This window comes from Staphylococcus arlettae, from assembly GCF_002902345.1.
GTDB lineage: Bacteria > Bacillota > Bacilli > Staphylococcales > Staphylococcaceae > Staphylococcus > Staphylococcus arlettae.
The window spans coordinates 215,702-273,372 of the sequence record NZ_PPQB01000005.1 but is presented as its reverse complement, the minus strand read 5'-3'; the positions used below and the strand labels follow the sequence as shown (position 1 = coordinate 273,372).

Sequence of the window (57,671 nt, the reverse complement as noted above, 5' to 3'; positions counted from 1 at the left end):
CTAATTTCTTTCATGTTAATTGAAATAATATCTTCTGCTTTTTTGTTTTCTGTTGCTTCGACAGCAATGTTTAATAATTGATTTGAATTCATTTAATCATCCTTTACTCTTTCGTCACTATAATTGTAATAATTCAAGCATGCAATGGTAGCGTCATAAACATTAATATCTTTACTGATTAAATATAACACTGTACGCTTAGAAATTTCATAAATGGTTTTATCTAAGCTACCTTGATTGTATGCTAATTCTCTAATTTCTTCAACGCCTGGGGTCTGTCTACCTGGTTCGATATAATCAGCAATAAATACTAATTTTTCTGTTTTAGTCATCTGAGCTCTGCCAGTTGTGTGATTTTTAATAGCTAGTAGCACTTCTTCGTCGTCTATACCAAATGTTTCTTGCATGATTAAAGCTGCTACAGGGCCATGTAAAATTTCAACACCATAGCTTAATAAATTACTATCTAAACCACGTGATGTGACAATTTGATACATTGTACCTAAATCATCATACTTACAATAATCATGTAATACTCCGGCAAGCTCAGCTTTTTGGGCATCGCCATCATAAATTTCAGCTAATTTTACAGCTGTCTCAGCAACATTGAGTGAATGAGTCACTCGTTTTTCTGGTAATTTGTCTTTAATTAATGCAACTGCTTGTTCAATTTTCATACAATCCTTCCCCTCTGATAAAACGCTCAACACTATTAGATACTAGCATTTTAATTGACTGGTTATCTTTGACGCGGTTTCTAATCATGGTTGAACTAATATCTACACGTGGGATATTTAGTGCAACCATGTCAGACGCGACTTCTTGTGTTGATGTATCTCTATTTACAATAATAAAGGTTATATATAATTTTAATTCATCTATTTTATACCATTTATTTAGTTGTTCGTATTGATCTGTGCCAATTACTACATAAAGTTTACTTAACGGATGGTTCTTTTTAATTTCCATAATAGTATCGTAAGTATAACTTTGACCTTGACGTTCTATTTCATCATAACAAATTTCACCAAAACCTAAGTCTTCGATGGCAAGTTTAATCATTTTTGTTCGCAATGATGCATCTAAATAGTCATTATGGCTTTTTAATGGAGACATAAAACTAGGAATAAAATAAAATTTAGCAGGTTTAATATGTGCATACACTTCGCTAGCAACTATCATATGACCAAGATGAATTGGGTTAAATTGTCCACCATAAATCACAATTGATTGTGTCATTATGGTAGATTGATTTGCTTGTTTTCTTCAGATTCTTTATAAAGAACAATCATAGACCCAATGACTTGGACAATTTGGCTACCTGTAGCATCACTAAGCTCTTGTGCTAAATCATTTTTATCTTCAAAGTTATTTTGTAAAATATGAACTTTTATTAATTCACGTTTTTCTAACAGTTCAGCAATTTGTGCGACCATATTGTCGTTAACACCTGCTTTACCAATTTGAAACGTTGGATCAATATTATGTGCTTTACTTCTTAAAAATCTTTTTTGTTTTCCAGTTAGCATAGATATGCTCCTTTATAAATAATTTAGTACTGTACTTCTCATAACATCATAATTTGGTTGTTGTTGTGTCCATATTTTGTAGCTTTCTGCTCCTTGATACACAAACATATCTAAACCATTATGAATTGGGTTTCCTTTTTGTTCGGCAGCAGCTAGAATAGGCGTTTTAAACGGCACATAAACAATATCACTCACAAGTGTTTGTGGTGATAAATAATCTAAATGAATAGGTAATTCTAAATTATCATCCATACCTGCAGGTGTTGTATTGATAATTATATCAAACTCTGACAACACTGGTTCAACATCTACTAATGAGGCAGTATTGACATCTAAATTCCAATGATCAAAGCGGGATAATGTTCTATTAGCAACTGTAATTTTAGGATTGACGTATTTTATTAATTCATTTGTAATGCCTTTACTTGCGCCACCTGCCCCTAAAATTAAAATATATGCATTTTCTAAATCGGGATAAACCTCTTTTAAAGATTTTACATAACCGATACCATCTGTATTATAGCCAATCCATTTATCGTCTTGGATTAACACGGTATTAACTGCACCCACCGTTTCGGCTTGTTCATCAATTTCATCTAAATAAGGAAGAATACTTTCTTTATGCGGAATTGTAACATTAAAGCCATCTAAACCCTGTTCCTTAATTATTTCTTTGATTGAATGAAAGTGCTGAGGATCAATGCGTAATGCATCGTAAGTGTGTTGATCACCAACCGCCTTAAAATTGGCATTATGCATTACAGGTGATAATGAGTGTTCGATAGGACTTCCAATTACTGCAAACTTCAATGTTAATCACACCTTACATTATTGAATTTCTTAATATCACATCTACATTTTTAGGTACTCTCACAATAACTTTAGCACCAGCATCTATAGTAATAAAACCTAGACCAGCAATCATTACATCACGTTTTTCTTTACCAGTTTCTAATCTAACGGCTTTAACATTATCCAAATCAAATTGTGTCGGATCACTTGGTGGTGTTAGTACTGAACCTAGTTGATTTCTCCATAAGTCGTTCGCCTTTTCTGTTTTAGTTCTATGGATTTTTAAATTATTGGAAAAATAACAAATTAATGGTCGTTTACCACCAACAACATAGTCAATACGTGCCAACCCACCAAAAAATAGTGTTTGTCCTTCATTTAATTGATAAACACGTTGTTTTACTTCATTTTTAGGCATTATTGTTTTTAATTCTTTATCACTAACAAAATGTGTCATTTGATGTTCTTGTATAATACCTGGCGTATCAAACATAAATGAAGTTTCATCCAGTGGTATATCAATCATATCAAGCGTTGTACCTGGGAAACGAGATGTTGTTACTGTATCCTTTTCACCGACACTTTGTTCAATTAATTTATTTATCAATGTAGATTTACCTACATTTGTAGTGCCCACGATATAAACATCTTGTTGATTACGATGTGACTCAATAGCCTGCATTAAATCGTCAATACCCCAGCCTTTCTCAGCCGATATTAGAACAACTGTTTCCGCTTCAAGTCCATATTTTCGTGCTGTTTTCTTTAACCATTCTGTCACTCGACGCTTATTAATTTGTTTAGGTAATAAATCTAATTTGTTTGCTACTAGTATAACTTTTTTATTACCAACAATGCGTTTTAGCGCATTGATAAATGAACCTTCAAAATCAAAAACATCGACAACATTAACAATAATGCCTTTTTTATCTGCTAAGCCATTTAATAAGTTTAGGAAATCATCACTATTCATACCGACATCTTGCACTTCGTTATAATTTTTCAATCGGAAACAACGTTTACAAATAACATCTTCTCGAAATAAATTATGTTCTGGGACATAGCCTGCCGCTTCTGGATTGTCAGATTGCAATGGTGCGCCACAACCTATACATTTAAGTTCGTCTAATTCACTCAATCAATTTTCCTCCCATGTAATGTATCCTTTTTTTCTGAAATGTTGTAATAATCTACGTTCAATAATGCGGTTAAATTTAGTTACAAATCCATCTGTTTGTTTAACAGGTACTACCATTATTGTAAATAAGCCACGTCGTTTGCCTCCGAATACATCAGTCAACATTTGATCACCAATCACTACAACTTCATCTGGTTGTAATGCCATTTGTTTAGTAGCACGATTAAATGCTTTACCTCTTGGTTTACGAGCTTTAAAAATACAGTCTACTTCTAATGGTTTGGCAAATTCAGCTACACGACGTTCATTATTGTTAGATACGATTGTTACCGTGATACCATGCTTTTTTGCTTTTTGAAACCATGCCTTTACCTCTTCAGTTGGTTCTTCAACATCCCAACCTACTAGTGTATTATCTAAGTCAGTTATAATACCTTTTACGCCACTTTCAGCTAATTTTGCAATATCAATTTGAAAAATTGATTTTACATATTCGTTTGGCATAAAATACTTTTTAAATATCCCCATAATTAAATTCACCTTTATTATTAAATTGATTTAATCAAACATTCTACCATATTACTTGACGATACAGCAGCAGTTTTTAAAAATTCATCAAATGAAATACCTGCATCACCATTTGCTAAATCTGATATAGCACGTGTAATAATGAAAGGTACGTTAAATTGATAACAAGTTTGAGCAATTGCTGTGGCTTCCATTTCTACAGCCAACGCTTCTGGAAATTGTTGTTTTATTTTTTGTTTTTGTGTAGTAGAACCAATAAAACTATCACCACTAACTATTAATCCGGTCTTAGCAGTATGTTGAATAGCGTTAATAGCATTCTCTGCAAGTGTCAACAGCCTGTCATCAGCAGTAAACGTTAATGGCATTTGTGGAATTTGTCCAAACTCGTAACCAAAAGCAGTTGCATCTGCATCATGATATGCAACATCACTACTAACTACAACATCACCTACTGATAAATGTTCATCTAATGCTCCAGCTGAACCAGTATTGATAATCATGTCCGGATGAAACTTTTCAATCAATAAAGTAGTAGAAATTGCAACGTTCACTTTACCTATACCACTTTGAGACAAAACTACTTCCTTATTGTTTAATAAACCTTTATAAAATTTCACGTGACCTACAGTTATCTCACTTAAGTTCACTAAGTTATTTTTTAATATCGCAACTTCTTCTTCCATTGCGCCAATTATACCTATCATTATAAGTCACCTCATTGTAAATTCATAGCCTTTGCTATTTTATCACATTTCATTTGAATGCTCGATACAAAGATTTGAAATACATAATCTCCAAGTAATACACTGCAAATATATACGTATATCCTAATATTTTATTGCAATTTAATAATAGCAAATAAAAACGCCATTCTGTATTTTGAATGACGTTCGCACAAAATGAAAGTATAAAATTATTGTCTACTAGTTAATACCCATCAACTAATAAGCTAAACATCTTTTATTTTGTCAGTTGATTTATTTAATATGATAAACACCGCCTTTGTTTAATTTATATATTATAATTTTTCAGTTTAACATTAGCAGTGAATTGAAGCGACTCCTACGGGAAGACCACTAGCAAAAACTACAGGCTAAGTCAGTGGCTGCGGAAAGTGTACACAAAAAACTGCCAACAAGTTATTTTCATTTAATCGGCTATAGATAATATTTATGTACTATTATCATTTTAGTAATGGTGTAAATAAGAAAAGCGTAAATTCAACAAATAGTCGGTGTTGAATTTACGCTTATACATATATTGATCCTAACTTTACATTCCAAACAGCGTGCTTAAACTTTGTAATGAGTAAATACCTGTTACCACCGTTACAATAACTGCGATAATACCGAAAACAAGCATCCACGTAGGGTGTTTATAATCACCAACAATTGATTTACGCTTACTCGCAATTAAAATTGTACCGAGTGTAATTGGTAAAATTAAACCATTTAACGCGCCTGCAACAATTAATAATGTTACTGGCTTACCTAAGAATAGGAAAATAATAGTTGATACAACAATAAATAGAATAACCATTAAATTACTCTTTGTATATAATGATTTGTGTAAAGTTTTTAAAAATGTTGAACTCGTATACGCTGAACCAATAACTGATGACATGGCTGCAGCAAACAATACTACACCAAAAATATTTTTCCCTATTGGCCCTAGCACGTGTTCAAAAACTGATGCAGGAGGATTTTCTGAACTAAGCGTTACACCAGTGACAACCACACCTAATACACCTAAAAATAGAAGTGTTCTTAGTACTCCAGTAGTTAAGATACCGGCCACTGCAGCTTTGTTCACAAACGGTAAAAAGGCTTTTCCTTTAATACCAGAATCTAATATTCTATGTGCCCCAGCGAAAGTAATGTAACCACCTACAGTTCCTCCTACCAGTGTAATAATCGGTAACACTAATGCCAATGGATTTTCAGGTACAATCATATGCGTTAATGCATATCCATAAGGTGGATTGGCTTTAACCATTACGATTGCCACTACAATTATCATAAGCACACCTAAAAACATCGTGACTACATCCATAATTTTTTGGCCACTACGACTTAGGAAAATAGTAATAGATAATATTGCAGTAATTGCAGCTCCAACCTTAATATCTAAGCCAAAAATGGCGTTTAGTCCTAAACCAGCACCAGCAATATTACCTATATTAAATGCTAACCCACCTATGGCAATTAAAATGGATATAAATGTGCCTAGTCCACTGACTATATCATTGGCTACCTCTTGACCCCTTTTTCCAGTTACTATAAGTACTCGCCAAATGTTAATTTGTGCTCCGATATCAATTAATATCGACAATAAAATGGCAAAAGCAAAGCTAGCAGCAAATTGTGCAGTAAATACTGCAGTTTGTGTTAGAAAGGCTGGTCCAATAGCTGATGTCGCCATTAAAAAGACTGAACCTAATAACAGTCTTTTATGATTTTTTGTAAATTGACCATCAGTTTCACCATTTTTTAATTTTTCTCCCATAAATTATCCCCCTAATTTAGTTATCAAAATACCTTCATTTGATAACTTTTCTCGGATTTGCGTAACAAAAACTAAAGCATTCTGACCATCACCATGTACACAAATAGTATCTGCTTGAATATCTATTTCCTTACCAGTTTTAGCAATTACCTTTTGATTTTTCACCATATTTAATACTTGTTCAATTGCTTCATTTGTATCAGTTATGAGTGCATCACTTTCTTTTCGACTTACAAGTTGACCACTTTCCTCATAACGGCGATCAGCAAAGACTTCAGATGCAGTTTGTAAACCAATTTTTTGAGCTTCTGAAATTAATAATGTATTTGATAACCCAACAAAGATTAACGTATTATCTACATCATATACAGCTTGTGCAATGGCTTGCGCAATTTCACTATCTCTTGCCCCCATTTGGTATAACGCACCATGAGGTTTAACATGGTTCAATTTAACATTCTGCGTTTGACAAAATGCAGATAAAGCACCTAATTGATAAACTACTAAATTATAGATTTCTGAAAGTGATAAATCCATATTACGTCTACCAAATCCTTGTAAATCTGGTAAACCCGGATGCGCTCCTATACCTATATTATTTTCTTTTGCTAGTTTAATCGTTTGATACATAACATTTTCATCACCTGCATGAAAACCACAAGCAATATTAGCTGAAGTAATAACTGGTATAATATTATTGTCATTACCTATTGTATAATTACCAAATGATTCCCCTAAATCACAATTTAAATCTACTTTCATGAATTTCTACCTCCTATAATTTGGTGTCTATCTAAAAACTTAATATCAACGTCTTCAGCATTTCCATTCGCATATGTAGGATAAGATAAAACTGCATATAAAAAATCTGCTGTTGTAGTAAAACCATCTATTACCATTTCATCTAATGTAACTTTAAGTTTAGATATCGCCAATGATCTGTTATCGGCTTTTATAATAACTTTGGCTACTAAAGAATCATAATGCGGTGATACAGTATAACCTTGATAAAGTAAAGAATCTACACGCACATTAAAGCCTTGAGGTAAATGTAATGCTTGTACTGTCCCTGGTGAAGGTTGAAATCCTTGTTCAGGATTTTCGGCATTAATACGTGCCTCTATTACATGACCACTAAATCGAATATCTTCTTGAGTGAACGGCAATTTATTATATTGCATTAAATATAGTTGTGTTTGTAACAAATCAGTGTCGGTACGCATTTCAGTAACTGTATGTTCAACCTGAATTCTGGCATTCATTTCAATGAAATAATAATCATCTGCTGTTACCAAGAATTCTATTGTACCAGCACTTCGATAATTAGCTGCTCGCGCCACAGCTACTGCATCATTACATATTTGTTGGCGTCGTTTATCACTTAATGCTGCACATGGTGATTCTTCAATTAATTTTTGATTTTTTCTTTGTACAGAACAATCACGTTCGCCTAAATGTACATAATTTTGCTCCCCATCTCCCACAATTTGTACTTCTACATGCTTTGCAACAGGAATAAATGCTTCTACATAAATACGATCGTCATCAAAATACTTTTTACCTTCACTTTTAGCTTCTTTAAAAGACTTTTCTAACATATCTCTAGATTTAACAATCCTAATCCCTTTACCGCCACCACCACTTGCGGCTTTTAACACGAGTGGGTAACCAATATCTGAGGCAATCGTTTCAACTTCTGAAAGTGATTCTACAGCGCCTTTAGATCCTGGTATAATTGGGACTTTAGCTGCGTCAACAGTTTGTCTTGCTGTAATTTTATCCCCCATCAACTCCATTGTTTCTTTAGTTGGTCCTATAAAATATAAGCCATTTTGTTCTACTTTATCCGCAAATGAAGGACTTTCAGATAAGAAACCATAGCCTGGATGAATTGCAGTCGACTCAGTAATTTGTGCTGCACTAATAATTCTATCTTGATTCAAATAACTATCTAAAGCGTTTGCTTCTCCAATACATACTGCTTGATCAGCGAGACTAACATGTAAACTTTGCTCATCTCCTACAGCATAAACTGCCACTGTTTCTATACCTAATTCTCGACATGCACGAATAATGCGTACTGCAATTTCGCCTCTATTTGCGACTAAACATCGATGCATCACAAATGCCCCCTTTTCTAGAAGTTAATTAATCCACTTTGATAATAACTTGATTGTATTCTACATTATCACCATGTTCGACAGTGATTTCTGAAATTTTACCTTCTACCTCACTTGTTACTTCATTCAAAACTTTCATAGCTTCTATATAACCTACGACATCACCTTTTTTAACTTCGTCACCAACTTGTATTAAAGGATTAGTAAGTTCTTTTTCATCTTGTAAGAAAAATGTTCCAACCATAGGTGCTGTAATTGTTTGACTTGCAGTTGAATTATTTTGAGTAGCTGCTTGAGTGTTGTCATTCGCCTCATTAGCAATCGTTGCATACTGCGTCCCTGTTGTTTGTTGTGGTGACGTAAAGTCGATTTCCACTTCACTGGAATGGTCTTTATATTTGAAGTTCTTAACGTCATTTTCTTTTACAAGTTTAATTAATTGTTCTATTTGATCTAATTTCATTATAATTCCCCTTTTAATAATGTATTGATTTTAGTAGCAGTTCTGCGCATTTGAGTTAAATCAAATTGTGGTTGCTCATCAATAGATGTTAGTATTTCTGCAAATTTTTGTTTTTGTTCAATCAATTTGTCAGTAGCCTCTTTAATAGAAATCCATTGAAAATTTAATTTATCACCAGGTTTTTTGTGCGCTAATATTGATAAATCACTTTGACACACATTAGCTATTTTGGTATAACCGCCTACAGTTTGTTTATCATTTAATAAAATAATTGGATTACCATCATTTGGAACTTGAATACTACCCAAGGCTACTGGTTCAGAAATAATGTCCGCTGATTGTTGCGGTTGAATGGTTGTACCATTTAAACGATAACCCATACGATCTGCATTTTCAGAAATAGTAAATTCAGTACTTACTAAATCTGTAATCGCAGTTGATGAAAATGCTTCGAATTGTGGTCCTTCTACAATATGTATTGTCGTCGCATCATAATTTACGATTTCATCCTCATAGCAGTAACCTATACGTTCTTGATAGCGGTTACATTGTTTTGTGTTAATGACATCATTCTTTTTCAATTTACGCCCTTTATAACCACCAATATTACTTCTAGTATGCGTTGAATAGCTTCCAGCTATTTGTGATATTGCTAAAGGTCGACCGAATAGAATATACCCTCTAGCACCTCGTAATACTTGATTGCAAGAAAGCACGTCACCTTTTTTTACTGCAACAACAGTCTGATGTGCAATTTTCACATCATTTAATTTAGCATCAAAACAACCCCCTGTTATTACAATAGTATTATCACTCATAAATTCGATCGTTGGTCCAATTAATGTACATTCAATAGCAGGTCCTTCATTTCCAATTAACTTTTGACCTAAAGTGAACGCATATTCATCCATTGCACCAGCTATAGAAAATCCTTGATCCTGAAATCCAAACCTACCTAAATCTTGTATCGTTGAAAAGAGTCCAGACTTTAATATTTTAATACTCATCAGTTAATGTCACCAACCCTTCGTAGTTATAATTACCTGCGCTTTGTTGTTCGACAATGTGCTGAAACTCTTCAGTAGTTATACTATAAAAATGAATATAATCACCTGGCTGATACAAGCACATGGGTTGTCGTTCGATATTAAAAACTTCAATTGGTGTTTGTCCTATGATTTGCCATCCTCCGGGTGAAGATTTAGGATACAACCCTGTTTGATTATTAGCTATCCCTACAGAACCTGCTGGAATTTGTGTACGCGGTTCTGATCTTCTTGGTGTATGCAATTGAGAACTTAAACCACCTAAAAATGGAAAGCCTGGCATAAAGCCAAGTAAGTATATCAAATAGTCTTCTTTAGTATGTAAATCAATCACTTGTGTTGTAGATAGGTTATGTACGGCAGCCACTTCTTCCAAATCAGGACCATAATCCCCTCCATAACACACTGGAATATTAATAATTCTTTTTGGCTGATTAACTTCAGTATTATTTAGATTTAACGTATCGAGTTGCAACTGATTGATAATGTTTTGTGGTTTATCCTTCGTTATATCAATTGTAAGCATGATAGCACGATATGAAGGAATAACTTCTAAAATTGCTGGAATATCTTGTTGCTTAATATACTCTGTCGCTACTTGTACATGTTGAAAAATTTCTGGATTTATTTCATTTTGAAAATAATAAATAATAGTTTGTTCATTTAGAATTTTCGTTTCCAATAAAAAACCCCCCCCTTGAGTTATTATAATTATCAGATAATTACAGTCATACCTTTGTATTATATCATTTACTTTCTATTTTGTTTACTATTTAATTGATATATCAATTAAATAGCAAAAACCATTTAATAGTTTAATATTCTTAGGTTTAATAATTACAGTGTCGCACAATAATCTAATTCTTTTTAAATTATTATCTAAACCAATTTAACAAATCACAACAATTCCGTACATATATAATTTTACATTTTTTGCACAAAAATACCCTAAAAACAGTGAAGTTTTCAGGGTATTATTATAATTTTACATTATTTTTACTTAATATTTACAATTTTAACATTAATTTCGCCACCATTAGGTAATGCCACACGAACTTCATCATCTAATTTTTTACCAATTAAACTTTTAGCCATTGGTGATTCATTAGAGATTTTACCGTTAAATGCATCTGCTTCTGCTGAACCTACAATTTGGTAACTTTCTTCTTCATCACCAGGTAATTCTACAAATGTAACTGTTTTACCAATTTGAACTTGATTGTTATCACCTGTATCTTCAATGATCAAAGCATTACGTAACATATTTTCAATACGTAAAATATCTTGTTCAATGAAACCTTGTTCATCTTTAGCTGCATCGTACTCTGAGTTCTCAGATAAGTCCCCAAAAGAACGTGCAACTTTAATTTTTTCTACTACTTCTGGTCTTTTAACTGTCTTTAATGTTTCTAATTCATTTTCTAATTTGTCATAACCTTCTTGGGTCATTGGATATTGCTTTTGATTTTCCATAATGTCATCTTCCTTTACCTTTATAATACTATTGTTTACTAACTAAAGTCTGGATTTTTGTAGTCATAATGTCGATTGCAACTTTATTACTTCCACCTTCGGGAATAATTATATCTGCGTACTTTTTAGTAGGTTCAATAAATTGATTATGCATTGGTCGTACAACATTCAAATATTGGTTAACAACAGATTCCATTGTACGTCCTCTTTCTTCTGTATCACGCAATAACCGTCTTAATATACGCAAGTCTGCATCTGTATCAACATAAATTTTAACATCCATTAAATCTCTTAATGTTTTATTTTCCAGCGCAAATATACCTTCTACGATAATAACATCTTTTGGTGCAAATGCAATTGTTTCGCTACTTCTCGTATGATTTTTATAATCATATGTAGGCACTTCTACAGTTTTACCATTTCTCAAGTCAATTAAATTCTCGATTAGCAAATCATTGTCAAACGCAAAAGGATGATCATAATTTGTTTCTAATCTTTCTTCAAATGATAAATGGGATTGATCCTTATAATAATAGTCTTGAGCTAAAAGTGCAACACTATGACCTTCTAAATTTTTCATAATTTCATTTGTAACTGTGGTTTTGCCAGAACCTGAGCCACCGGCAATACCTATTATGGTCGTACTTGTCATCAGCGAATTTCCTTTCTCATCATGTTGTGCGTATAAATAGGACGATCTACTTTTATTTGAATAATTTGCAATGGGTGTCTTGCTGCATCTAATTCATTACCTTCTTCATCGTAAATGTGTGTCACTACTTGTTTGAAGGTTTCAATTTCAGGGCCGAAAAATTCTATTTCTTGACCAGGTTTAAAATAATTGCGTTGTTGAATAGTTGCAATCTGACTATTAACATCATAATCAAGTACCAAACCACAAAAGTCATATGTTGTTTTCTTACGGTCTTGATCACCAAACATCTGCTCTTCATATCCAGGAGTGCCTTCAAAAAATGCTGGTGCAGTGTCTCTATTAGCACATTTATCTAATTCGATTAACCATTCGGGCTGGATTTTAAAATTGTCTGGATCTGCAGCATAAGCATCTATAACTTTACGATATACTGAAACCACAGTTGCTATGTAATGCATTGATTTCATACGGCCTTCTATTTTTAATGAATCTACGCCGATATTCATCATGTTGGGTATTGATTCTATCAATTTTAAATCTTTGGGACTCATAGCAAATGGTGTAACCTGTTCATTATCATACAACAAATCAAGTTCTCCAGATGTATCAACCTCTAATAAATCATAATCCCAACGACAACTTTGACAACACCCTCCACGATTTGAATCTCTAGCTGTCATATGGTTACTTAACGTACAACGACCGGAATATGCAATACACATCGCACCATGAATAAAAGCTTCTATTTCAATATCAACCTTATCTTTCATTTCTTGCATCTCCATGGCACCTGTTTCCCTAGCTAGCACCACTCTATCTAAACCTTCATTTTTCCAAAACTCTACTGCTTTATAATTGGATAATGATTGTTGAGTAGATAAATGTATTTCTAATTTTGGTGCTACTCGTTTACAAGTTTCAATAATTAACGGATCTGCTACAATTATGCCAGTAGCACCTGTAGCCTCTAAATCGATTAAATATTGGTCTAAACCTTCCATGTTCTCATCATGTGCAATGATATTAGTTGTAATGTAAATTTTAGCTCCATATTTGTGGGCGAATTCTACACCTTCTTTGATTTCTGCCATTGTAAAATTATCAGCATTTGATCGCAAACCATATTCTTGGCCACCTAAAAACACTGCATCAGCGCCATAATGTACCGCAATTTTCAACTTTTCTAAATTACCAGCTGGTGCAAGTAATTCGGGTTTTTTAATTGTTGTTTGCTGTAATGCTATTTCAGCTGTTGTTTTCATGTTTAAGCCTCCTAATATACCGTTTGTTTATATAAGAAGCCTTCATCAAATGGGCGATGTTCAGGTTGTATTGCTTCTATAGGATCAACAAGCATAAATTTTTCATCTTCATACATTTCTGGATCTTCATTATACAAATCAATAGCTTCTCTATATTGGGCTGTGCATATATTGATATATTCTTCTGATTGTAACACACCATCAATTTTTAAGGCATCAATACCATGTTCTAACAACGCATCTAACTCTTCTATTAAGCAGATATCATTAGGTGACATAATATGAGTACCATTGTAATCTTCATAAACAGGATATTTATTATCACGTTCATCATCATATAATAGCAATGTATTATTAGTGTTATTGCGCTCAATTTTCATTTGACGTTCTTGGAAAGTGTAATAATTACCTAATAACATACGTTTTGATTGAAACATACACGTCATACCATGAACTTGTACTTCTATTTCTACTTCACTATGTTGTTTGATGTTTATAATTTCTTCTAAGCTTAATTCACGTGCTAAAACTGCACGCGATGCGCCTTTATTTCCCCAATAGTTGCATTGGAAATAATTAGTAACAAGAGCTTCAGCATCCCAATGTAAAGTAATTGGATTATTTTGTTGCTTCACATACATAATTACTGCTGGATCGCCGAAGATAATACGGTCGACATTTATGTCGTGTAAAAAATTGATGTAGTCTTCTAAGGCATTTAAATGATAATTATGAAAAATACCATTTACGGCTGCATAGGCTTTTTTCCCATGGTCATGTATTAATGATACAGCCTCTCTCATCGCATCTCTATTAAATTCTCCAGCTAACCTTAAGCCAAACTTCTGTTCACCGATAACGAATGCATCAGCGCCTTTTGCTATCAAAGTTGTTATATGATTTATCGATTTTGGAGTAACTAACAGTTCTGTCATTTTGATTCTCCTTTAATTGAGATTGCTAAGCCATCATCTATATTAAGAAAATTAGTAACAAAATCAGGATGATTCATTAACCACTCATTATATTGCTGAACTTTTTTTACCATTTGTTTAACATTACGTGACCTTACAACATCAATATCAGCAACAAAACCATGGTATAAAACATTGTCTGTAATAACCATTCCTTGTTCGTTTAACAATGGGCTATAGAGTTCAAAAAACTTTTTAGATTGTGCTTTAGCAGCATCAATAAATATCATATCATAACTATGTGTACTAACATTTTCAAATTGCTCTAGCGCATCACCTTGAACAAGTGTTATTTGATCATCATAACCAAACTGAGTCACATGTTGTTTAGACAGTCGTTGCATTTTCTCATCGCGTTCAATTGTAGTAACATGTATTTGTTCATTTACCGAAGCAAATTGCATAGCACTGTAGCCGATTGCGGTACCAATTTCTAAGATATGTTTAGGGCAATGGACACGTATCAGCTGCTTAATCATATCTAATGATAATTTGTCGACAATTGGGACTTGATTTTCTTCTGCGAAAGGTCTTAATTTTTCTATCTCATTATCTGTTTGTTTGTGTAAATTTAATAAATATGTTTGGTTTTTATCCACATCAATAACTTCCTTTTTTAAATACATAGCATAGCTCATAAAAATAAATCAGTCTTTCTTTGAGACTGATTAGTATGTAATATCTTTTGATGATAATCATATTGTTGATCATCAATATGTGTCTATAAATTTAACTTTATATATTTTACCATAATTAAAAATGAATTTTAAGTATATTCCCAACGAAACGCTAATTAATGTTAACTTTCTTTAAATTAAAGAGACTGAGATAACATTGATTCGTCCAAACCTTTTTATATTTAAAATTTTACAATTTTGACCGTGCATGCTTGGGTTATAGCTCGAGCCTGAAATCTCTCACTCATACTATTTCTCCGGGCGTCAGCATGTTACAAAATCAGTACATAATCTATATTTGTTTCTATTGCTTTAATTGTTTGTCTCATTGATTTGATAACAAGTAATCTTTGTATAATACTGGCAGTAATTTATGCCGATTCCTGTGAGAATTGCGCTAACCAAAGATTACAGGAATCGACAGTGCCCACGGAAAGCGTGTATTAAAAAACTGCCAACAAAGTCGGGACTTTGTCGACAGTCTGAAACTACTTTCTCCTTTTAGAGAAAGTAGTTTTTAGATGCATCAATTAATGTTCGTGATCGTGATCATGATCATCGTCCATTTCAGTATTTACAATTTCTTCAATCATGCTCCATTCTTCATCTGTTTCAACCGGCAAGAATTTACCACCTTCACCATTTTCATCTGGTTCATTAATCATTGGAACTAATTCAATTAAATCATCGTCGTCTGACTCTGCACCTTCTTCTGCTAAGATTACGTATTCTTTTTTAAATTCTGGATGATAAAATTCTAAAACTTTACGATAAAGTACTTCGTTACCTTCTTCATCATATAGCGTTAGCATCTCTTCTTCATTATTGATTTGTAATTCTGCATCTTGGTTATGTTCAGTCATCTTAAATTTCTCCTTTTTATTGAATTGAATCCAAATAACCTTGCAAGATAAACACTGCGGCCATTTTATCAATTACTTTTTTTCTTTTCTGTCTAGAAACATCGGCTTCAAGTAATGACCGCTCTGCAGCCATAGTACTTAATCTTTCATCCCACATAATAAGTTTTACAGTTGGAAGAGATTCTTGAAGCTGTTCCTTGTATTGTAACGAAGCTTCGCCTCGAAATCCAATAGAATTATTCATATTTTTTGGTAAGCCTATAACGATCGTTCCAACGTTCTCTTTTTTTACTATTTGTACAAGCTGATCAATGCCTAATTGATTTTCGCTTTCATTAATTTGGAGTGTATCTAAACCTTGGGCTGTCCATCCCATTAAATCACTTATCGCAATTCCTACTGTTTTACTGCCTACATCAAGGCCTAATATTTTCTTTTTCAACATAATTATTTATCTGTTTTTTCTTCTAAATAATTTGAGACAAGTTCTTCCATAATATCGTCACGATCAATGTGTCTGATTTGGTTTCTTGCTTCATTATGTCTCGGTATATAAGCAGGGTCACCTGATAATAAGTAACCAACGATTTGATTTACAGGATTATAACCGCGCTCTTCTAATGTATCATAAACATTTTTTAAAACCGTTTTAACATCTTTTTTTGGAACTTCATTGTAATTAAACTTCATAGTTTTATCTAAGTTTTCCATAATCAACACTCCTTAAATAATAGTAAAAATTCTTACCTTTATCTTAACTTACAATACACAAGACTTACAGTGATTTAATATAATCTTTAATAGAACGTAATGATTCTGTTATGTTTTCAGGTTGTGTACCGCCACCTTGAGCCATATCAGGGCGACCGCCACCTTTACCTCCGACGATTGGTGCCATTTCTTTAATAATATCACCAGCTTTAATAGTTTCCGTTAAAGCTTTAGGCACAGTGGCAATTAATGATACTTTTCCACCGACATCGCTTGCTAAAATAATGATTGTATCTTGTAATTTAGATTTAAAATCATCCATTGCTTCACGTATCGCTTTTGCATTATCTACTTCGATTTGAATTGCTAAAACTGGGAGGCCATTTAAATCTTCAACTTGATTGCTTATATCTCCCATTTTTAATGAATTAATTTCTTTATTACGTTGCTCTAATTGTTTGTTCAATGCTTTTTCTTCTTGTTGCATATGCTCTACTTTTTCAAGTACTTGTTCATCTGATTTAACTTTAACAGCTTGTTTAATGTCATTAAAGTGTTGCTGGATTGTTTCTAAGTGTAAGAACGCTGCTTGACCTGTTAATGCTTCAATACGGCGTATACCAGCACCTGTACCAGATTCACTAATTATTTTGAACAAACCAATTTCAGATGTGTTTTGAACATGAATACCACCACATAATTCAATAGAAAATGGTGACATATCAACAACTCTTACCACATCTCCATATTTTTCACCGAATAGAGCCATCGCCCCTTTTTGCTTAGCTTCTTCAATTGGCATCTCGCTAATATTTACAGTGAGGTGATTCCAAATTTCTTCATTTACACGACGTTCAACTTGTGCAATTTCATTATCTGTCATTGCACCAAAATGAGAAAAGTCAAAACGTAAACGTTCTGGTGCAACAAGTGACCCTGCTTGGTTGACATGATCTCCTAGCACTTCTTTCAATGCAGCATGTAGTAAATGCGTTGCACTATGATTTTTCTTAATAGCTAAACGTTCTTGCTGGTTGACAGTAGCTTGTACCGTTGCAGCTTCTTTAACTTGACCAAAACGTACTGTACCATGATGTAAATTTTGACCATTTGGTGCTTTAGTGACTTCTGTTACATCAATTTCAAAGTCTTCACTACTGATAAGACCTTTATCTGCTACTTGCCCACCACTAACAGCATAAAATGGAGTAGCTGCAAGAATGAAGTAAATCTCCTCACCTGCTTCAGCAGAAGTTACGCGTTCACCATTATGGATAATATCCGTAATCTTACTCTCTTGAGTAGTAGTATCATAGCCAACAAACTGGCTATCTGTAGTGATATCTTTCAAGACTTCACTTTGCACTTGCATTGATTGAGAATCCTGTCTAGCTTGTCGCGCACGATCACGTTGCTTTTGCATTTCCACTTCAAACGTGTCCATGTCTACAGTTAAGTTTTCTTGCAAAGCAATTTCTTCAGTCAATTCTACAGGGAAGCCATACGTATCATAAAGTTTAAATGCATCTTCTCCTGCAATTGTATGGTTGCTCTCTTTCGCTTTAGCTACTAAAGTATTTAAAATATTCAAGCCTTCTTCTAATGTTTCGTGGAAACGTTCTTCTTCTGATTTTATTACACGTTTGATAAAATCTGACTTTTCTTTCACATTAGGGTAATAAGGTTCCATAATTTCAGCAACAATATCAACTAATTTATACATAAATGGTTCATTAATAGCTAACGTTTGGCTAAATCGTACAGCACGACGTAACAAACGTCTTAGGACATAACCACGTCCTTCATTAGCAGGCAATGCACCGTCAGCAATGGCAAAAGAAATCGTTCTAATATGATCGGCAATTACTTTAAAAGCAACATCATCTTGGTCATTAACTAAATATTTTTTACCAGAAACTTTTTCAACTTCTTCTATGATTGGAATAAATAAATCCGTTTCATAATTAGTACGAACATTTTGAGATACTGAAGCCATACGCTCTAAGCCCATTCCTGTATCAATGTTTTTATTAGGTAATGGTGTATAAGTATGATCTTTATTATGGTTAAATTCACTAAATACTAAGTTCCATACTTCTAAAAAGCGTTCATTTTCGCCACCAGGATACATTTCTTCTGCCGGATCATCTGCACCAAATGCATCACCACGGTCATAAAATATTTCTGTATTAGGACCAGATGGGCCTTCGCCAATATCCCAAAAATTACCTTCTATACGAATGATTCTACTTTCATCTAGTCCAACAACGTCATGCCATAAATTGTAGGCTTCCACATCTTCTGGATGAATTGTGACATAAAGTTTATCCGCTTCCATGCCCATCCATTTATCACTTGTTAAAAATTCCCAAGCATATTCAATGGCTTCTTTTTTAAAATAATCACCGATAGAAAAATTCCCCAACATTTCAAAAAATGTGTGGTGTCGAGCCGTAAAGCCTACATTTTCAATATCATTCGTTCTAATAGCTTTTTGTGAATTAACAATTCTTGGCTTTTTAGGAATTTCTCTTCCATCAAAATATTTTTTCAATGTTGCCACACCTGAGTTAATCCATAAAAGTGAATCATCATCTATAGGTACTAACGGTGCCGATGGTTCAACCATGTGTCCTTTCTCTACAAAGAAGTCAATAAAACTTTGTCTTATTTCACTCGCTTTTAATTGTTTCATTACTTTTCCTCCATTACAATATATAACTCATTGTATAAATTTTTAAATTTATAAAAAAGCATAAAAAAAGTCCATCCTCAAAAGGGACGAACAAATCGCGGTACCACCCTAGTTATATTCATTAATAACGATGATGCATGAATAAATGCAACTCATCACTTATTGAGAATATCACTCGTTTTAATATTTATTACTGACACAAAGTAGCATTCTATAATCCAAGCTGTACTTTTCACCACACAGTACATCTCTGTTTGTCTTAGATTATATACTCGTCTCTATGCAAACTTAACTTTATTTTATTTTCTTTTGTTGTCAATGTCAATCATTTACGAAGTCATATGGTGATAATTGCCCCATATTAATCATTGGGTCAATTTGATATATGGTACTCTCAGTCAAAGTAACTGTACTATTAAGTTGCTGGTTAATATCTTCTTGGTCATCATCTTTACCTGAGTCACTATCAAAGTAAGCTTGCAGTAAGTCACATAATTGAGTCATTCTTACTTGACCATTTGTCTTTAAACCAATTGTAAATGCATTGGGATCACCTAAAAAGACCAATGATTGTTTTGCACGTGTCAGACCTGTATACAAAATAGGCTTTTGTAACATTCTGAAATACTGTTTTACCATAGGCATAATGACAATTGGAAATTCAGAACCTTGTGATTTATGGATAGATGTACAATAAGCATGTGTTAATTCCATTAAATCTTGTCGTGTAAATGTTATCTCATTACCTTCAAAATCAACCACTAATACATCTTTATCTAAGGCATTTTCTTTAGCCCAAAAAATACCTACAATTACTCCGATATCTCCATTAAAAATATTATCATTTGGTCTATTAACCAATTGCAATACTTTATCGCCTTTTCTAAATAAAACTTCACCAAATGCAATTTCACGCGTATCTTTTATTTTTGGATTTAATATATCTTGTAATACTTGATTTAATCGTTTAATGCCTGCAGAACCTTTGTACATAGGTGCTAATACTTGAATATCACTCATATCATAGCCTTTGTTAACAGCACTAGCTACAACTTTTTCAACAACTTGTGGTATTTGTTCTGTTTGACAGTTGATAAAATTACGGTCATGAAAACGCTCGGTAATATCTATTGGTAACCCCAATTTAATTTTATGCGCTAACTCTATAATACTAGATCCATCTTGCTGTCTATATACTTCAGTTAAATTAACTCTAGGAATAACTCCAGAGTCAATTAAATCTTTAAAGACTTGTCCGGGACCAACTGACGGTAATTGATCCTCATCACCAACTAAAATGACTTGTGCATCTAACGGTACTGCACTCATAAATTGATGAAATAACCAAGTATCTACCATCGACATCTCATCTATAATAATCAATTTAGCATTAATTTCATTATCTAAAATATCTTCAGGTTGTGTTTCTTGATTCCAACCAATAAGTCGGTGAATGGTCATAGCTTCTAATCCTGTAGCTTCAGCTAATCGTTTAGACGCTCGCCCTGTCGGAGCACCTAACACAATAGGATAATCATCTTCTTTATAATCGTCATAATCTAAAGAAAGGCCATGTATTTCAGCATACAATTCTACGATGCCTTTAATTACAGTTGTTTTCCCTGTACCAGGTCCTCCTGTTAATAACATCACTTTTGAATTAATAGCGGTTTGTAGTGCTTCTTTTTGTGATTCAGCATAACTGACTGTATTTTGGTCCTCTATATTACCAATTTCTAATAATAAGTCGGACATTTCAATATCTTTCAATTTTTTAGTGTACGTGAAATTGCGATATAAATTTTGGACACTCTTTATTTCTGAATAATACAAACTTGGAATAGCTAATTCAGCTTCTTGCTGTACTAATTTATCTTCATTGACTAGCTGTTCAACTTGATTAGCTAATATCGATTGATCTATGACTTCAGATGGAGGATTAGATAAAATATCCTGTACCAATTCTAAAACAAATTGCGTAGGTAAATAGGTATGTCCTTGTTTAATACACTCTTCTTCTAGTATATAGAGTATTCCTGCTTTTAAACGTTCTGGATCGTTATATTGAATACCGATATTTTTGGCTAACATATCAGCTTTATTAAAACCGATACCCTTGACATCATATACTAATTGGTAAGGTGTCTTTTCTACTACATTGAGTGTTTCACCTAAATAAGCTTGGTATATATTCATTGCTAACTTCGGCCCAAAGCCTAAGTCATGTAATCTAATTATTATTTGTTCTGTTTCTTGGTTGCTAGCAATTTGTTCTGCAATTTGTTTTTGTTTGCTTGCAGATAAACTCGGCACCTTACTTAAAACTTGTGAATCGTTTAATATATCAGCAATGGCATTTTCACCGAGTGTATTAACAATATTTTGAGCCGTCTTTTTACCAATACCTTTGAATAAGTCACTAGACAAATAACTGATAATTGCTTCCTTCGTTTGTGGTAATTCCTTTTCAAAAATATCTGCTTTTAATTGTTTACCATATTTAGGATGCGTAGCTATTTGCCCTTTAAATGTATAGACATCACCTTCCACAATTTCAGGAAAGAACCCTACAACTGTAGGCATACTATCAAATGATTCATTGGTTTCAATTGTATCAACTTTTAATACAGTATAAAAATTATCTTTGTTTTGAAACAAAATAGCATCTACTGTACCTTTAATCATTGAATAGTTAAACAGTGTAGGATCTGCCATGATTTACTCCTCCTCTTTTATTGCTTCGAATGTTTGGATTGCATGTTGACTCATATGGTGTTCAGGGTTAATTGCAACTGCTTGCTTAAAATAACGTAATGCTACATCTATATCTTCAGTATCCATGTATGTTGCTAACCCTAAATTATATAATGCATCTACATGCTTATTGTCTAAACTCAATACGCGATTTAATTGTGTAATAGCTTGCTTAAACATTTCTAAATGACATAACACCAAGCCATATTGAAATTGAACTTCTACATCTCTAAGATCGTCTTTTTCTGCAGCAGTCATTAAAAAAGGCATAGCCTCTTTAAACGCTTCTAATTGGTTAAATGACATACCAATCATATAATTCGTATCAACCACGTCTACATCATATTTTAACGCAGTTTGATATAGTCGAATTGCTTCATTAAAACGACCTTCATTATAATATACATTAGCTAAATTATAATATACTGGACCATTTTCTGAATCAATTGTTAGTGCTTTTTGGAAAAAAGTTTCAGCATGTTCAACTTCTCCTGCTTCAGCAATTAAAATACCTGCATTAATATAATTTTCAATTTCTTCAGGCTGTGCTTCTATATTATCAAAAAGTGCTTGTAATGCTTTTTCAGTTTCACCATTTTTTATGAATTCATATACGTGTTCTTGTTCCATTGTTAGTCCTCTTTTCTTATCTTGTTATTTATAGCATACAAAAGCTTAAAACATTGGACAATGTGAAATATAAGTGGCTAACTAGTTCTAACTTTAGTTATAAAGTTTTTGTCTAATACCGTAAAGTTACTTAACTTAGGTCTATAAGTATATGTATAAAAAGCAAACAATCTACGCTTTAAGTCTAAATTGAATGCTTATTAAATATCAATTTAAAGTAAGTTAACTCTAACTTAAACTTACTATTGTTATGTCTATAAACTGTATTAATTTATATGACGTAACTTAATTGTCCAGAATTTTTGAAAACATCATCAATTGTAGCCCCGCCTAAACATACATCACCGTCATAAAACACAACTGCTTGCCCAGGAGTAATCGCTCTTACTGGTTGATCAAACGTAACACGAATTGAATTGTCATCTTCTTGTTGTACAAAAACTTGAGTATCTCGTTGTCTATATCTAAATTTCGCTGTACATGAAAAACCTTGTGCTAAATCCACTGGGTTAATAAATGAAAAGTCTGAAGCAATTAAATAATCACTGTACAATGCATTATGATCAAAACCTTGTTCGACATATAATACATTTTCATCAAGATTTTTACCTACTACAAACCAAGGATCACCGTCGCCACCAATACCTAAGCCATGACGTTGACCAATAGTATAATACATCAATCCTGCATGTGTTCCTTTGTTTTCACCGTTTAACGTACGCATTTCACCCGATTGTGCAGGCAAATATTGTGATAAAAATGATTTGAAATTGCGTTCACCAATGAAACATATACCTGTAGAATCTTTTTTCTTAGCTGTTGCAAGATCTTGTTCTTCTGCAATGCGACGCACTTCTTTTTTATCAATGCCACCAAGTGGGAACATAACATGTTGTAATTGATCTTGTGATAGTTGATTTAAGAAATAAGTTTGATCCTTATTATTATCAACACCACGTAACATTTCAACATGACCATCATCGAATCGTTGTACACGTGCATAATGACCTGTTGCTACATAATCTGCACCTAGTTTTAAAGCGTGTTCTAAAAAGGCTTTGAATTTTATTTCTTTGTTACACATTACATCAGGATTAGGCGTTCTTCCTTTTTTATATTCATCTAAGAAGTAAGTAAATACTTTATCCCAGTATTCTTGTTCAAAATTCACTGCATAGTAAGGAATTCCTATTTGATTACAAACAGCGATAACGTCATTGTAATCCTCTGTTGCTGTACAAACACCATTTTCATCAGTATCATCCCAATTTTTCATAAAAATACCGATTACATCATACCCTTGTTCTTTTAACAAATGTGCTGTTACAGAACTATCAACACCGCCTGACATACCTACTACTACTCGTACGCCTTCTTTATTCAATTTATACTTCCTCCTTAAATTTATGATAGATTTTGTGAATTTCCATCGTTATATATTTGATTTCTTGTTCAGTCGATAACTCATTAAAACTAAATCGTACTGAGTGTTTTGCTCTGTCATCATTCTCATACATCGCTGCCAACACATGAGATGGTGTTGTTGAACCGGCTGTACATGCTGAGCCAGATGATACATAAATACCCGATAGGTCAAGTAACGTTAACATAGTTTCAACATCTATAAATGGAAAATATAAGTTCACAATATGACCAGTAGAATCTGTCATAGAACCATTTATTTCGAATGGGACCGATCTTTCTTGTAAAGTTACAATAAACAAATTTTTCAAATTCATTAAGTGTACATTATTGTCATCTAAATTTGCATTAGCTAGCGTCAATGCCTCTGTTAAGCCAACAATTTGTGGTACATTTTCAGTGCCTGCACGACGTTTTGTTTCCTGTTCGCCACCTAATTGCCAATATGTTACCGGCGTATCTGCTTTTACATAAAGGACACCTGCACCTTTTGGTCCTCCAAATTTATGCGCTGTTATGCTTAATGCTGCGATATTAAAGTCTTGAATGTCAATTGGTAAATGTCCTACCGCTTGAACTGCATCTACATGAAGCAATGCGTTTGATTCAGCTACAATAGCATCAATATCATACATTGGTTGAACAGTACCAATTTCATTATTTACAAACATAATTGATACAAGCACCGTGTCCTCTCTCAGAGCTTCACGCAATTGTTGTAAATTAACTATGCCTTCAGTATCTACATCAAGATATGTTACTTCAAATCCTTCACGTTCTAACTGTTCAAACACATGGAGTACAGAATGATGTTCAATTTTTGAGGTAATAAGGTGTTTACCTTTATGTGCTTGCTGATAAGCGATGCCTTTGATTGCTGTATTATTTGATTCAGTTGCACCACTAGTAAAAATAATTTCGCTAGGTTTAACACCAAAAAACTTAGCTACTGTTCTACGCGATTCATCTAAATACTTTCTTGCGTCTCTTCCAATACTATGAATAGAAGAAGGGTTACCATAATGCGTCTCATAAATATCCATCATTTTAGTTATAACTTCTGGTTTAACTGGGGTAGTTGCAGCTGAGTCTGCATATACTTCCATGTTTTGACACTCCTCACAATTTTATCAATGTTCCCATGATAGCACCATATGATTAAATTTTCTAGTTGTCTGTTTGAAAGTTACCAAATGCATCAATATCTTTATAATCTTCTAATAAATTTTTGGTAGCTTCAATATTAAAATCTTCTTTTACTTCTAAATCTTTGTTCACTATTGTTTTATTTTCAATATGCCAATGCGTCGCTTGAAACTCGGAGATGATCGCAGCATCATGACTGACAATAAACACTTGTCCATTAAAGCTTTCAATCATTGACATTATTAATTTTTGTGTACGTATATCAAAATAATTTGTCGGTTCATCTAAGATTAATAGATGTGGGCTAGCAAAATAAAGTAATACAAATTGTAAACGGCTTTTTTCACCCATCGATAAATGTTTGATTGGCTGTAGTATCTGATCAGTAGTAAATTGGAATGCGCTTAATATTGTTTGTGCATGACTATTCGTCATACCTTCCAACTTCATAACCAAGTCTTTAGGTGATAAATTATCTGCTAAATTATCATGCTTTTGATCAAAACAAGCGATTTTCAATGAAGGTGAATGTTTTACAGTACCTGTTGTTGGTGCTCTCTTCCCAGTAATAATATCTACAAGTACTGATTTACCACTACCATTGTTACCTGTAACCAAGATATTTTCACCTTTCCTTATATTCAAATTAACTTGGTGGTACAGGCAAGTATTGTTAATGTCGTAACCCATTTGATCAAATTGTAGTAAATACTTATTTTGAAATGTATCGGTTTCTTGAAACTGATACTGTGTTACATCATGTTGATTAGGATTAACAATGTCTTGTTCATTTATTTTGTGTGTTAGTTGTGTTTCTTTTGCCTTGGCACGCTTCATCAATTTACTCAATTTCTTTTGTTCGTATGGATTTCGAACACTTGCTTTGGCTTTTGCACTCGCATGCCAACGTTGTACTTGATCCATAGATGACTTTAAATCATTGATTTCTTTTTGCGCCTTCTCAAATGCTTTAACTTGTGATTGTTGTTCTATTGCTTTAATTTGTTCATAGTTTTCATAATTACCTTCATACATTGTAGTTTTCTGTGAGGTAATTTCTATAATTTGACTTGCTACTAGATTAATAAATGACCTCAAATGTGATACTAATAAAATAGTTTGTTTAGATTCATTGATCATATTGGCTAATAAAGTAACCATATGGCTATCGAGATGATTCGTTGGTTCATCTAATAACAGACACGGCTTATTGGACATCAATGCACGAATAATAGCTATTTTTGTTTGCTGTCCCCCACTTAATTCTTTCACTTTTTTATCTAAATCAGAAGCTGACAATTGAAAAAGCTTAGCTTTAGTTAAAATGTCTTGCTCAAATTCATAACCTGATAAATCAATGAATTCACCAAGTGCATCTAAATCTTGAGTCATTTTTCGTTTTAAAGTTAATAGTGTTGCATCCACGCTCATGATATAATCTAGTGCATGCTCTTCACCATACATTGCTAAATTTTGGTGCATCAAATATGTGTCATCTGGATATTTATTGTGTATTGCAGTTAACAGTGTTGTTTTGCCAACACCATTGTCACCTATTAGTGCTACATGATTTCCTTGTTGTATTTGTATATCTACCGTTTCGATTAGTGTTTTCCCGTATAGTTCAAATGGTTTTTGAGCATAATAAAAAGACATTACACTTCTCCTCTTTTAACGCAAAGCTGTAATGTCTCTATTCGTTTGATAACGATATTTATTTAGTATTGCTACATACTTAAAAAGACAGAGACATCCCAACTAGCGCGATTTTTGTATAGATTTGTTGTTGTTTAAATTGCTTATGAGATTTATCCATTGTCTTAATAAGGCCACCTAACGTTTTAAATTTACTATATTATAGCAGTGAGCATAATTTTACGCAAGCAGAAGTTGGACTGATATACTGAGCAATACGAACATAATTAAAGGAGGAGACAACGAGCAATGCCTAATATAAAACTTTCAGCATTAAACTTGGTTCCTATAAGAGAAGGCCAAACAGATAAAGATGCTATCAGTGACATGGTATCACTAGCACAAAATTTAGAAGACTTAGGTTATGAACGCTATTGGATTGCAGAACATCATAATGCACCTAATTTAGTTAGTTCAGCAACAGCGTTACTAATACAACACACATTAGAACATACCAAACGTATCCGTGTAGGTTCTGGTGGTATTATGTTACCTAACCATGCACCACTAGTTGTCGCAGAACAATTTGGTACGATGGAAACTGTTTTCCCAGATCGTGTAGATTTAGGTTTAGGACGTGCACCTGGCACGGATATGATGACTGCAAGCGCATTAAGAAGAGACCAACATAATGGTGTTTATGAATTTCCAGAAGAAGTAGAACAGCTAGCTACTTATTTTGGACCAGGAAATAAACAAAGCTACGTTCGTGCTTACCCAGCTGTCGATAAAAATGTGCCACTATATATTCTAGGGTCATCAACAGATTCTGCACATCTAGCAGCGCGTAAAGGGTTACCTTATGTATTTGCCGGTCATTTTGCGCCTCAACAAATGCATGAAGCAATACAAATCTACAAAGAATTATTTGAACCATCAGAGTATTTAGCTGAACCTTATATGATTGTTTGCTTAAATGCAATTGTCGCAGAAACTGATGAACAAGCAGAATTTTTAGCTACTACACAAGCACAAGTCATGGTTAGTGTAACACGTGGAAGAATGCAACCGGTTCAACCTCCTACTGATGACTTACAAGGTATTTTAACACCTCGTGAATTTGAATTAGCTAAACAGCGTATGGAGCAATCTTTAGTTGGGTCTGAAGCAACTGTGCAAGCTAAATTAGAATCATTTATGCAAGAGCATGGTGACATTGATGAATTAATGGCTATAAGTTATGTTTACGACCAACAAGAACAACTCGCTTCCTATAAACGCTTAAATAATGTAATTTCTAAAGTAAACAACAGCAATTAAAATAACAAAAAAGCAATACCACGTAGGTATTGCTTTTTATTATTTCTCATCTTTATTATCGTTGTTATCTTCTTTATTGCCGCCAGTGAATTTATCGATTTGTTCACTCGCTTGTTGTGCTTTTTCGTTATCAACATTTTTTAGTTTATCAGATACGCTTTTAGCAGCATCTTTTGCTTTATTTAAGAAATTTTCAGCCATTTTTAATAGCCCCTTTCAATTTAATATAAGTTTATTTTTTTAATTTATCAATTGCTTCATTTGCTTTATTTTTAGCATTTTCCACTACTTCTTTTGCCTTGCCAGAAGTTTTATCTTCTTTTCCTTCATTTTCAAGGTCTTTATTATCTGTCACATTACCGACTGTTTCTTTGATGTTACCTTTGGCTTGTTCTACCTTGCTTTCATCAGCCATGTAATTACCTCCTTCATCGATACATGTTACAGTTATACCACTACATAGTATTATTAAACATAAAAATAATAATTTATTTGATTAGATATAAAACATGTAGCCATCTAAATTATTTGTTTCTTTATAATCTGCTAAATATTGCAACGTCGTATTATCTAAAACTTCTCTCACAGCATCTCTCATACGTATCCATAATTGCTTTTGGGCAGGTGGTTCAGATTCAATACTTTCTACAAATGTTATAGGACCTTCTAACAACCTTATAATATCACCAGCACTGATTTCTTCAGCAGGCACTCTTAGTTGGTAGCCACCTTTAGCACCACGTACACTTCTAATAAGGCCAGCATTTCTTAACGGGCCAACAAGTTGTTCTAAATATAAGTCACTTAAGTTATTTTCTTCAGCGATTGATTTTAAGGATACACATCCCTGTCCTTGCTTTTTAGCTAAAGATATCATTAATGTTAATCCATATCTTCCTTTTGTTGATATTTTCATTGTATAACCTCACTTAATTCGTCTACTTATTTATTCCCATTTTATCATTTTTTACGTTAATATAATATTAGAAAGGTGTGAATGATGTGACAAATGAACCATTAGCGGCTAGAATGCGTCCCAATAATATAGATGAAATCATCTCACAACAACATTTAGTAGGTTCTAGAGGGATAATTAGAAGAATGGTTGATACTAAACGTTTATCTTCCATGATTTTCTATGGCCCTCCAGGCATTGGTAAAACTAGTATAGCTAAAGCAATTGCTGGAAGTACACAGTATAAGTTCAGACAATTAAATGCAGTTTCCAATTCTAAAAAAGATATGCAAATGGTAGTTGAAGAAGCGAAAATGTCTGGTCAAGTCATTTTATTGTTGGATGAAATTCATAGATTAGACAAAACAAAGCAAGATTTTCTATTACCACATTTAGAAAATGGCAAAATAGTATTAATTGGTGCAACTACATCAAATCCATATCATGCGATTAATCCTGCTATTAGATCAAGAGCTCAAATTTTCGAACTTTATCCTTTAAACGAAGATGATATTCGTTTGGCATTAGAACGTGCACTAGATGATGAAATAAATGGATTAAAATCTTATGCGCCCACTATAGATGAAGATGCTTTGATATATTTTTCAACCCAGAGTCAAGGTGATGTGAGAAGCGCTTTAAACGCTTTAGAATTAGCAGTTTTAAGTTCAGAAACATCAGAACATGGACGACATATTACGTTACAAGATGCAAAAGATTGTCTTCAAAGAGGGGCATTTTTAAGTGATAAAGATGGTGATATGCACTACGATGTAATGAGTGCTTTCCAGAAATCTATTAGAGGTAGTGACGTTAATGCAGCTTTGCATTATCTCGCGCGACTTATTGAAGCTGGAGACTTACCAACAATAGCTAGACGTTTACTAGTTATTAGTTATGAAGATGTAGGCTTAGCGTCACCTAATGCAGGTCAACGTACATTAGCAGCAATTGAAGCAGCTGAAAGGCTAGGATTCCCTGAAGCACGAATTCCATTAAGCCAAGCAGTCATTGAATTATGCTTATCTCCAAAATCAAACTCAGGTATTACAGCAATTGACCATGCCCTTTCAGATATACGTAAAGGCTATGCAGGACAAGTTCCTAATCATTTAAAAGATGGTCATTATAGTGGAGCTAAAGAACTCGGTCGTGCAATTGGTTATAAATATCCACATAATTATGATAATGGTTTTGTTGCGCAGCAATATCTACCTGATAAATTAAAAAATAAAATATATTATGAACCCAAAACTACTTCCAAAAGTGAACAACAATTCAAACAAATCTTCGACAATATAACACAAAACCAACAAAAATAAACCTTCACTATACTGTGAAGGTTTATTTCTATTTATATTATTTTTCAAGTCCTATTAACAGCGACTTGTGCGACTCCTGCGGGAATAGCACTCGCCGAAGACTACAAGCTAAGACAGTGCCTACGTAAAGCGTACATAAAAACTGCCAACAAAGTCGAAAACTTTGTCGTTAAACTTTTGTCATATTAAGGCTTTTGTATAGTATTGGCAGTGACTTATGCCGACTCGCACTTGCCGAAGACTACAGGCTGAGGCAGTGCCCGCGGAAAGCGTGCATAAAAACTGCCAACAAAGTCGGAAATGATGACTAGCATTGAAAAAATCTTGATTTGAAGCACAGTTTCAATACAGTCAGCTACTACCAATATGAAATGAAGGTGGAACAAATCAATGTTATTCCACCTTCATATTTTTTAGCATTACAATAACAAAATCAACAGCAAAAAATTTGTAAGTGTATGTTTTGTACACTAAATAGCACCGAACCTGCTACTATTGTCCTTTATCTTTAATACGTGTCACAGGGATATCACTTAAAATATCATTAATGACATAACTTGCACAAATTAGGCCAACAACACTTGGTACAAATGCATTCGAAGACGGTGGCATTTGTCCTTTTCTAGTCGGTGCATTAGCATCACCAACAGTTTCTTTTACGTCTTCTCTAATAACGAGTGGACTTTCATCTGAAAATACTACTGGTACACCTTTTGTAATACCTAATTTTTTTAATTTTCTTCTAATGATTTTAGCGATAGGATCTGTATGTGTTTTAGAAATATCTTCAATTACAAAACGTGTAGGGTCAATTTTGTTAGCTGCACCCATGCTAGAAATCACTTTGATATTACGCTCTAAACATTCTTTCATCAAATGGACTTTATACATAATTGTGTCACTTGCATCAATAAAATAATCGATATCGTAATTTTCAAAAAGATCCTCATAAGTATCTTCTGTATAAAACATATGCAATGCTGTCACTTTACAATCAGGATTAATTAATTTAATGCGTTCTTCCATTAAGGAAACTTTACTTTGACCAATCGTTGTTGTTAAGGCATGTATTTGACGATTAACATTAGTAATATCGACATCATCTTTATCAATTAAAATGATATGTCCAATATTAGTACGAGCTAATGCTTCTGCTGCAAAAGTACCAACACCGCCGACCCCCAACACAACTACTGTTTGTTCTTTTAATAAATCTAAACCTTCTTGACCATATGCCAATTCATTTCTCGAAAATTGGTGCTTCATAATCAAACTCCTTATAAATTTAACTTTCTATCAAATATAATTATACATGAATTTTACATAGATTTTAATTTTTTATTCACAAAAAAATACGCAAGACCGAAGTCTTGCGTACCGATAGAGTCCGTTTATGTCGTAGTTATAATAGCTTGATCATTCGGCCTGCTAAATACAGGTGGGTGCCCTGTTTCTCATTTTGCAAGTCCTCCTAATTGAGGCGTGTGCGCTATGAGAAAACCTATTGGGCTCCCTGATCAAAGAGTGTTAGGCCCAAATTAAAAAGCAACTTACGAACACTACAGATGACTACCTTATAAGATAATAATAACACATAATTATATATTAGCAAGAATTAAAACTTATATAATTTATTAATGTCTAATTCTTAAAGATAATTCTTCTAATTGATTATCTGAAACTTCACTTGGTGCATCCGTTAATAAACATGTAGCTGAAGCTGTTTTAGGGAATGCAATTGTATCTCTAAGATTAGTTCTATTCGTTAATAACATAACTAAACGATCAAGTCCTAATGCGATACCGCCATGAGGTGGTGCACCGTATTTAAATGCGTCTAATAAGAAGCCAAACTGTTCTCTAGCTTGTTCTTCAGTAAATCCTAACACTTCAAACATTTTTGCTTGTAACTCACCATCATGAATTCTGATTGAGCCACCACCTAATTCATATCCATTAAGTACAATATCATATGCATTAGCTTGTACTTGTTCTGGAGAGTCAGATAATTTAGCAATATCTTCTTGTTTTGGTGATGTAAATGGATGATGTGCTGCAACATAACGTTTTGCATCTTCATCATATTCCAATAGTGGCCAATCAGTTACCCATAAGAAGTTTAATTTGGATTCGTCAATAAGTGATAATTCTTTCGCCAATTTCAAGCGTAAAGCACCTAAACTTTGAGCAACTACATTTGGTTTATCAGCTACGAAAAGTACTAAGTCACCTGCTTTTGCTCCAGTTAATGATTGTAAAGTAGCAATATGGCTATCTTCAAAGAAACGACCAATTGGACCGTTAACACCATCTTCTACAACTTTAACCCAAGCTAAACCTTTAGCACCGTAGATATTTACAAATTCTGTTAAACCATCAATATCTTTTCTTGTATATTGATCTGCCGCACCTTCTGCCACTATAGCTTTTACTTGTCCATTGTTATTTACAGCGTCTTTAAACACTTTAAAGTCCATATCATGTCCAAGTTGTGACACATCAATTAATTCCATACCAAAACGAGTGTCTGGTTTATCTGAACCAAAACGTGTCATCGCTTCATTATATGTCATACGTGGAAATTGTTCTGTTAATTCAATATCTTTAACATCTTTTACAACTTTTTTCAGCATATCTTCGCCCATTGCCATTACATCTTCTTGGTCTACAAAACTCATTTCAATATCGACCTGTGTAAATTCAGGCTGTCTGTCAGCACGTAAATCTTCATCACGGAAACATTTAACGATTTGATAATATTTGTCGAAGCCACTAATCATCAATAATTGTTTAAAAATTTGTGGTGATTGTGGTAAAGCATAAAATTCTCCTTCATGTACACGTGAAGGTACTAAGTAGTCACGTGCTCCTTCTGGTGTAGACTTTGTTAATACAGGTGTTTCTATATCATAAAAGCCGTCTTGATCTAAATACTGACGAATTGAACGTGTTGTTTGATGACGCATTTTAAATGTTTGCGCAAGTTCTTGTCGGCGTAAATCTAAATATCTATATTTCAAACGAATATTTTCATCAACATTTTGATTTTCTTCATTAATTGAAAATGGTGGTGTTTCAGCTTTATTAATAATGTTAATTTCTGAAACTTGTACTTCTACTTGTCCTGTTGCTATTTTAGGATTTACTGTATCAGGATCACGTTTTGTGACTACACCTGTTACTTCTACAACATATTCTGATCTAACGGATTCAGCTGTTGCTAAAGCTTCTTCTGAAAATGACGGGTTAAAGACGATTTGTACATAACCTTCTCTATCTCTTAAATCAATAAATATTAAGCCACCTAAGTCTCTACGGTTATGAACCCATCCTTTTAATGTTACTTCTTGGTCTAATAAATTTTCTGTTACTAATCCACAATATGTTGTTCTCTTACTCACTTTCATCTACTCCTTCTTTTTAAAATATGCGACAACTTCATCTAAATTAATTTTTTCTGTATTTCCTGTAGCCATATCTTTAATATCAATTTCATTATTTTCTAATTCTTGATCACCGATGACAATTGTATAATTTGCCTGTAGTCTATCCGCTTGTTTCATTTGGCCTTTCACTTTTCTGCTCAAATAATCTTTGTCAGCTTTCACACCATTATGACGAAGTTCATTTAACAATTTAACGGCATAGTTATCAGCTTCGTGACCCATCGTAACAATGAATAAATCAAAATCATCTTCAACATCCAACTCAATACCTTCATCTTCTAATGCTAATAATAAGCGTTCAATACTTAATGCAAAACCAATACCAGTATTATTTGGACCGCCTAATAATTCAAGTAAACCATTGTAACGTCCACCACCACAAAGTGTCGTTATTGCACCATCGTAATTCGGGTTATCAATCATTAATTCAAATGCAGTATGAGTGTAATAATCTAAACCTCTTACTAAGTTAGGATCTTCTTCATAACGAATATTTAAATTGTCTAAATGTTGTTTGACTTCATCATAATATTTAGTTGATTCAGCATTTAAAAATTCGGTAATACGGGGTGCAGTTTTTACCGCCTCTTTATCTTTATCGACTTTACAATCAAGAATACGCATTGGGTTAGTGTGTAAACGTGATTGACAATCTGAACAAAAGTCACCGATTACTGGTTCAAAATGTTTTACTAATGCTTCATTGTATTCTTTGCGTGAATCTGCATCACCGATACTATTAATAACTAATTTTAAATGTTTTAATCCAAATGATTGATATATATGCATAACCATAGCTAAAACTTCAGCGTCAATACTAGGATTTTCGGCACCAATTGCCTCAACGCCAAATTGTGTAAATTGGCGGTAACGTCCTTTTTGTTTGCGTTCATATCTGAACATAGGACCGTTATAATACAATTTTACAGGTTGGTTAGGATCACCTTGCATTTTATGTTCGATATAAGATCTTACCACCGCAGCGGTACCTTCAGGTCGTAAAGTAATACTGCGATCGCCTTTATCTAAAAAAGTATACATTTCTTTTTGTACAACATCAGTTGAATCGCCAACACCACGAGCAAATAATTCAGTACTTTCAAAAATAGGTGTACGAATTTCTTGATAATTATATAAAGTCATTAATTCATCTAATTTATTTTCAATATATCGCCATTGTTTAGTGTCTTCAGGAAGTATGTCCTGTGTACCTCTTGGAATATTTATCATATTATCTCTCCTTTTAACAATAAAAAAGCCCCTTGCATGATGAATTATCATACAAGGGACGATTGTGCCGTGTTGCCACCCTAATTGACTATAAAATATAAGTTATAGTCCACTTTAGACGAGTAACGTTCGTCAAACGGCTTTATTTTGTATAAAGCACCTGTTCTTGTGTTCATATAGCTTAAACGACTCAGTATAAATTTTCAGCCAAGATTTATATCTCTACACACATTTACGTGTTACCTTTTTGTTTAAGTATTTCAAGAATCATAACGGTTTATTTATCTAATTCATAATAATGATAACTACTTTACATTATTTTTGCAACCTTTTTATTCAGCGAAATATGAACGTAACCCGTCAATCACTGCTTGTTCAACTATTTTTCGATGTAATTCATCACGAATCATATTTTCGTCAGTAGGATTACTTATATAGCCTAATTCTAACAATACAGCTGGTACGTTTGTTTGTCTCAATACTTGATAGTTTTGTTGTCTTGCTCCCCGATCAGATAATAATGCCTTTTTTTGAATACTTGCATTTAAAGTTTCTGCTAATGCTTTTTGATTTTTCTTAAACCAGTAAACGGTACTACCGTTTGCTTTTTGTGATTTCAATGAATCATTATGTATACTTATAAAAGCATCACCTTTTAAATTTCGCTCATCTAACGTAACGTATTCATCAGTTTCACGTGTCATTTTGACATGGGCACCTTCTTTTTCCAATAACGTTTTCAATTCTTGAGCTGTTTTTAAAGTGTATACTTTTTCCAAGCTTTTTTTCTGTGTATTACTTGAAGCTCCCTGGTCACTTCCACCGTGACCAGGGTCAAGTACTATTGTTTTATTTTTTAGTGGTTTTGCACTTGCTGTCTTATCAGGGGCAATATTTAAATTCGTATGCCAACCAGCAATCCAACCTTTTTCTTTACCGTTATTGGATTCTATTTCAATCCATTTACCGGATTCACCTATTTTATGGAAGTTTTGTCCTTTAGATACAGATTTAATTTTGGGATACGTTGCATTAGGTCCAGTAAGCATATCTGCATCTTCGGTAATATAAATAGTACTACTATCTTCGTCATTGTGATTTAAAAAGGCAATTAACATAATGACAAATACAATAAAAATTACCAGGACAATTAGAGTGGGGAGATTTTTCATTTTATGATTGCTTAACCAAGTATTGAGCCGTTTCATATAATTTTGCCATCCTGACTTTCGTAAATAATAGTAACAGGTCCATCATTTGTTATGCCAACTTGCATATCAGTGCCAAATTCACCTGTTAATACATTTAAATCATATGCTCGTAAGGCATCATTAAATAGTTCGAAAAGTTCATTCGCCTTATCAGGACTCATAGATTTTGTAAATCCTGGACGGTTGCCTTTTTTGACATCTGCATACAATGTAAATTGTGAAATTGACAAAATTTCACCTGCAATGTCTTTAATACTTAAATTCATTTTCCCATTGTCATCTTCAAACAAACGTGCATTAGCAATTTTTTTTGCTAATATCTCAATATCGTCTGACGTTGATTGTTGACCAACACCTACTAATAAACAATATCCTTGTTGAATCTGATTATTTATTGAATCATTCGTAACTGCTGCATTTTTTACTCTCTGCAAAACGATTTTCATATATGTGGCACCTCTAATTCCAAACTCTAGTTACAGTATAGACATCGCCTAGTTGTTTTATTTTATCAACTACGCGATAAACTTCATTTACATTCTTTACCATGACACTTAGATTAATAACTGCATTTTTATCAATATCTGAACGGCCAGATACTTTCACTAAATTACTATTAGTTGAATTTACTGCTTGTAATACTTCATTTAATAAGCCATTACGGTCATATGCAGTAACTTCTAAATCGACTTGGTACCGTTGTGTTGAATCTTTTGATTTTACCCATTCTACATCTATCAATCTATCTTTTTCATCTTTGATGTTTGGACAATCTGTTCTGTGAACTTTGATTCCGTGCCCTTTAGTAATATATCCTACAATATCATCACCTGGGATTGGATTACAACATTTCGATAGTTTAATTAATACGTTTTCAATTCCTTCAACATAAACACCACTATCTGTCGTAATGTCCTCTTTGATAGGTACGGATTTAGTAATTTCTTGTGCTTGATTTAGAGCTTTTTGTTTATCTTGAATACGCTGTTTTTCAGTTAACTTGTTTACAATTTGTAATGCTGTAACACCACCAAAACCAACTGCAGCATATAAATCTTCTTCATTCGCAAAGTTATATTTATTATTGACTACGTCTATGTTTTCATCGATAAGCACGTCATCAACTCTAAAGCCTTGATCTCTAATCTCCGCTTCTATCATAAATTTACCTTTTTCTATGTTAGATGATCGGTCTTGTTTCTTGAAGAAACTTCTGATTTTACTTTTCGCACTAGAAGATTTTACAATTTTCAACCAATCTCTACTTGGTCCGTAGGAATGTTTACTTGTTCGTATTTCAACAATGTCTCCTGTTTGCAATACATAATCAATTGGTTCAATTTTCCCATTAACTTTTGCACCTATCATCTTATTACCAACTTCACTATGAATAGTGTAAGCAAAATCAATTGGTACCGCGCCATATGGTAATTCTATAACATCACTTTCTGGCGTGAATGCATAAACTTTATCACTTTGTAAATCAAATTTTAAAGATTCCATAAATTCTTCAGCATCTGTAGTTGTGTTATCAGTTTCTGCTAGTTCTTTTAACCAATTTAATTTATTATGAAAATCTTCTGTCTTTTCAGTGACCTGCTTTCCTTCTTTATATGCCCAGTGTGCAGCTACACCATGCTCAGCAATCTCATGCATTTCGAACGTTCTAATTTGTATTTCCAATGGGTCTCCATTCGGCCCAACAACAGTCGTATGTAATGACTGATACATATTTTGCTTAGGCATGGCAATGTAATCTTTAAAACGTCCTGGCATTGGTTTCCATAAGGTATGAACTAAACCTAAAATAGCATAACAATCATTGATGGAATTAACGATTACTCTAATCGCTAATAAATCAAAAATTTGGTCAAATTGTTTCTTCTGTTTGACCATTTTTCTATATATACTATAAATATGTTTAGGTCTGCCATTAATATCACCAACAATCGACATAGCACTCATTTCAGATTGAATCTGGTCAATGGCATTTTGAATATACGCTTCACGTTCACTGCGTTTCTTTTTCATAAGATTAACTATTCTGAAGTATTGAACACTGTCAATATAACGTAATGCAGTATCTTCTAACTCCCACTTAATTGTATTAATCCCTAAACGATGTGCAAGTGGTGCATATATCTCTAATGTTTCTTTCGAAATTCGAATTTGTTTATCTCTTGGCATTGGCTTAATAGTACGCATATTATGCAAGCGGTCGGCAAGCTTCACTAAAATTACACGTACATCTTTGGCAATGGCAATAAACAACTTTCTATGATTTTCAGCCTGTTGTTCTTCTTTAGATCGATATTTAACTTTTTTAAGTTTTGTTACACCCTCAACTATCATCGCCACTTCTTCATTGAACATAGCTTTTACGTCATCAAATGTATAGGGCGTATCTTCTATCACATCATGTAGAAAACCAGCAACAATTGTAGGTCCATCTAGATGCATTTCAGTTAAAATGCCAGCCACTTGTATTGGATGCATAATGTAAGGCAAGCCATTTTTACGGAATTGACCCTCATGTGCCTCATAAGCAATATGATAGCTTTTTAACACATATTCGTACTCATCTTTTGATAAATACGATTTCGCTTTATAAAGTACTTCGTCAGCACTGTATGGATATTCGTTATTCACTTAAGACACCCCACACTTAAAAATTAATCATTTAAAATGTTCATACGGTAAAGTTACCTATGTTGACTAATAACTTTATACATTAGTCTATTATACGCACAATTTTATAAATAATAGTTATATGATACTACATGTTGTAAAATAAATAAACGAGTTATGTAAGAGTTAAGCTATTAAATTGTACTATTTTTAATTTAACAACCTCAGCAATTATAATTTAACACATTGTATCCATATGTATTAATTAAAATAATGTGAATACACAGAATTTTAATTTAAAAAGAAATAATAACATCACCATTTACAGCAACACTATTATTTCTTCATTAAAAATATTTAATTATTCATCATACGAAATTAAACTCATTACATCGTAATCTTGTATTTTTTCAATACCATTTAAGTACTTCAACTCAATAATGAATGCAATACCTACAACAATACCACCAAGCTCTTCCACTAATTTGATAGCTGCTTCAATCGTACCACCAGTAGCCAACAAGTCATCTGTGATAAGAACACGTTGCCCTGGTTTAATAGCATCTTTATGCATCGTTAATACATTAGTACCATATTCTAAAGAATATTCATAACGAATAACTTCTCTTGGCAATTTTCCTTCTTTACGTACCGGTGCAAAGCCAATACCCATAGAATAAGCCACAGGACATCCAATAATAAATCCTCTTGCTTCTGGTCCTACAACTAAATCAACATTTCTATTTTTGGCATAATCTACAATTTGATCTGTAGCATAGCCATATGCTTCACCATTATCCATTATAGTTGTAATATCTTTAAAATTCACACCCGGTGTAGGCCAATCTTGTACTTCCGATACATATTGTTTTAAATCCATTCAAACTTCCTCCTATTTAACTCACTAATTCTGCTTTAATCCATTGTTTAAGCTGATTTATATCTTGATAAAGTAAAATCTTTTCAACTTCCATGCGTTCAAGTCGTGCTTGATAATACTTACTAGATTCAATCGCTTTTTTATCTGTATCTTTGTTTACAGTTATTATACCATTTTCATCTTTTATAAAGTTCAAATCTAAAAAAACTTTCAAAATAAATTTAAGTGAATTAGGTTTAATACTTAAAAAATCACACAATTGTATACCATCTTGCGCTAAATTAGTTTCACCTTTTGACATTAATGCTTTATAACATTGTTTAAATTGATCCATTTTAGGAACACCTTCAAAATATACAGAATGTTGATGATTCAACATTAAATATATTTGAGATACTTTAACATGCTTTAAGGTATGTTTAATTTCTGCTACGGTTGAAGGCAAATCTCTGAAAACATATTTCTCATAGTTTTGCGTGATGGCTTCTCCATAGTAATAATAATTTTCTCCTAATTTATCTTGTTGTGGATGAATCAAATATGCTACATCCGTATCAGCTGAATTTAAATCAGTAATTTTACTTTTGCTTCTATAATCTAAAATTTGTAAATTGGTACTCGATAAATCTTGAAGCATGAATTGTGGCGATTGATGTCCATTCCATTCATTTATTTGTAAAGTACCTATAATATTAATCGGTTGTTCCGTATTCAACTGACTCGTTAAATGACCATTTTGCCAAAAAATGGCTTGTAATTGGCCCTCACCGAGTGACAATTTTAGATGCTTTTTATCTTGCCCGATACCTTTAGCTTGATGGACCATAATATCTTCTAGTGCAAAGCACGGTAATGCAAAATCTGTGCCAAAAGGTCGTAAACGCTGTATATCATGAATATTTTGCAAAGTAATGTCTGCTTCGGTGATCTTTACGTCCACTTTTTTTCTAGGTTCTAATGATGTTGTTGTTGCTAATTCTTCCATCCATAATTTTAAACCATCTGCTAATGCAGTTACATTATCTATTGGCAAAGTAACTCCAGCTGCCATGTGATGTCCACCAAATTTCGAAATCAAATCCGAATGCGCAGTTAAAATTTCGAACATCGAAACTTGATCTATACTTCTGGCAGACCCTTTAGCATGATTTTGTACTGTATCAATGTTTAAAATCAACGTTGGCAAACTATATGTCTCTACTATTTTTGATGCGACAATACCTAAAACACCCTCGTGCCAATCTTCTTGTGCTAACAATAAAAATTTAGCGCCTTGTTGTACTTGTTGGTCAGCCATAACTAATGCTTCTTCTGTTATTTTAGCAACAATATCTTTACGTTCTTGATTAAAAAATTCAACTTGTTCAGCTAAATATTGTGCTTCTTCTAATTCGTTAGTCATTAATAGCTCGGCTGCAAGTGCTGCATCTTCTAATCTACCAACTGCATTTAAGCGTGGCCCAATGATAAAACCTATTGTCTCTTCGGTAATCTCATCTTTATAACCTGCTTGTTCTAACAATGCTTGAATCGCTACTGGACAATGGCTATTCAAAATTTCTAATCCTCGTTGAACTAATGAACGATTTTCATCTGTAAGTGATACTAAATCAGCGATAGTACCAATGGCTACTAAAGCCTGAAAATACTCTGGAGGGTTATCTAATAATGCTTGCGCTACTTTATACGCTACTCCAGCTCCACATAAATATTCGAAAGGATAATCGTATTCTGGATGCATTGGATGAACTATAGCATAAGCATCAGGCATGGTACGCCCTATTTCATGATGATCCGTGACAATTACATCGACACCTAAACTTTGAATCATCTCTATTTCAGAGTGTCCTTGAATACCATTATCAACCGTAATGATTAAATTTATACCTTCTTCATATGCATGTTTGAAAGCTTCTTCATTAGGACCATATCCTTCTGAAAAACGATTAGGTATATACCAACCAACATGTGCACCTAACTCTCTTAATGTGTTAACTAAGATGGTTGTTGAGGTTACTCCATCAGCATCATAGTCCCCATATACTAATATTTTTTCATTTTGATCAATTGCTAGGTTAATGCGATCTATGGCTTTTTGCATATCACTCAAACGCCAAGAGTCATGATTAATATAAGATGTATTGATTAGCATCTCTATTTGTTCACGTGTTGTTATATGTTTACTCTCTAAAATTTTAGTAATTATAGGAGTTAATTTATAATCAGTAATAATATCATCTGAAATGGCTTGTTCAGATGTTTGGATATCCCAATTAAATTTTGATTTAATCATTTAACTCTCCCTCATTTCCAACAGTCATTATACAAAATATTAGTATAAATAAAAAGTAGTTTCCTTTATACAGTATATTTATCATTATAGCAGTATCAAAATAAAACAACGGAAGTGGTGAACAATCAAAAACTTTTGATTTCATTCAACCACTCCCGTTGTAACGTGTATAGTGTTATCTCGTTTTATTTTATACTAAAATCTTTTCATCGTTTGATTTTTTCTCTTTGTAAACGACTAACTTGCCATCGTCAGATTTGCGTAATTGACGTTTTTTCATGATACCCCATAAAGGAACTGCAATAAAGATAGATGAGAAGACGCCACAGATTAAACCGATTAACAACGCTAATGAGAAATTAAAGATACTAGAAGCACCGAAAATTAATAGCGCTACTACTACTATAACTACTGTTAACACAGTATTAATGGAACGCGTCATCGTTTGTTTGATTGAACGATTGACAATATCATCTATTTGCTGAGGTTCGGTAATAACCTTAACCTTATGCAAGTTTTCACGTACTCTATCAAATGTTACGATTGTATCATTTATCGAGTAACCAATGATTGTAAGGACTGCTGCAATAAAGGTAATATCTACCTCGATTCTAAACAAGCTAAATATTGCTACAATCATAAATGCATCATGTAAGAGCGCTAAAATAGAGGACAGACCCATGCGCCATTCAAAACGTAAAGAAATATAAATGATAATGCCAATAGCAGCATATATCAATGCCATCATGGCATTTTTAGCCAATTCTTGACCAATCACAGGAGACACAGTGTTTACTGTAGGATCATGTCCAAATGTCTTATCAACTGTGTTTTTAATTTTAGCAACTTGATCTTTGTTAAGATCATTTTTGAATTGCACACTGATATTTTTACCATTTTCACCTATAGATACTTGATCGGGTTTAAAGTTATCTTTTTCTAATGTCTGGGTCACTTTATCTTGTGACACTTTGTTATCTGCTTCAAAATCGACACGAGTACCACTTGTAAAGTCGATTCCCAAGTTCAATCTAAAGACAAATAGTATTATCGCTCCGATAATAATAATTATGACACTTAAAGATAATAAAGGTTTTGCTAATTTCACAAAATTCCATTTTTCATAAGGTGTTTTTAAATCGTGTACATCTTTACCGTCATTAATATCAAATCGTTCTGATTTTTTAACTCCAAACCAACTTAGTTTGTTTTTGAAATAGTTGGATGAAACTAGTAATGATAGTAATCCACGGGATAAAAATACCGCCGTTACAAATATCATTAATATACCTAGTAATAACATTGTCGCGAAACCTTTAACAGAACTTTCACCAAAGAAGAATAATACTGCTGCTGCGATAACTGTTGTTAAGTTTGCATCGACAATCGTTAAGAACGAGCTCTTATTCGCTTTTTTATATGCTTGTTTTAAAGTACGGCCAACTTTGAGCTCATCTTTTATTCGTTCATACATTATAATATTAGCGTCGACTGCCATACCTACACCGAGCACTAATGCTGCCAGGCCTGGTAAAGTTAAGACACCTGAAATGAAGTTGAATGCAACCATAACTAGATATATATAAGTAGTTAACGCAATAATCGCTACTAAACCAGGTAATCTATAAAATCCTAGCATAAATAAGTAAATAATCGCTACACCGATTATAGACGCTAAAATTGTTTTATCTAATGCATCTTGTCCAAATTGTGCACCAACAGAGTTTGAATAAATTTCATTTAAATCAACTGGTAATGATCCGGCATTTAACAAGTCTGCAATTTGTTTTGCTTCTTGAACACCTTTCTCACCATTAAATCCACCTGAAATTTCTACGCTGTCTGAATTAATTGGCTTATCAACAGATGCTGCTGAAACATATTTTGGATCTTTTTTAGATTTTTCTTTTTGATATGAGTCGCCTTTTTCATAATCTAACCATACGACCATAACATTTTCTTTTTTCTTAGAGATTTCTTCTGTTACTTTTTTAAATTTGTCACTGTCTTTTAATTTAAAAGTAACAGCAGGTTGGTTCGTATTTTGTTTAAATTCTTGTTTAGCAGAACCTTGTTGAATATCTTTTCCTGTTAACTTAATGTTATCATCAGCATCACGTATCGTTAAATTGGCTTGTGATGATAAGATTTCACGGGCTTGTGATTGATTTTCAACTCCCGCTAACTGCACTCGTATCCGATTTTGATCTTCTACTTGGATTTTTGGTTCAGATACACCAAGCACATTCACACGATTCTCCAAGGTTTTAGCAGTAGCTTGAACTGCATCGTTATCGATTTTATCTCCTTCTTGTAAAGGATCTACTTGATAAAGGACTTCAAAGCCACCTTGTAAATCTAAACCTAAGTTAACATCCTTTACTACGTTTTTATAAGTCAGTCCCATTCCTGCAAATAGAATGACGACGAGTAATAAAAACGCGACTATTTTACTACTTTTTTTCACGTCAACACCTCATTGTATACTTATACTTAAAGAATACTTTATAAAATTATATTTGTGCAAGTCATAATAGGTTTACACATACTTTGTTAAGCGACCTATATATCTTAACATATCACAATATCAACAAAAACCCACATTACTTATGTAACTAAAACGTCATATAGCGCAAAATTATTGTAAAATAAAAAAATTGATAGGAAATCATTATTCCTACCAATTTCAGTATTATTAAAATTAAGATGGATCAACCTGTTTAATAGCAGGTTTTTCTAAAGTAAGTTCAGTACCGTTTCCATTTAATGTTAACACTACTGTTGTTTCATCAACACTGCGAACTGTACCTTTAATACCACCGATTGTAGTAACACGTTGTCCTGAGCGGATTTGTGAAACCATTTCACGATGCTCTTTTGCTTTTTTCTGTTGTGGTCTAATTAAGAAGAACCACATTAATGCTAATAATAAAATTGGTAAAATTAATGAAGTAAATTCCATTATCTATTTCTCCTCTTTAAAAGTTTTTAGGGTTATCTACATTTAGTCCATATTGTTCAAAGAATTCTTCTTTAAAATCAAGAAGCCGATCTTCACGAATCGCTTGTCGGACATTTTCCATTAATTTAAGTAGGAAATGTAAATTATGATATGTAGTAAGACGTATTCCAAACGTTTCCTCTGCCTTAATTAAATGTCTCAAATATGCACGACTATAATTTTTACATGTGTAACAATCACAATCAGGATCCAAAGGTCCAAAATCTTCAGCATATTTTGCATTTTTAATGACCACACGTCCTTCAGATGTCATACATGTACCGTTTCTGGCAATACGTGTAGGTAACACACAATCAAACATATCCATACCACGAATGCTACATTCTATCAATGCATCTGGTGAGCCTACGCCCATCAAATACCTTGGTTTATCCTTTGGCATAAATTGCTCCGTGTGTTCTACCATGTCATACATTACTGGTTTTGGTTCGCCAACAGATAAACCACCAATAGCATAGCCAGGAAAATCTAGCGCTACAAGTTCTTCAGCACTTTGTTGCCTTAAATCTTTATACTCACCGCCTTGGATAATTCCAAACAGTGCTTGATCTTCAGGTCGACTATGTGCTTGCAAACATCTTTCAGCCCATCTCGTTGTACGTTCAATTGAATCTTTAACATATTTATATTCAGCCGGCATTGGTGGACATTCATCAAATGCCATCATAATATCTGATCCAAGATCATTTTGAATTTGCATAGCTTTTTCAGGGCTTAAAAATAATTTCGAACCATTTGTGTGATGTCTAAATTCGACACCTTCCTCAGAAATATTTCTCAAATTACTTAAACTAAATACCTGAAAACCACCTGAATCAGTAAGTATAGGACCATTCCAATTCATGAACTGATGTAATCCCCCACTCTTACGAATGATATCATTTCCTGGTTGTAACCACAAATGATACGTATTTCCAAGTATGATTTTTGCTTCCATATTGTGTAATTCTTCGGGGCTCATTGTTTTTACTGTCGCTTTTGTTCCAACAGGCATAAACATTGGTGTTTCAAATGAACCGTGGGGTGTATGAACAATACCCAAGCGTGCACCTGATTGCTTACAAGTTTTTATATGTTCGTATGTAACTGCAGGCATAGTTATCTCCTTCCATTCCCTAAATAATTAACATTGCATCTCCAAAACTAAAAAATCTATATCGTTCATCTACCGCTGTGCGATAAGCATTTAAAATATTTTCTCGTGTACTAAATGCGGATACTAACATCACTAACGTTGATTTTGGTAAATGGAAATTAGTAATCAACCCATCTACACCTTTAAATTCAAATCCTGGGTAAATAAATATATCAGTCCAGCCACTTGCCGCTAAAAATTGATCATTTGTTTGACGTATTGTTTCTAATGTTCTTGTTGAAGTTGTACCAACTGAAATGATACGTCCACCTTGTGACTGCGTTGCATTTAATAAATCCGCAGTATCTTGAGTCATTTGATAGTATTCGCTGTGCATTTCGTGATCATTAATATCTTCAACACTGACTGGTCTAAAAGTACCTAAACCGACATGTAAAGTAATAAAGGCAATGTTGATACCTTTTGCTTTAATATCAGCTAATAACGTATCTGTAAAATGTAAACCGGCTGTTGGTGCAGCTGCAGAGCCTGCTTCTTTGGCATAAACTGTTTGATATCTATCAGGATCGTCTAAGCGCTCTTTAATATATGGTGGTAGCGGCATTTCACCTAATTCATCTAATCGTTCTTGTAATATCCCATCAAAATGTAGACGCATGATACGTCCACCTTGATTTAAGGTTTCTATACATTCAGCAATAATTTTACCTTCACCAAAGTTTAGCTTATCACCAACTTTAATACGCTTTGCAGGTTTTAAAAGTACTTCCCAATCATTACCTTCTATTTGAGTTAACATTAGCATTTCAACTTTAGCACCTGTTTGTTCTTTAATTCCAAATAAGCGCGCTGGCATAACCCTTGTATCATTTAAAACTAATGTATCGCCTGGGTTCAGGTAATCAATGATATCCTTAAAATGATGGTGTTCAATATCACCATTGTTTTTGCCTAACACCAATAATCTACTTTGGTCTCTATTAAGTAATGGCGTTTGAGCGATTAAGTCCTCAGGTAAATAGTAGTCAAATTGTTCAATATCCAATACTAGTCCTTCTTTCCATTATTACTAAAATGTTCATGTGCATAAGCAGTTGCTTTACGCCCTCTTGGTGTTCGCTCTATAAACCCTTTCTGTATAAGAAAAGGTTCGTAGACATCTTCTATAGTGATCCGTTCCTCACCAATTGATACAGCAATTGTATCCAGTCCTACCGGTCCACCATTATATTGTTGAATAATACAATTCATCATTTTATGATCGATATAATCCAAACCTTCATCATCAACTTGTAACAACTGTAATGCTCTTTTTGTTGTTTCGATATAGATTTGATCATCATCATTAACTTGTTGAAAATCACGGACACGTTTGAGTAATCTATTGGCAACTCGTGGTGTACCTCGACTCCGCTTTGCTAATTCTTCTGCACTTTCTTCATCAATTGTGGTACCAAGTACTTCAGCAGTTCGGATAATAATTTCTTTCAATTCATGATTTTGATAATATTCTAATCTAAGATGTACTCCAAATCTATCTCTTAGTGGTGCAGTTAAACTACCTGCTCTTGTAGTAGCACCCACTAAAGTAAATGGTGGTAAATCAATGCGAATACTTCGTGCTTCTTCACCTTTTCCAATTATAATATCAAGGAAAAAGTCTTCCATAGCTGGGTATAACACTTCTTCCACTACACTACTCAAACGGTGTATCTCATCAATAAACAAGACATCGCCAGGTTGAAGACCTGATAATATTGCCGCTAAATCTCCAGGACGTTCCAATGAGGGTCCAGACACAGTGCGAATATTAACGTCCATTTCAGTAGCAATAATATTAGATAATGTTGTTTTTCCTAATCCTGGGGGACCAAAAAGTAATACATGATCTAATGGTTCTTCTCTCAGCTTTGCTGCTTTAATAAAGACTTCTAAATTAGACTTAATTGAAGATTGGCCAATATACTGACGCAATCTTGTAGGTCGCAATGATAACTCAAAGGAAGATTCATCTTCATGCATTGACTGATCAACCATTCTATCGTCCATTTCATTCACCCCATACTTCATTAATTCAATCTTATGATACTAAAATTTGTAATCCACGTTTTACTGCATCATCTACAGTTGGATTAGACTCTTTTGCCAAGACTTTCTCTACTTTTGAAATTTCACGTTTGGAATAACCTAATGCTTCAAGTGCCATTAATGCTTCTTTGATTATAGCTGATTGACCATCTGTCGAAGCATCTACAGTTAATAACGTATCGCTATTTTCTTCAGTAATTTGAACCTTGCCTTTCAAATCTAAGACAATTTGACGTGCTGTTTTCTTACCAATCCCTGGGAACTTAGTTAAATACGAATCATTTTCATTTTCAATAGCTTGTTTCACTTCGCTTGGTGAACTACTCGCCAAAATAGCTAAAGCAGATTTAGGTCCAATACCCGTAACTTTTATTAAACTTAAGAACATGTCTTTTTCTTCTTCATTAATAAAGCCATATAATAATTGTGCATCTTCACGTACAATAAACGATGTGTATACTTTCACTTCTTGATTCAATTGCTGTTGAAAGCGATATGAATTTGGAGTTTGTATTTCATAACCAATACCACTTGTTTCTATTACTAGATGCGTAGGAAACAACTGGGTTAACTTTCCTATAATATATGCGTACACTTCAACACTTCCTTATATTGTCATACTTATTAATTCAACTTTTGATACATAATCTATTGTTTGTAGCGACGCTATAACATCATCAATTTCTAAATTAGTTCCTTTAGCATCTAATGATACCGTTATTGTCGCCCTATTATCCATAGGTATACTTTGATGAATTGTTAATACGGATAAATTTAATGCTGACAATTTATTTAGCACTTCTGCCAACATACCAATAATATCATTGACATATAAGATTAATGTAAATTCCTTTGTATTTTCCATCTTTTCGTCGACGGGAAAGATTGTATCCCGATACTTATAAAAAGCACTTCGTGATAAATCAAACTGTTTAACTGCTTCGAAAATGGACAGTGTGGGATCGTTTTTCAAAGCATCTTTAATCATTAATGTTTTTACAACTGACTCTGGTAATACATCTTCACGAATTAAATAAAACTTTTTATAATCTTTGCTGTCCATCCTAAGCACCTCTATTCAATAAATTCAAACTCGCCGCCTAAAATTCTAACTATATCACCATTTTCACAACCACGTGCTCTAAGTGCATCATCGATACCCATAGAACGCATTTGTCTAGCAAATCGTCTAACTGCAGGGTCGCTGTTAAAGTCAGTCATTTTGAACATACGTTCAATTGCTTTACCTTTAACAACATAAGCACCATCATCATCACGTGTAATCGTAAACGTATCTTGATTTGGTGTATGTTTATAAAGCACTCTGTTGACTCCAAGTTCTTCTTTTTCACTATAATCGACATCTTTTACTGTATTTAGTGTATCAGCGATGGTGTACAACAACTTATCTAAGTTTTCACGTGTAAATGTCGATAGCGGAATAATACTAACATTATCATCATTCAATTGTTCTTTAAATAAAGTTAAGTTATCTTCCGAATCTGGCATATCCATCTTATTAGCCACAATTATTTGTGGCCTTTCTTCTAAACGGCTTGCATATGCTCTTAATTCTTTATTAATAATTTGATAATCTTCGTAAGGATCTCGTCCTTCAGAACCGCTCATATCAATCATATGTACGATAACTTTAGTACGTTCTACATGACGTAAAAATTGATGTCCTAAGCCGACACCATCTGCCGCACCTTCGATTAGACCTGGTAAATCAGCCATAACAAAACTTCTATTATCCGGTGTTGATACTACACCCAAATTGGGTTTAATTGTTGTGAAATGGTATGCTCCAATTTTAGGTTTAGCTTTAGAAACAATTGATAACAATGTTGATTTACCTACACTAGGAAAGCCAACTAAACCTACATCTGCCATTAATTTCAGTTCTAAAGTAACTTCTATTTCTTCACCTGGTTCACCATTTTCACTAAAATCTGGTGCCGGATTTCTTGGTGATGCAAAGCGAGAATTCCCGCGTCCACCACGTCCACCTTTAGCTATACTAGCTCGTTGACCATGTTCAACCAAATCAGCAAGGATTTCTTCTGTTTCAACACTTTTTATAATCGTACCTGGTGGAACTTTAAGTACTAAATCTTCTGCATTTTTACCATGCATATTACTACTTTGACCTGCTTCACCTGTTTTGGCTTTAAAATGACTTTGGTATCTAAAATCCAATAACGTTCTTAGTCCTTCGTCCACTTCAAATACAACAGATGCGCCATTACCACCATCACCGCCAGCGGGGCCACCAAATGGTACATATTTTTCTCTTCTATATGCGGTAATACCATTACCACCATCACCAGCTTTAAGTGATATTTTCACTTGATCGACAAACATCTTCTCACCTCTTTTTTCTCGGTTTTATTTCAATATCCTTTATATTATATCATTAAGTTGTTCTATAGAAAATAAAGACAAAAAATAAACACCAGAAGTTAAGACTTCTGGTGTTAACAAAGACAAATTACTCAGCAGCTGAATATACAGATACTTGTTTTTTGTCGCGACCTTTACGTTCGAATTTTACAACGCCGTCGATTTTAGCGAATAATGTATCGTCACCACCGCGACCTACATTTTCACCAGGATAAATTTTTGTACCACGTTGACGGAATAAAATTGAACCGCCTGTAACATATTGTCCATCTGCGCGTTTAGCACCTAAACGTTTTGATTCAGAGTCACGTCCGTTTTTTGTAGAACTTACCCCTTTTTTAGATGCGAAGAACTGTAAGTTTAATTTTAGCATTGAGTTGCACCTCACTTATAATTTAGTCTAATATTTTCGTTGTACTCTTCTTCTATGGTTTGTAGTGACACAAGCATAGCTTGAAGAATTAATTGTGCTTGTTCATTATTGGTATCGACACTTCTTATATGAAAATGTCCTCCATCGTCATTATAGTCTATATCTGGCTTTTCGCTTGTAAGTCCCATAATCGCATTTACGCTACCGAACAATACTGCTGAAGCACCGGCACAAACTATATCATGTCCATAATCACCATAATCAGCGTGACCGTCCATTATAACGTCGGTCACTCGACCGTCGTCATTTAATGTAACATCGACTGTAATCATAATTATGCGTTGATTTTGTCGATAGTTAATTTAGTGTAAGGTTGACGATGTCCTTTTTTACGTTTAGAGTCTTTACGACGTTTGTAAGTAAAGACAGTGATTTTCTTGCCACGTCCTTGTTTTTGAACTGTAGCTGAAACTGTAGCACCTTCTACTGTTGGAGCACCAACTTTAACTGCGTCTCCACCTACGAATAATACTTTGTCAAAAGTGAATGCGTCACCTTCATTTACGTCTAATTTTTCAACGAAGATTTCTTGGCCTTCTTCAACTTTGATTTGTTTTCCACCTGTTTCAATAATAGCAAACATACTTTGCACCTCCTATAATTTAAGTCACGCCAACTACAGGTGACATAATGTACTTATAACCTGTAATCGAGCGGTTGTATGTAGCTTGAAACTACTCAACTACTGCATTTTAGCATTACCGTTTCTTGCTGTCAATCTTCAATTGTAGTTTTTCAAAAAATTTGGTAGTAATCGGAAAGAGTATAATGAGCAATACAATATTTAATATTAATGTAGGAACAAGTCTGAACGCTAAGAAGTCGATTAAATCAAACTGAATGAGGCCAATTGCTCCATACATAATAGCTGCATATATTTCGATTGCTATAGTGTTGACTATAATAATTATAAAAAGCATTTCTTTGTCTCGGTAAAACACCTTGAAAAAAAAGTCCATTACAACTACTAACAAAATATAGCCAAACAAGTATAAGCCATAAAATGCCCCGAAATATAAATCCGAAACCAAACCAAAGACTATCGCTAACACTAAAGCAACTCCAAAACTACGATAGATACAAACGATTAGTATATACATTAATGTTAAATGTGGGACAAAAATAATCGCCTTACTACCAATCTGCATCGGTATTAATAAACCAACAATTGTATCTATGTAAAATAAAACTACACCGATTAAAAAGTAGTATAAGGCTCTCATTATTCTACACCACTTTCATTTTCAGACGTTGCTGCACTTTCATCAGGTATTGTTTGTGGATCTCGTTTTGCAACATATACATGATTTAAATCGGCTAGTGAAGCTGCAGGTTTAACCCTAATCTCTTTAGACAAACCATATTGATCATTTTCTACTTTTGTTACTTCACCTATGTAAAGACTACTTGGCAACTGATCTGCCAAACCACTCGTTACTACTTTGTCACCCTTTTCAACTTTATCTTTGTTATTGATATCAGTAATAACAAGCTCTTCTTTCTTAGCGTCATATTGATCAATTAATCCAAACACATTTTTATCATCATGTTGAATGTTAACTGATAAACGATTAGAACGGGTATTAGTCGAAATCAAATCCACCTGAGATGAAAATTGATTTACTTTGGAAATTCGGCCAACTAAACCTTCAGAAGTCATAACAGCCATATTACTTTCCACGCCATTCTTTGATCCTTTATCTATGACAAATGTATTCATCCATTGATCAGGATTTCTTGACAATACTGTGCTAGAAATAGGGTCATACTTAGAAATATCTTCTATATCTAATTCTTTTTTATATTTCTTATTGTCAGCTTTCAGGCGTTGATTTTCCGCTTCTAACTGTTTTTCCTTATTTGAAGGTTTGTCATTATTCGATGTAGAAAATAAATCTCCAATGAAACCAGAAACAAATTGTACAGGATAACTCACAGCACGTTGTCCAAAAGCTACAGTATCTCCTACATACTGTTCAGCATGTGATTGAGATTGCGACCTTAAAGAAATTCCTATCAAAGATATAAAAACTATAATGGCACACAAAATAACAATGAGTTTGTTATTTCTAAAAAACTTTGACAAACTAAACACCTCTATTAGCACACTTTAAATTTTCAATTCTCTTATCATTTTATAGCACAAACGTATTGAAATAAAGCCATAACCCTAGCAATTTCACTACGAAATTTACTTTCCCTAAAACTTTATATTTCAATCTTGATTTACTACTTCATAATAAATTTTCTACTTTAACTTTATATAAATTTATATATCTTATTATACCAAGAAAAGTGATAAAGATACTAAAATAACTTATACATTTTCACCATTTTCTATTGATGCTACTGTTATTTACTTAAAATCGTAGGAAAACTCTATCTATCCCTATATTGATAACTTACTATGTTATTTGGACAGCTGATACATTTTTGCATCCAGTTTTATTAAATTGAAGCCACAATAAAGTGAAAGACCAGAACATAATTATGCTCCAGCCTTTCAATCAAACGCTATGCGTCTTTATCAGTATTTGATTCTGATTTAGATTCATCAGAATCTTTCTGATCTTCTTTATATAAGGTTTCATCCTTACGCCAGCGAGCAAATAAATTTTGCGCCTTAGATTGCTCGTCTGCTTTCTTATCTTTAGATTGTTCACTCATTTTTAGACACCAACCTTTAAATTCATTCTCAAGATTAAAGTAACTTATTTAATCACAGAATTCAAACTATTAGTCGTATGCTTCCCGTGGTTTTAATTCTATATCTTGACTTAACCGTTGTAAATCTTGGTGCATTTCTATTTCTGTAGAGTACACCCTAATTGAATCTTCACCAAATTTATAGATAATAAATTTATCTCTTCTTTGACCAGCAAGGTACTCATCATTATAACCCATTCGTCCTAAACCAGAAACAGACATAAATTCTTTTTTATTTAACCAGTCAAATACTTGTTTAGTTTGTCCTAAAGGTACGTTATTTAATAAATCATTATCTTCAACAGAATAACGTTGTCCCCTAGTTAGTTGAGGATCTGTAGTATTACTTTGATATGATGGTTTATTTTCATACATCGGATTCCACTCTTGATCCTTTAAAAATGGTGCATATTTCAAGGCAAAAAACACAATTATAATAATTGCTATAACAGCTATTATATTTTTAACAATACTGAAAATAAACCTCATGAAATCGCTCCTCCTAATTTCTTATAATTATAGCCTTACCGTGTCCAAATCACATCAGACTACAGCCTTAATTTATTCATAACTTTTGACTGATATAAAAACATCGCAAATTATAGTAAAATACATATAAAGGGAGTGAACTTAATGAGTATTCTAACTATTATACTTCTAGCATTATTAGTTATTTTATTTTTCAGAGTTGGTTTATCTATCCTACGTTTCTTAATTTCAGTAGGTATAATCATCTTATGTATTTACTTAGGTTATCAAGGCGTACTATGGATAATGGATTACTTTAACCTTAGTTTTAATTTCATACCATAAAGCAAGAGGCTTTGGCAATTTGTCTTAGCCTCTTCATTTAAATTTTTTACCAATACGTTGATATATTGCATAACAACCACATAATAAACAAGCCCAGATTATTCCAACAATGATACCACTTATTAAATAACTATAAAACGCACGCCCTTGTTGACCAACTATTGCAATAATAATACTCGCTCCAATAGCCCCTATGAGTGAGTAAATTAACGTTTTTACAAACACTTGTTTATCAATTTTTCGTTGCGCTTGAACAACACGCATTATATAAATAATTGGAATAAACAAACCTATAAAAAGCACGATTCCCAAATTATCACCTCGTACATATTTAATATAAATTCTACCTCAATGTGCTTGCGCATCACATAGTCTAGTATATATCTAAACCACATAATTAATTATTTTCATACTTATACACTATTTAAAATTTAACATCATATTATTGCTCTTTATAATATACACTGGTATAGCAAAGAATGACAAAACAAGACAATTATTTAGTAGTATTTTTGCAGTGATGTCCATATTGCCCCATAATAAATGTCATATCTATGTGTACCGATGAATATACTAAATTATAAACTCAATTTAATCAAAGTGGATGCAAACGCCAAACCTCCACCAAAACCGACTAACAACATTTTGTCTCCTTGTTGTACTTTACCTTCTTTAAGCGCTAAATCAATCGCTAATGGAATTGTCGCAGAGGAAGTATTGCCGTAATAAGCAAGACTCATTAAAGCTTTATCAACATTTATTTGCGCTTTATCACAAATAGACTCTATCATGCGCGCATTTGCACTATGCGGTACAAACCAATCTATATCTTGTGGTGTCATATCAACTTTGGTCAATGTTTGATGGATAATACTAGGTATGTTTCCAACTGCCCACTTATACACGCCTCGTCCATTTTGAACGATGTTGCCCTCATTTTCTAACTCATTACCATACATCTCTGATGATAACGCAGAACAATATAAGTTCTCAGCCTTTGCACCATCAGAACCCGAATGACTTGTTATAAAACTAGGATCAGATTCAACATATTCAACTAAAAACACACCTGCACCATCGCCAAATAATATACATGTATTACGGTCTGTGTAATCAGTGATTTTAGATAATGCTTCTGAACCAACTACTAATACCTTTTTGTTTTGACCAGAGCTAATTAACCCGTTAGCAACATTCAAACCATAAGTAAAACCAGCACATGCAGCATTTAAATCCATCGCACCTGCGTTTGTTAATCCTAAACGACCTTGAATGTATGATGCAACACTCGGTGTATGGTAATCAGGAGTAATGGTAGCATGTATAATCATATCTACATCAGATAAATCTACATCGTATTTCTGTTGCAAATCCATTATAGCCTTATAACTCATATCACTAGTATATTCATCTGCTTCAGTAATGCGACGTTCGATTATACCAGTACGTTGTCGTATCCAGTCATCAGAAGTTTCTACAATTTGTTCAAAATCAGCATTCGTCATAATTTTAGATGGTACATAAGCGCCTTGAGCAGTAATTCTCGCATAAGATTTCATTAAACCTCTCCCTTTATATCTTAAGTTACTAGCTAAATAATGTATATAAATAATATCATTTATATACATTATTTAATACATTTTTGAATAAAAATAAAAGCAGCGGTAACGATATCGGTTACCACTGCTTACAACAATAATCACTCACTATTTAATTGCTATCTTAATTGGTCAATATTTTCGATGCCTTCAATTTTACCTTCTTTATCGGCATAAACTTTAATAGTATAACTATTGCTCGTATTATCATCGTAAATTAATGCTCCATCAGCCTGATGTATAGTCGCACTGCCATGATAATTTTGGAATTCTTGTACAGTAATTTTTTGGGGTACGATAAAGACGCGATTCACTTCATCATCTTTAAAATTAACACCAACATTGCCATAAACCCACACACGCACATCATCGACTTTAATTTTATCATCAGGGCTGCCTAACTCATTTTCTAAACTGTCTCGTTTAATACCTTTAGTAATATTGGCATAGCCGTCGCGACGATCAGCATGCATAAAGTCATTACTAAATTGACTCGATAACACATCTACTTTCGGCTTATCTCGTTTACCTTCTTTTTGTTCAGAAGCTGTATTTGGTGCACTAAAATTGACATTTTCTTTAATAAAATAATACGCACCATAAAATATGCCACACACTAATAAGGTAAATATAATAATCGCCAGTGTAATTAAAATAATTTTAGTTTTATTATTTCCCTGCATATTTTATCCCTCATTAAACTTCAGATTATCCTATATAGATATATAATATAATAACCTAAATTACTAATTAAATCTATTCGATTCTGCAATTCTATGAGGGTTTATAGCCAAAATTTCTAGCTATTGTACACGCCTACTCTAAATTGTATAAATTGTTCTTACTTATTTTTCAACTTGTATTTTGCATAATCCAAGTAAATACAAACACTAAAATATAAATATAAATTAATACAAAAACCATTGCTAATAGACTTTTTATTAACAATCTTCCTACTTTAAAAAGCATAGATAAAATAAAAGCCAGTATAATTACTGTTGTAATACTCATGTTCTTCACTCCTCAGAGTTTTTGTTCTAAGTTGCTTCAACTAAACTAGCTCACCATTTAAACACCTATTTTATTTGATAAACTTTTTATACTTATACTATAGTACTAAAATTCAGCTCTTTGCACTAGATACAACTTCAAATAATTTAATCCCACAATCTATATACAAAGAATAGTTATTGATTTAAAAATAAA

61 protein-coding genes, 1 other RNA gene and 1 other annotated feature (1 of these 63 cut by a window edge) are annotated in these 57,671 nt (G+C 33.3%); of the genes, 3 read left to right on the top strand and 59 right to left on the bottom strand.

Annotated elements, in window-relative coordinates:
* From rsfS to sal, 28 genes are all read right to left on the bottom strand, one after another.
* Window positions 1–92, bottom strand: partial view of a ribosome silencing factor gene (gene rsfS, locus CD036_RS01465; protein WP_103387858.1) — the 5' end (the start) only. Its footprint begins 262 nt before the window's first position; 92 of the gene's 354 nt are visible here — the first part of the coding sequence; it begins with the start codon at window positions 90–92; the stop codon falls past the left edge of the window.
* Window positions 93–677 carry a bis(5'-nucleosyl)-tetraphosphatase (symmetrical) YqeK gene (gene yqeK, locus CD036_RS01460; protein WP_002510486.1) on the bottom strand — a complete coding sequence of 195 codons (585 nt, stop codon included), beginning with the start codon at window positions 675–677 and terminating at the stop codon, window positions 93–95. It abuts the gene before it with no gap.
* Complete coding sequence (gene nadD / locus CD036_RS01455) at window positions 667–1,239, bottom strand: nicotinate (nicotinamide) nucleotide adenylyltransferase (RefSeq protein ID WP_002510485.1); 573 nt, start codon at window positions 1,237–1,239, stop codon at window positions 667–669. Before nadD ends, yqeK begins: the two co-directional genes overlap by 11 nt.
* A complete protein-coding gene (gene yhbY / locus CD036_RS01450) occupies window positions 1,239–1,529 on the bottom strand; it encodes a ribosome assembly RNA-binding protein YhbY (RefSeq protein WP_002510484.1) in 291 nt (96 codons plus the stop codon). The genes nadD and yhbY overlap by 1 nt, the downstream gene beginning before the upstream one ends.
* Window positions 1,530–1,541: 12 nt before the next feature.
* Window positions 1,542–2,339, bottom strand: coding sequence for a shikimate dehydrogenase (aroE, locus tag CD036_RS01445; RefSeq protein WP_002510483.1), 798 nt, complete (start codon window positions 2,337–2,339; stop codon window positions 1,542–1,544).
* Window positions 2,340–2,352: 13 nt separating this feature from the next.
* Window positions 2,353–3,459, bottom strand: coding sequence for a ribosome biogenesis GTPase YqeH (gene yqeH, locus CD036_RS01440; protein ID WP_103387857.1), 1,107 nt, complete (start codon window positions 3,457–3,459; stop codon window positions 2,353–2,355).
* Window positions 3,460–3,987, bottom strand: a complete 528-nt coding sequence (locus tag CD036_RS01435; protein WP_002510481.1) for a YqeG family HAD IIIA-type phosphatase — start codon at window positions 3,985–3,987, stop codon at window positions 3,460–3,462. It abuts the gene before it with no gap.
* A gap of 20 nt (window positions 3,988–4,007) precedes the next feature.
* Window positions 4,008–4,694: a 5'-methylthioadenosine/S-adenosylhomocysteine nucleosidase gene (gene mtnN / locus CD036_RS01430; RefSeq protein WP_002510480.1), complete on the bottom strand. Its 687-nt coding sequence runs from the start codon at window positions 4,692–4,694 to the stop codon at window positions 4,008–4,010.
* 568 nt (window positions 4,695–5,262) lie between these two features.
* Window positions 5,263–6,495, bottom strand: coding sequence for an NRAMP family divalent metal transporter (locus CD036_RS01425; RefSeq protein WP_103387856.1), 1,233 nt, complete (start codon window positions 6,493–6,495; stop codon window positions 5,263–5,265).
* Between the two features lie 3 nt (window positions 6,496–6,498).
* Window positions 6,499–7,257, bottom strand: a complete 759-nt coding sequence (gene pxpA, locus CD036_RS01420) for a 5-oxoprolinase subunit PxpA (RefSeq protein ID WP_103387855.1) — start codon at window positions 7,255–7,257, stop codon at window positions 6,499–6,501.
* Window positions 7,254–8,615: an acetyl-CoA carboxylase biotin carboxylase subunit gene (locus CD036_RS01415; RefSeq protein ID WP_021459908.1), complete on the bottom strand. Its 1,362-nt coding sequence runs from the start codon at window positions 8,613–8,615 to the stop codon at window positions 7,254–7,256. Before CD036_RS01415 ends, pxpA begins: the two co-directional genes overlap by 4 nt.
* A gap of 28 nt (window positions 8,616–8,643) precedes the next feature.
* Window positions 8,644–9,078, bottom strand: a complete 435-nt coding sequence (locus tag CD036_RS01410; RefSeq protein ID WP_021459907.1) for an acetyl-CoA carboxylase biotin carboxyl carrier protein — start codon at window positions 9,076–9,078, stop codon at window positions 8,644–8,646.
* The gene (locus CD036_RS01405) at window positions 9,078–10,085 is read right to left on the bottom strand and encodes a 5-oxoprolinase subunit C family protein (RefSeq protein WP_103387854.1); all 1,008 of its coding nucleotides are present in this window, start codon (window positions 10,083–10,085) and stop codon (window positions 9,078–9,080) included. The genes CD036_RS01410 and CD036_RS01405 overlap by 1 nt, the downstream gene beginning before the upstream one ends.
* Window positions 10,075–10,806 (bottom strand): 5-oxoprolinase subunit PxpB, encoded by a 732-nt coding sequence (gene pxpB / locus CD036_RS01400; protein WP_103387853.1) that lies wholly within the window; start codon window positions 10,804–10,806, stop codon window positions 10,075–10,077. Before pxpB ends, CD036_RS01405 begins: the two co-directional genes overlap by 11 nt.
* 314 nt (window positions 10,807–11,120) lie before the next feature.
* Window positions 11,121–11,597, bottom strand: a complete 477-nt coding sequence (greA, locus tag CD036_RS01395) for a transcription elongation factor GreA (RefSeq protein WP_002510473.1) — start codon at window positions 11,595–11,597, stop codon at window positions 11,121–11,123.
* A 28-nt stretch (window positions 11,598–11,625) separates the two neighbouring features.
* Window positions 11,626–12,249, bottom strand: coding sequence for a uridine kinase (gene udk, locus CD036_RS01390; protein ID WP_002510472.1), 624 nt, complete (start codon window positions 12,247–12,249; stop codon window positions 11,626–11,628).
* Window positions 12,249–13,514, bottom strand: a complete 1,266-nt coding sequence (locus tag CD036_RS01385) for a peptidase U32 family protein (RefSeq protein WP_002510471.1) — start codon at window positions 13,512–13,514, stop codon at window positions 12,249–12,251. The genes udk and CD036_RS01385 overlap by 1 nt, the downstream gene beginning before the upstream one ends.
* A gap of 11 nt (window positions 13,515–13,525) precedes the next feature.
* Window positions 13,526–14,449 carry a peptidase U32 family protein gene (locus CD036_RS01380; RefSeq protein ID WP_103387852.1) on the bottom strand — a complete coding sequence of 308 codons (924 nt, stop codon included), beginning with the start codon at window positions 14,447–14,449 and terminating at the stop codon, window positions 13,526–13,528.
* Window positions 14,446–15,087, bottom strand: a complete 642-nt coding sequence (locus CD036_RS01375; protein ID WP_002510469.1) for an O-methyltransferase — start codon at window positions 15,085–15,087, stop codon at window positions 14,446–14,448. Before CD036_RS01375 ends, CD036_RS01380 begins: the two co-directional genes overlap by 4 nt.
* A 608-nt stretch (window positions 15,088–15,695) precedes the next feature.
* A complete protein-coding gene (locus CD036_RS01370) occupies window positions 15,696–16,028 on the bottom strand; it encodes a DUF1292 domain-containing protein (RefSeq protein ID WP_002510468.1) in 333 nt (110 codons plus the stop codon).
* A gap of 16 nt (window positions 16,029–16,044) precedes the next feature.
* Window positions 16,045–16,473, bottom strand: coding sequence for a Holliday junction resolvase RuvX (ruvX, locus tag CD036_RS01365; RefSeq protein ID WP_103387851.1), 429 nt, complete (start codon window positions 16,471–16,473; stop codon window positions 16,045–16,047).
* Between the two features lie 2 nt (window positions 16,474–16,475).
* Window positions 16,476–16,739, bottom strand: coding sequence for an IreB family regulatory phosphoprotein (locus CD036_RS01360; RefSeq protein WP_002510466.1), 264 nt, complete (start codon window positions 16,737–16,739; stop codon window positions 16,476–16,478).
* Between the two features lie 64 nt (window positions 16,740–16,803).
* On the bottom strand, window positions 16,804–19,434 hold the full coding sequence (gene alaS, locus CD036_RS01355; protein ID WP_002510465.1) for an alanine--tRNA ligase: 2,631 nt from the start codon (window positions 19,432–19,434) through the stop codon (window positions 16,804–16,806).
* Between the two features lie 321 nt (window positions 19,435–19,755).
* Window positions 19,756–22,149: an SF1B family DNA helicase RecD2 gene (gene recD2 / locus CD036_RS01350; protein ID WP_002510464.1), complete on the bottom strand. Its 2,394-nt coding sequence runs from the start codon at window positions 22,147–22,149 to the stop codon at window positions 19,756–19,758.
* 3 nt (window positions 22,150–22,152) lie between these two features.
* Complete coding sequence (locus CD036_RS01345; protein ID WP_103387850.1) at window positions 22,153–22,818, bottom strand: tetratricopeptide repeat protein; 666 nt, start codon at window positions 22,816–22,818, stop codon at window positions 22,153–22,155.
* Between the two features lie 271 nt (window positions 22,819–23,089).
* Window positions 23,090–24,202, bottom strand: coding sequence for a tRNA 2-thiouridine(34) synthase MnmA (gene mnmA / locus CD036_RS01340; RefSeq protein ID WP_103387849.1), 1,113 nt, complete (start codon window positions 24,200–24,202; stop codon window positions 23,090–23,092).
* Between the two features lies 1 nt (window position 24,203).
* The gene (locus CD036_RS01335) at window positions 24,204–25,346 is read right to left on the bottom strand and encodes a cysteine desulfurase family protein (RefSeq protein ID WP_103387848.1); all 1,143 of its coding nucleotides are present in this window, start codon (window positions 25,344–25,346) and stop codon (window positions 24,204–24,206) included.
* A 61-nt stretch (window positions 25,347–25,407) separates the two neighbouring features.
* Complete coding sequence (gene sal, locus CD036_RS01330) at window positions 25,408–27,042, bottom strand: Sal family ABC-F type ribosomal protection protein (protein ID WP_002510460.1); 1,635 nt, start codon at window positions 27,040–27,042, stop codon at window positions 25,408–25,410.
* A 288-nt stretch (window positions 27,043–27,330) separates the two neighbouring features.
* On the opposite strand from sal, the gene CD036_RS01325 reads away from it, so the two are divergent.
* Window positions 27,331–28,341, top strand: a complete 1,011-nt coding sequence (locus tag CD036_RS01325) for an LLM class flavin-dependent oxidoreductase (protein ID WP_103387847.1) — start codon at window positions 27,331–27,333, stop codon at window positions 28,339–28,341.
* A 39-nt stretch (window positions 28,342–28,380) separates the two neighbouring features.
* On the opposite strand, the gene CD036_RS13095 is transcribed toward CD036_RS01325, so the two are convergent.
* The 3 genes from CD036_RS13095 to cymR form a co-directional block, all read right to left on the bottom strand.
* Window positions 28,381–28,542, bottom strand: a complete 162-nt coding sequence (locus CD036_RS13095) for a hypothetical protein (RefSeq protein WP_002510458.1) — start codon at window positions 28,540–28,542, stop codon at window positions 28,381–28,383.
* Between the two features lie 31 nt (window positions 28,543–28,573).
* Window positions 28,574–28,756, bottom strand: a complete 183-nt coding sequence (locus tag CD036_RS01320; RefSeq protein ID WP_002510457.1) for a CsbD family protein — start codon at window positions 28,754–28,756, stop codon at window positions 28,574–28,576.
* Window positions 28,757–28,837: 81 nt separating this feature from the next.
* Window positions 28,838–29,257, bottom strand: coding sequence for a cysteine metabolism transcriptional regulator CymR (gene cymR, locus CD036_RS01315; RefSeq protein WP_002510456.1), 420 nt, complete (start codon window positions 29,255–29,257; stop codon window positions 28,838–28,840).
* Between the two features lie 86 nt (window positions 29,258–29,343).
* On the opposite strand from cymR, the gene CD036_RS01310 reads away from it, so the two are divergent.
* The gene (locus CD036_RS01310; protein ID WP_103387846.1) at window positions 29,344–30,618 is read left to right on the top strand and encodes a replication-associated recombination protein A; all 1,275 of its coding nucleotides are present in this window, start codon (window positions 29,344–29,346) and stop codon (window positions 30,616–30,618) included.
* Between the two features lie 492 nt (window positions 30,619–31,110).
* Here CD036_RS01310 and CD036_RS01305 read toward each other — a convergent pair whose 3' ends face one another.
* The 24 genes from CD036_RS01305 to CD036_RS01195 all read right to left on the bottom strand — a co-directional run bounded on the left by CD036_RS01305 (window position 31,111) and on the right by CD036_RS01195 (window position 54,543).
* A complete protein-coding gene (locus tag CD036_RS01305; protein ID WP_002510454.1) occupies window positions 31,111–31,884 on the bottom strand; it encodes a tRNA threonylcarbamoyladenosine dehydratase in 774 nt (257 codons plus the stop codon).
* A 114-nt stretch (window positions 31,885–31,998) separates the two neighbouring features.
* Window positions 31,999–32,189: non-coding RNA, 6S RNA (gene ssrS / locus CD036_RS01300), on the bottom strand.
* A gap of 63 nt (window positions 32,190–32,252) precedes the next feature.
* Window positions 32,253–34,019 (bottom strand): aspartate--tRNA ligase, encoded by a 1,767-nt coding sequence (aspS, locus tag CD036_RS01295; RefSeq protein WP_103388012.1) that lies wholly within the window; start codon window positions 34,017–34,019, stop codon window positions 32,253–32,255.
* A gap of 6 nt (window positions 34,020–34,025) precedes the next feature.
* Complete coding sequence (gene hisS / locus CD036_RS01290) at window positions 34,026–35,294, bottom strand: histidine--tRNA ligase (protein ID WP_002510452.1); 1,269 nt, start codon at window positions 35,292–35,294, stop codon at window positions 34,026–34,028.
* Between the two features lie 332 nt (window positions 35,295–35,626).
* Window positions 35,627–36,502, bottom strand: a complete 876-nt coding sequence (locus CD036_RS01285) for an N-acetylmuramoyl-L-alanine amidase family protein (protein WP_103387845.1) — start codon at window positions 36,500–36,502, stop codon at window positions 35,627–35,629.
* Window positions 36,499–36,951: a D-aminoacyl-tRNA deacylase gene (gene dtd, locus CD036_RS01280; protein ID WP_103387844.1), complete on the bottom strand. Its 453-nt coding sequence runs from the start codon at window positions 36,949–36,951 to the stop codon at window positions 36,499–36,501. Before dtd ends, CD036_RS01285 begins: the two co-directional genes overlap by 4 nt.
* Window positions 36,952–36,964: 13 nt before the next feature.
* Window positions 36,965–39,154 (bottom strand): RelA/SpoT family protein, encoded by a 2,190-nt coding sequence (locus CD036_RS01275; protein WP_021459896.1) that lies wholly within the window; start codon window positions 39,152–39,154, stop codon window positions 36,965–36,967.
* Window positions 39,155–39,494: 340 nt separating this feature from the next.
* Window positions 39,495–40,013, bottom strand: a complete 519-nt coding sequence (locus tag CD036_RS01270; protein WP_002510448.1) for an adenine phosphoribosyltransferase — start codon at window positions 40,011–40,013, stop codon at window positions 39,495–39,497.
* A gap of 16 nt (window positions 40,014–40,029) precedes the next feature.
* On the bottom strand, window positions 40,030–42,306 hold the full coding sequence (gene recJ / locus CD036_RS01265; protein ID WP_103387843.1) for a single-stranded-DNA-specific exonuclease RecJ: 2,277 nt from the start codon (window positions 42,304–42,306) through the stop codon (window positions 40,030–40,032).
* Between the two features lie 190 nt (window positions 42,307–42,496).
* On the bottom strand, window positions 42,497–44,773 hold the full coding sequence (gene secDF, locus CD036_RS01260) for a protein translocase subunit SecDF (protein ID WP_103387842.1): 2,277 nt from the start codon (window positions 44,771–44,773) through the stop codon (window positions 42,497–42,499).
* Between the two features lie 234 nt (window positions 44,774–45,007).
* A complete protein-coding gene (gene yajC, locus CD036_RS01255; protein ID WP_002510445.1) occupies window positions 45,008–45,268 on the bottom strand; it encodes a preprotein translocase subunit YajC in 261 nt (86 codons plus the stop codon).
* Between the two features lie 16 nt (window positions 45,269–45,284).
* The gene (gene tgt, locus CD036_RS01250) at window positions 45,285–46,424 is read right to left on the bottom strand and encodes a tRNA guanosine(34) transglycosylase Tgt (RefSeq protein WP_002510444.1); all 1,140 of its coding nucleotides are present in this window, start codon (window positions 46,422–46,424) and stop codon (window positions 45,285–45,287) included.
* A gap of 19 nt (window positions 46,425–46,443) precedes the next feature.
* Window positions 46,444–47,469, bottom strand: a complete 1,026-nt coding sequence (gene queA, locus CD036_RS01245) for a tRNA preQ1(34) S-adenosylmethionine ribosyltransferase-isomerase QueA (protein ID WP_002510443.1) — start codon at window positions 47,467–47,469, stop codon at window positions 46,444–46,446.
* Window positions 47,470–47,471: 2 nt separating this feature from the next.
* Complete coding sequence (gene ruvB / locus CD036_RS01240; protein WP_002510442.1) at window positions 47,472–48,473, bottom strand: Holliday junction branch migration DNA helicase RuvB; 1,002 nt, start codon at window positions 48,471–48,473, stop codon at window positions 47,472–47,474.
* 31 nt (window positions 48,474–48,504) lie between these two features.
* Window positions 48,505–49,107, bottom strand: coding sequence for a Holliday junction branch migration protein RuvA (gene ruvA, locus CD036_RS01235; RefSeq protein WP_002510441.1), 603 nt, complete (start codon window positions 49,105–49,107; stop codon window positions 48,505–48,507).
* A gap of 12 nt (window positions 49,108–49,119) precedes the next feature.
* Window positions 49,120–49,575 carry an ACT domain-containing protein gene (locus CD036_RS01230; RefSeq protein ID WP_002510440.1) on the bottom strand — a complete coding sequence of 152 codons (456 nt, stop codon included), beginning with the start codon at window positions 49,573–49,575 and terminating at the stop codon, window positions 49,120–49,122.
* 11 nt (window positions 49,576–49,586) lie between these two features.
* Window positions 49,587–50,876: a GTPase ObgE gene (gene obgE, locus CD036_RS01225; protein ID WP_002510439.1), complete on the bottom strand. Its 1,290-nt coding sequence runs from the start codon at window positions 50,874–50,876 to the stop codon at window positions 49,587–49,589.
* A gap of 127 nt (window positions 50,877–51,003) precedes the next feature.
* Window positions 51,004–51,288, bottom strand: a complete 285-nt coding sequence (rpmA, locus tag CD036_RS01220) for a 50S ribosomal protein L27 (RefSeq protein ID WP_002510438.1) — start codon at window positions 51,286–51,288, stop codon at window positions 51,004–51,006.
* A gap of 11 nt (window positions 51,289–51,299) precedes the next feature.
* Entirely contained in the window at window positions 51,300–51,620 is a 321-nt protein-coding gene (locus tag CD036_RS01215; RefSeq protein ID WP_002510437.1) for a ribosomal-processing cysteine protease Prp, read from the bottom strand.
* Window positions 51,621–51,622: 2 nt separating this feature from the next.
* Window positions 51,623–51,931, bottom strand: a complete 309-nt coding sequence (rplU, locus tag CD036_RS01210; protein ID WP_002510436.1) for a 50S ribosomal protein L21 — start codon at window positions 51,929–51,931, stop codon at window positions 51,623–51,625.
* Window positions 51,932–51,943: 12 nt separating this feature from the next.
* Window positions 51,944–52,017, bottom strand: a sequence feature (ribosomal protein L21 leader region).
* A 29-nt stretch (window positions 52,018–52,046) separates the two neighbouring features.
* A complete protein-coding gene (gene mreD / locus CD036_RS01205) occupies window positions 52,047–52,571 on the bottom strand; it encodes a rod shape-determining protein MreD (protein ID WP_002510435.1) in 525 nt (174 codons plus the stop codon).
* A complete protein-coding gene (mreC, locus tag CD036_RS01200; protein ID WP_002510434.1) occupies window positions 52,571–53,434 on the bottom strand; it encodes a rod shape-determining protein MreC in 864 nt (287 codons plus the stop codon). The genes mreD and mreC overlap by 1 nt, the downstream gene beginning before the upstream one ends.
* A gap of 428 nt (window positions 53,435–53,862) precedes the next feature.
* Entirely contained in the window at window positions 53,863–54,015 is a 153-nt protein-coding gene (locus tag CD036_RS13090) for a hypothetical protein (protein ID WP_002510433.1), read from the bottom strand.
* Between the two features lie 69 nt (window positions 54,016–54,084).
* A complete protein-coding gene (locus CD036_RS01195) occupies window positions 54,085–54,543 on the bottom strand; it encodes a DUF4930 family protein (protein WP_002510432.1) in 459 nt (152 codons plus the stop codon).
* Window positions 54,544–54,687: 144 nt separating this feature from the next.
* Between CD036_RS01195 and CD036_RS01190 the strand changes: the two genes are divergently transcribed.
* Window positions 54,688–54,867, top strand: a complete 180-nt coding sequence (locus CD036_RS01190) for a hypothetical protein (protein ID WP_082435629.1) — start codon at window positions 54,688–54,690, stop codon at window positions 54,865–54,867.
* Window positions 54,868–54,900: 33 nt separating this feature from the next.
* On the opposite strand, the gene CD036_RS01185 is transcribed toward CD036_RS01190, so the two are convergent.
* From CD036_RS01185 to CD036_RS13085, 4 genes are all read right to left on the bottom strand, one after another.
* Window positions 54,901–55,179 (bottom strand): hypothetical protein, encoded by a 279-nt coding sequence (locus tag CD036_RS01185; RefSeq protein ID WP_103387841.1) that lies wholly within the window; start codon window positions 55,177–55,179, stop codon window positions 54,901–54,903.
* A gap of 266 nt (window positions 55,180–55,445) precedes the next feature.
* A complete protein-coding gene (locus CD036_RS01180) occupies window positions 55,446–56,426 on the bottom strand; it encodes a ketoacyl-ACP synthase III (protein ID WP_103387840.1) in 981 nt (326 codons plus the stop codon).
* Between the two features lie 158 nt (window positions 56,427–56,584).
* Window positions 56,585–57,148: a hypothetical protein gene (locus CD036_RS01175; RefSeq protein ID WP_002510429.1), complete on the bottom strand. Its 564-nt coding sequence runs from the start codon at window positions 57,146–57,148 to the stop codon at window positions 56,585–56,587.
* Window positions 57,149–57,317: 169 nt separating this feature from the next.
* Complete coding sequence (locus CD036_RS13085) at window positions 57,318–57,476, bottom strand: hypothetical protein (protein WP_021459221.1); 159 nt, start codon at window positions 57,474–57,476, stop codon at window positions 57,318–57,320.
* Between the last annotated feature and the right edge of the window lie 195 nt (window positions 57,477–57,671).

Coding starts and splice junctions, on each gene's coding strand:
- yqeK (WP_002510486.1), bottom strand. CDS start 677: ATGAAAATTGAACAAGCAGTTGCATTAATTAAAGACAAATTACCAGAA.
- nadD (WP_002510485.1), bottom strand. CDS start 1,239: ATGACACAATCAATTGTGATTTATGGTGGACAATTTAACCCAATTCAT.
- yhbY (WP_002510484.1), bottom strand. CDS start 1,529: ATGCTAACTGGAAAACAAAAAAGATTTTTAAGAAGTAAAGCACATAAT.
- CD036_RS01435 (WP_002510481.1), bottom strand. CDS start 3,987: ATGGGGATATTTAAAAAGTATTTTATGCCAAACGAATATGTAAAATCA.
- mtnN (WP_002510480.1), bottom strand. CDS start 4,694: ATGATAGGTATAATTGGCGCAATGGAAGAAGAAGTTGCGATATTAAAA.
- CD036_RS01425 (WP_103387856.1), bottom strand. CDS start 6,495: ATGGGAGAAAAATTAAAAAATGGTGAAACTGATGGTCAATTTACAAAA.
- pxpA (WP_103387855.1), bottom strand. CDS start 7,257: ATGAAAGTAGATTTAAATTGTGATTTAGGGGAATCATTTGGTAATTAT.
- CD036_RS01415 (WP_021459908.1), bottom strand. CDS start 8,615: ATGCATCGATGTTTAGTCGCAAATAGAGGCGAAATTGCAGTACGCATT.
- CD036_RS01410 (WP_021459907.1), bottom strand. CDS start 9,078: ATGAAATTAGATCAAATAGAACAATTAATTAAACTTGTAAAAGAAAAT.
- CD036_RS01405 (WP_103387854.1), bottom strand. CDS start 10,085: ATGAGTATTAAAATATTAAAGTCTGGACTCTTTTCAACGATACAAGAT.
- greA (WP_002510473.1), bottom strand. CDS start 11,597: ATGGAAAATCAAAAGCAATATCCAATGACCCAAGAAGGTTATGACAAA.
- udk (WP_002510472.1), bottom strand. CDS start 12,249: ATGACAAGTACGACCATAATAGGTATTGCCGGTGGCTCAGGTTCTGGC.
- CD036_RS01385 (WP_002510471.1), bottom strand. CDS start 13,514: ATGAAAACAACAGCTGAAATAGCATTACAGCAAACAACAATTAAAAAA.
- CD036_RS01380 (WP_103387852.1), bottom strand. CDS start 14,449: ATGACAGAACTGTTAGTTACTCCAAAATCGATAAATCATATAACAACT.
- CD036_RS01370 (WP_002510468.1), bottom strand. CDS start 16,028: ATGACTGAACATAACCAAGATGCAGAATTACAAATCAATAATGAAGAA.
- ruvX (WP_103387851.1), bottom strand. CDS start 16,473: ATGTTGAAAAAGAAAATATTAGGCCTTGATGTAGGCAGTAAAACAGTA.
- CD036_RS01360 (WP_002510466.1), bottom strand. CDS start 16,739: ATGGAAAACTTAGATAAAACTATGAAGTTTAATTACAATGAAGTTCCA.
- alaS (WP_002510465.1), bottom strand. CDS start 19,434: ATGAAACAATTAAAAGCGAGTGAAATAAGACAAAGTTTTATTGACTTC.
- recD2 (WP_002510464.1), bottom strand. CDS start 22,149: ATGGCAGATCCTACACTGTTTAACTATTCAATGATTAAAGGTACAGTA.
- CD036_RS01345 (WP_103387850.1), bottom strand. CDS start 22,818: ATGGAACAAGAACACGTATATGAATTCATAAAAAATGGTGAAACTGAA.
- CD036_RS01335 (WP_103387848.1), bottom strand. CDS start 25,346: ATGGAAGTATATGCAGACTCAGCTGCAACTACCCCAGTTAAACCAGAA.
- sal (WP_002510460.1), bottom strand. CDS start 27,042: ATGTCTTTTTATTATGCTCAAAAACCATTTGAACTATACGGGAAAACA.
- CD036_RS01325 (WP_103387847.1), top strand. CDS start 27,331: ATGCCTAATATAAAACTTTCAGCATTAAACTTGGTTCCTATAAGAGAA.
- CD036_RS13095 (WP_002510458.1), bottom strand. CDS start 28,542: ATGGCTGAAAATTTCTTAAATAAAGCAAAAGATGCTGCTAAAAGCGTA.
- CD036_RS01320 (WP_002510457.1), bottom strand. CDS start 28,756: ATGGCTGATGAAAGCAAGGTAGAACAAGCCAAAGGTAACATCAAAGAA.
- cymR (WP_002510456.1), bottom strand. CDS start 29,257: ATGAAAATATCAACAAAAGGAAGATATGGATTAACATTAATGATATCT.
- CD036_RS01305 (WP_002510454.1), bottom strand. CDS start 31,884: ATGAAGCACCAATTTTCGAGAAATGAATTGGCATATGGTCAAGAAGGT.
- hisS (WP_002510452.1), bottom strand. CDS start 35,294: ATGATAAATATTCCAAGAGGTACACAGGACATACTTCCTGAAGACACT.
- CD036_RS01285 (WP_103387845.1), bottom strand. CDS start 36,502: ATGAAACGGCTCAATACTTGGTTAAGCAATCATAAAATGAAAAATCTC.
- dtd (WP_103387844.1), bottom strand. CDS start 36,951: ATGAAAATCGTTTTGCAGAGAGTAAAAAATGCAGCAGTTACGAATGAT.
- CD036_RS01270 (WP_002510448.1), bottom strand. CDS start 40,013: ATGGATTTAAAACAATATGTATCGGAAGTACAAGATTGGCCTACACCG.
- recJ (WP_103387843.1), bottom strand. CDS start 42,306: ATGATTAAATCAAAATTTAATTGGGATATCCAAACATCTGAACAAGCC.
- yajC (WP_002510445.1), bottom strand. CDS start 45,268: ATGGAATTTACTTCATTAATTTTACCAATTTTATTATTAGCATTAATG.
- tgt (WP_002510444.1), bottom strand. CDS start 46,424: ATGCCTGCAGTTACATACGAACATATAAAAACTTGTAAGCAATCAGGT.
- ruvB (WP_002510442.1), bottom strand. CDS start 48,473: ATGGACGATAGAATGGTTGATCAGTCAATGCATGAAGATGAATCTTCC.
- CD036_RS01230 (WP_002510440.1), bottom strand. CDS start 49,575: ATGGACAGCAAAGATTATAAAAAGTTTTATTTAATTCGTGAAGATGTA.
- obgE (WP_002510439.1), bottom strand. CDS start 50,876: ATGTTTGTCGATCAAGTGAAAATATCACTTAAAGCTGGTGATGGTGGT.
- rpmA (WP_002510438.1), bottom strand. CDS start 51,288: ATGCTAAAATTAAACTTACAGTTCTTCGCATCTAAAAAAGGGGTAAGT.
- CD036_RS01215 (WP_002510437.1), bottom strand. CDS start 51,620: ATGATTACAGTCGATGTTACATTAAATGACGACGGTCGAGTGACCGAC.
- rplU (WP_002510436.1), bottom strand. CDS start 51,931: ATGTTTGCTATTATTGAAACAGGTGGAAAACAAATCAAAGTTGAAGAA.
- mreD (WP_002510435.1), bottom strand. CDS start 52,571: ATGAGAGCCTTATACTACTTTTTAATCGGTGTAGTTTTATTTTACATA.
- CD036_RS13090 (WP_002510433.1), bottom strand. CDS start 54,015: ATGAGTGAACAATCTAAAGATAAGAAAGCAGACGAGCAATCTAAGGCG.
- CD036_RS01195 (WP_002510432.1), bottom strand. CDS start 54,543: ATGAGGTTTATTTTCAGTATTGTTAAAAATATAATAGCTGTTATAGCA.
- CD036_RS01190 (WP_082435629.1), top strand. CDS start 54,688: ATGAGTATTCTAACTATTATACTTCTAGCATTATTAGTTATTTTATTT.
- CD036_RS01180 (WP_103387840.1), bottom strand. CDS start 56,426: ATGAAATCTTATGCGAGAATTACTGCTCAAGGCGCTTATGTACCATCT.
- CD036_RS01175 (WP_002510429.1), bottom strand. CDS start 57,148: ATGCAGGGAAATAATAAAACTAAAATTATTTTAATTACACTGGCGATT.
- CD036_RS13085 (WP_021459221.1), bottom strand. CDS start 57,476: ATGAGTATTACAACAGTAATTATACTGGCTTTTATTTTATCTATGCTT.